Source organism: Planotetraspora silvatica (genome assembly GCF_016863315.1).
GTDB lineage: Bacteria > Actinomycetota > Actinomycetes > Streptosporangiales > Streptosporangiaceae > Planotetraspora > Planotetraspora silvatica.
Map to the genome: position 1 here is coordinate 227383 of NZ_BOOQ01000013.1, position 57671 is coordinate 285053.

Consider the following 57671-nt stretch of genomic DNA (forward strand, 5'->3'; position numbering starts at 1 on the left):
CGTGAACCGGGTCGCGCTGAAGTTGCCGCCGAGCTCGGCGTGGGCCACCCGCACCCAGACCCTGTCCGTTCAGGGCAGCACCGACGGGTCGAACTTCACGACGCTCGCCGCGTCGGCGGGACGCACCTTCGACCCCGCGAGCGGCAACACGGTGGACATCTCGTTCAACGCGGCCAACGCCCGCTACGTCCGGATCACCGTCACGGGCAACACGGGCTGGCCGGCCGGGCAACTCTCGGCGCTCGAGGTCTACGGGTCCGGATCGACCCCGCCGCCCGTCACCCCCACCCCGACCCCGACTCCCACCCCCACGCCCACTCCTCCTGCCGGAGGGAACCTGGCCGGGGGCAGGCCGATCAGCGCGAGCAGCCACTCGGACGTCTACGTGGCCGGCAACGCCGACGACCGCAACGCGAACACCTACTGGGAGTCGGCCAACAACGCCTTCCCCCAGACGCTGACCGTCGACCTCGGCTCCGCCACCAGCGTCAGCAAGGTCGTGCTCAAGCTGCCGCCCGCCGCCGCCTGGGCCACCCGCACCCAGACGTTGTCCCTCCAGGGCAGCACCGACGGCTCGGCCTACAGCACGATCACAGGATCCACCGGCTACACGTTCAACCCCGCCAGCGGCAACACCGCGACGATCACCTTCCCGGCGACCAGCAGGCGCTACCTGCGGCTGAACATCACCGGTAACACCGGCTGGCCCGCCGGCCAGATCTCCGAGTTCGAGGCGTACGCCTCGTAGTCGGAACGGAAGCCCGTTGGAGGAGTGGACGCCTCCTTCAACGGGAGGCCCGGAGAAGGAGTGGACGCCTCCTTCTCCGGGTTCCGTTCTCGCCGTGCCCATCCATTCTCATCCGGATTCGCCGGAACGCTCAGGGCGTGAGAGCTCCCATTCGCCCCGTCGACGACCGGACGACGAGCTCGGGCTCGAAGAGAAGCTCCCCTGTCGCCACGGGCGCGCCGTCGATCTGGCTGACCAGCAACTCCACGACGGCCCTGCCCATCGCCTCGATCGGCTGCCGGATGGTGGTCAGCGGTGGGTCGACACAGTTCATCAGTGCCGAGTCGTCGTAACCGATGACCGAGACGTCGCCGGGAACGCGCATCCCCTCGCGCCGGGCCGCCCTGATCGCGCCGAGCGCGAGCGGGTCACTGCCGCAGATGATGCCGGTGACCTGCTGTCGCAGCAGCTTCACCGCCGCGGCGTGGCCGCCCTCCAGCGAGTGCATGGTGTGCTCGACCCACTGGCCGCCCTGCCCACGGAACGCGTCGAGCTTGCGGATCGACGGCATGTGATCCGGCGGGCCCACGATCAGGCCGATGCGCTCATGGCCCAGCGCGCGCAGGTGCGCCATGGACTGCTCCACCGCGATCGTGTCGTCGCAGGAGACGCGCGGGAACTCCCAGTGGTCGGCCGCCGCGTTCACCATCACGGTCGGCAGGCGCCGGTCGATCAGCCGGAGATAGTGCTCGTGCACGACGCCCGACTGCGTGTAGAGCCCGCCGGCGAAGACCACGCCCGAGACCTGCTGCTGGAGCAGCAGGTCGACGTAGTCGGCCTCGGAGACCCCGCCGACGGTCCGCGTGCACAACACCGGCGTGAATCCCTGCTGGGCGAGCGCGCCACCGACGACCTCCGCGAACGCGGGGAAGATCGGGTTCTGCAGCTCGGGCAGGACGAGCCCGACCAGCCGGGCACGCTCGCCGCGCAGCTGGGTCGGCCGTTCGTATCCCAGCACGTCGAGGGCGGTCAGCACCGCTTCACGGGTGGCCTCGGAGACCCCCGCCTTGCCATTGAGGACGCGGCTCACCGTGGCCTCGCTGACCCCCACTTTTTTCGCAACTTCGGCAAGCCGTCGCGTCATGGGCGCAAGCATACGACGGCTAATGCCGTGCCTTTGCGATCACTTGCGTTGTCAAGTCCGGTAAAACGCATTGTGTGGCCCGCGCCGTACGGCCGGACCAGGCATTCGAACCCGGACAGAGCTTGCGGAGCCCTGCCGTCCCGATTCAGTAGTCCAGCCCCCAGTCGTGCGGTCCCAGCACATAGGCATCGCCTCTGCGGAGCAGCCGGCCCCCGCGAGTCAGCGCCTCGAGTCCGTTCCACACGGTCTCCTCGGGCAGCCGCACCATCCTGGCGATCTCCCTGACCGTGGCCGCCCGCCCGTCCACGTCCATCGAGGCGACGGCCTCGTAGACGCCGATCTCGATGGCGGACATCTCCTGGACGTCGCCCAATCGCTCGTTGTCACCCATCAGCGCGACCTCGCTCCACTACGCAGTCGTCCGGCGTCGATGTGGCGCTCGGGGAACCGTTTGAGGTACTCGCCCTCGAGTTCCTCCGTCCGGGAGGTGTGGTGCTGGAGGGCGTCGTCAGAGCCGTGGAGCAGCGTGTCGGTCCGGGTGTCGTGCAGGCTTCGCAACTCACGGAACAGATCGTCGTCGGCGAGTTGCCGCGGATCGACTCCCATGGTCATGACGTCCTCCTCATCTGGCGCCAGACTCGCATCCGGCGATCCCGGCCATCGCCGTATGCCGGTCTCCTGCCCTGTCAAATTGGACCCATTCATCCGATTTGACGACCTTTATTGGGAAAAGGACATCTAAAAATGGCGTACGGCTTGCGCCATATCGAGCGCAAGCCGTACGGGTCAGGTGTGTCAGAGGTCAGGACAGGTCGAACTCGCCGCCCTTCACGCCGTCAACGAACGCGTCCCACTCGCCCGCAGTGAACATCAGTTTGGGACCCTCGGGGTTCTTCGAGTCGCGCACGGCGACGCCTTGGCGCAGGAGGGCCACTTCGACACACTGGTTGCCCACGGTGTTGGAACGAGCCGCCTTCCGCCAGATCGCACCGGCCAGGTCCTCCGCTGGGTGGATGCCCTTCATCGTCCTGCCATCTCCTTCTCGACCGCATCGATCTTCTCTAGGGACTTCTCCGGGCCGAGCGCGGCGGCGCGAAGATGATCGAAGACCTGGACATACCTGCGGACCTCTTCCTGGCTCTCCAGGTAGAGCTCGCCGCCCATGTTCTCCAGGAACACCACGTCGGAATCCTCGGGGTCGGGGAAGGCGAGGATCGCCAGTGAGCTGCCCATGCCGAGGTAGGCGCCCGCCTCGAAGGGGAGCACCTGGAGGGTGACGTTCGGCTGGACGGCGATCTCCGACAGCCTGCGCAGTTGCTCGGCCATGACGGGCGGCCCCCCGACGGGCCGCCGGAGCGCGGCCTCGTCGAGGACGACCCACAGATCCAGACCATCGGGCATGGTGAGGCGCCGTTGCCGCTCCATGCGGACCGTGATCCGCCTCTCGATCTCCGCCGGGTCCTTCACCAGCGCGGCCCCCACGACCGCACGGGCGTAGGACTCGGTCTCCAGCAGCCCGGGGATGAGCAGGGGCTCGTAGTTGCGGACCGAGGCGGCCTCCGCCTCGAGCCCGACGTACGGTCCGGGGAGGACGTCCCCGAACGCGTGCCACCAGCCGCGCCGGCCGGCCTCCCGAGCGAGCTCGAGGAGGGCCTGCCGTTCCGTGCCTCTCACCTGGTAGAGATCGAGCAGGTCCCGAATGGTCCGGCCCTGGGGCCGGGTGTGTCCGGTCTCGATCCGGTACACCGTGGAACTCGCCACCCCGAGGCGGCTCGCCACATCCTCTCTGCTGAGCCTCGACTCACCTCGCAGGCGTGTCAGCTCACCGGCGAGCCGGCGAAGCCGGACCGTCGGGGTGCGTCCTACCCCCATGAGACGACATCTCCCTACGAAAGGAACTTTGCAATAGTGCATTCGCAGTATTGCGTGGCGGAATTCCAAAGTGCAGGATGAATGCAGTCTGGCACGGACCGCACTGCCGCATTGGCTGACGGGTACACAGGGAGTTATCACAGGATGACAATTCTCAACCTCCCGGGGAGAACCGCGATCTCGCGCCCCTTCTCTGGAGATCCGTCACAGGCGGGAGCGGCCCGGCGCTTCGTCGCGGGCCATCTGGGAGACGGTCATCCCTGCAGGGACGACGCGGTCCAGCTGATCGGAGAGCTCATCGCGGAGTGCCTGCGGCACGCGGCCGCCTGCAGGAGCAGGTCCGGCTACGCGGTGGCGGTCCGGGCCACCCCGGAGACCGCCCAGGTCACGCTCGCGACGCAGGCCTGCGGATGCTGGACCTCGCCAGCCCGCACGCCGGGCCGGGGCGTGCACCTCGTCGATCTGTTCACCGAGCGCTGGGGCGTCTCGGCCACCCGCACGGGGGTCTCGGTCTGGTTCGAGCTCGGGCCCGCGGACACGCGGGGCCTCCAGGAGCAGCCGGTCGACGCCCACGTCAGGTACTCGATCTAGGCCGGCCCGCCTGTCGATGATTCCTCGGCCCGCTGGCGGGTAGTCGGGCGCCATATCGTGCAATGAAGGGGACGATATGGCGCAGATCACCACCGACATTCCCGCGCGACTCGACCGCCTGCCCTGGGCCCGCTGGCACTGGCTCGTCCTCGCGGGCCTCGGCACCGTGTGGGTCCTCGACGGGCTCGAGGTCACCATCGTCGGCGTCATCGGTCCCCGGATCACCCAGACGGCCAGCGGGCTCGGGCTGACCGACAGCCAGGTGGGGCTGGCCGCCGGCGTGTACGTCGCCGGAGCCTGCCTGGGCGCCCTCATCTTCGGCCACCTGACCGACCGGTTCGGCCGCAAGAAGCTCTTCCTCGTCACGCTCGCCGTCTATCTCGTCGCCACCGTGGCGACGGCGTTCTCCACCGAGGCCTGGTACTTCTTCCTTTGCCGGTTCTTCACGGGAGCCGGCATCGGCGGCGAGTACGCCGCGATCAACTCGGCGATCGACGAGTTGATCCCCGCGCGGGTACGGGGGACGGTCGACCTGGTCGTCAACGGCTCCTTCTGGCTGGGCACCACAGTGGGCGCCGCGATCGCCATCCCCCTGCTCGATCCGGGCGTGCTCCCCATCGACGTGGGCTGGCGCGTGCTCTTCGGCCTCGGCGCGGTGCTCGGGATCGGCATCCTGCTGATCAGGCGGATGGTGCCGGAGAGTCCCCGGTGGCTGGCCATCCACGGCCGCGAACGGGAGGCCGAGGACATCGTCGGGGACATCGAGAGACAGGTCCGCGAGGAGAGCGGCAGGGATCTGGAGCCGCCCGCCGGTGAGATCAGGATCACCCAGCGCACCCACACCCCGCTGACCGAGGTGGCCGCCACGTTGCTGCGCCGCTACCCGAAGCGGACGGTCGTCGGGCTGGCGCTCTTCGTCGGGCAGGCCTTCCTGTACAACGCGGTCTTCTTCACCTATGCGCTCGTGCTCGCCACGTTCTTCAAGGTCCCCGCAGGCAGCACGCCCTGGTACCTGATCCCCGTGGCCATCGGCAACTTCCTCGGGCCGGTGCTGCTCGGCAGGTTTTTCGACTCGGTGGGCCGCCGGGCACTGATCGCGGGCTCCTACATCGTCTCCGGCCTGCTCCTGCTGGGCACGGCGGCGCTCTTCCACAGCGGGGTCCTCTCGGCGGGGACGCTGACCGCCTGCTGGCTGGTGGTGTTCTTCTTCGCGTCGGCGGGAGCGAGTTCGGCCTACCTGACGGTCTCGGAGATCTTCCCAATGGAGACCAGGGCCCTCGCGATCGCCCTGTTCTACGCGGTCGGGACGGGGCTCGGCGGCATCATCGGCCCCGTGCTCTTCGGCCGCCTGGTGGAGAGCGGATCGGTGGGCAACGTCGCGCTGGGCTACGTGGTCGGCGCGGTCCTGATGATGGGCGCCGGCGCGGTCGAATGGTTCATGGGGGTGGAGGCGGCCAGGCGATCGCTGGAGGACATCGCGCAACCCTTGAGCGTCCAGGAGGAGCGGGTGGCGGGATGACAGCCCGAGCGGTGGGTATCACCCTGTCTGATGCCATAAGGGGCAACATGTCATACATTCGGGGGAATTATGGCTGAGGCGCCGAAGAAGAAGCACGCCAAGTCCACGGCGAAGGCGAAAAAGACGGCCATCAAGGAAGCCCGCTCGATCAAACAGGCCAAGAGGGACAGGCGGACCACGGAAGCAGGCGAGTGACCGGCGCGATCCGTGTCCGCCCGGCGGATGTGCCCGCGTGCCCTGCTCGCGGGCATTCCGCGTCCGCCGCAAGGGGTCGCCTACGGGCATCGCCACACATATGACATTCATCCTGATAAATACAGGATCACCCCCACTGCTTGCTTTCAGGAGCTTCGGGCAGAGTTGAGGGCGTGGAAACCACGACCCTCCGCCCCCCTCAGCACCGGGTGAGCCGCACCGCCCGGTGGTACTGGGCCGCCCGCGCCGCCTTCGGCTGGCTGGTCCTCATCGCCGTCCAGGTCATCTGGCTGGTCGCGGACGGCGACGACGTCGGCCTTCGCCTGGCCGCGCTCGTCGCCACCGTGATCGTCGCGGTGACGCACGTCACCGTCATGCCGCTGTGGCGCTACAACGTCCACCGGTGGGAGACCACCCCCGAGGCCGTCTACACCCAGTCGGGCTGGTTCAAGCAGGAGTGGCGGATCGCGCCCGTTTCCCGCATCCAGACCGTCGACAGCGCCCGGGGCCCGTTCGAGCAGTTGTTCAGGCTGGCCAACGTCACCGTCACGACCGCCTCCGCCGCCGGGCCGGTCCGCATCAGCGGGCTCGACCGCGAGACGGCGCAACGGCTCGTCGACGAGCTCACCGCGAACGCGCAGGCCACCGCGGGTGATGCCACATGACGAGCACGACAGGCGCCGAGTGGCGGCGGCTGAGCCCCCGGATGCTGGTGGTCCACCCGATCCAGGAGGTCGTCCGGCTCGCCCCGGCGCTCATCGGCCTGCTCGTGGCCGGATCGAGCAGCGGCGGCCACGGCCCCCTCTGGAGCCTCGCGGGCCTGGTGGTCGCGGTCCTGTTCGGCACGCTGCGCTGGTTCACGACCACCTACCGCATCACGCCCGAGCACGTCCAGGTACGCAAGGGTCTGGTGCATCGCAAGGTGCTGACCGTGCCCCGCGACCGGGTCCGCACGGTCGACGTCACCGCCAACATCCTGCACCGCGTGCTCGGCCTGGCCAGGGTCGAGGTGGGCACCGGCCGGTCCGACAGGAAGGGCGGCGGCGAGCTCAAGCTCGACGCGCTCGGCGCCCGTGAGGCCGCGGGCCTGCGCGGGGAGCTTCTGCACCGCGAGAGCCGTACGGCCGGCGCACCCGGGGAAACTGCCATGGGGACCGCCATGGACACCGCCGGGTACACGCCCGAGAGCGCGGGCACGCCCGCGGCCGCCGTGCCTGCCCCGCGGCAGGCCGGCGTCGAGACGGAACTCGCCGCTCTGCGGCCCGAGTGGATCCGGTTCGGGCCCTTCACCCTCTCCGGGCTCATCACCGTGGGCATCATCGCCGGTTTCGTCTCCCGGCTCGCGTCCGAGGGCAACGTGAATCTGGGGCAGATCGCACCGGTCAAGAGCACGCTGGGCTGGTTCGGATCTCTCTCCCTGCCGTTGGAGATCGCGGCGGGCGTCCTCATCCTGGCCGTCTTCGTCATGATCGCCTCGACGCTCGGCTACATCCTCGCCTTCTGGGGATTCCGGCTGACCCGCCATTCCAGCGGGACGCTGCACGTCAACCGGGGTCTCATCACCACGAGAGCGACGACCATCGAGGAGCGGCGCCTGCGCGGCCTCGAGGTCAGCGAGCCCCTGCTGCTGCGTGCCGTACGAGGCGCACGGCTGATCGCCGTGACGACCGGGCTGCGGGTCGGCCAGGGCGCGCAGCGGGGCGGCTCGATGCTCCTGCCGCCCGCCCCCCTGCGGGAGGCACAGTCCGTGGCCACGCGGGTGCTCGGCGGCGACGCCGCCACGGTCTCCGGGCCGCTGGTCCAGCACGGGCCAGCGGCCGCACGGCGCAGGTTCACCAGGTCCCTCGGCGTGGTCGTCGCGTGGATCGTGGTCTGCCTCGTGTTGTGGGAGTGGTCGGACCTGCCTGCCTGGACCTGGGTGGCCGGGCTCGCCCTGCTGCCGGTCACCGCGCTGATCGCGGCGGACCGGTACCGGAACCTCGGGCACGCCCTCGTGGCCGGCCACCTGGTCACCCGATGGGGTTCCCTCGTCCGCAGGCGCGTGGTCCTGGAGTACGACGGGATCATCGGCTGGAACGTCGAGCGTTCGTTCTTCCAGCGTCGTGCCGGGCTCGTCACCCTGACCGCGACCACCGCCGCGGGCCGCCAGGGATACCGCGTGCAGGACGTCGGACTGGGCGAGGCCCTCCGGCTCGCGTCGGCAGGCTCGCCCGGCCTGCTCGATCCGTTCCTGTCAGGCGGAAGGCCCTCGTCACGGCACGAGACGCAGGTCCCAGGCGAACCGCGCGTCCCAGGCGAACCGCGCGTCCCGGGCGGGCCGTCGGACATCGCGCATCCCCTCATCTCCGGCTGAACGTCACATACCATGACGGCGCCGCCCTCTCGCCGGAGCTGGGATGACAGGCTCCGGAGCCCGGCGGACCGCACCAGTGCTGGAGGAGCCCGATGACCCGTTACGGCCCCATGTTCGGCCCCGACGTCACCTTTCTCGGGGTCGGACGATGCGACCTGGACGACGCGGAGACCTACGCCGGGGCGGACGTCGTCATCGTCGGCGCGCCCTTCGACGGCGGGACGTCGCACCGTCCGGGCGCGCGCTTCGGGCCGAGCGCCATCCGGCAGGCGTGCTACCTCCCGCACGACGGCTCCCGGCCGAGCCTCGCCCTCCGCGTGGACGCGCTCCAGGATCTCCGGGTGCTGGACGCCGGCGACGTGGAGACCTACGCCGGTGACATCGAGGGCAGCCTGCGCGCGATCGAGGACGCGGTCGCCCGAGTCGCGGCCTCGGGCGCGATCCCCATCGTGCTCGGCGGCGATCACACGGTGGCTCTGCCCGACGCCACCGGCGTGGCCCGTCACCACGGTTTCGGCCGGATCTCCATGCTGCACTTCGACGCCCACGCGGACACGGGGGACGTCGAGTTCGGGCATCTGCACGGCCACGGCCAGCCGATGCGCCGCCTGATCGAGTCCGGGGCCGTCCGCGGCGACCGGTTCCTCCAGATCGGCCTGCGGGGGTACTGGCCGGGGCCCGACGTCCTCGACTGGATGGCCGGGCAGAAGATGCGCTCCTACGAGATGACCGAGGTCGTCGCCCGGGGTCTGGACACGTGCCTCACCGAGGCCTACGGCATCGCGCTCGACGACTGCGACGGCGTCTACCTCTCGGTCGACGTCGACGTCTGCGATCCCGGGCACGCCCCGGGGACGGGCACCCCCGAGCCTGGCGGCCTGTCCGCCCGGCAACTGCTCGACGCCGTCCGGAGGACCTGTTACGAACTTCCGGTCGTGGGCGTCGAGATCGTCGAGGTCGCGCCGCCGTACGACCATGCGGAGATCACCGCCTACCTGGGGAACCGCGTCGTCCTCGAGGCGCTGTCCGCCATGGCCCGCCGCCGCAAGGACGCCGCGGAGGGCACCCGCTGGGACCCCGCCCGCCCTCTGCTCGACGGCCGCTGACTCGTCCGGAAACGGTTGCTTTGCGCGAACCCGTGCCGCACACTACTCGCATGATCGGCGACCGGCTGATCACGCTACGTCGATCTGACCGGCGTGCGTAGGGGTGTGCACCGGGGGCGTGTGGCGCTCCTGGCCGTCGTCGTCTCCTCCATGATGCTGACCGTGCTCGGCCGCCTCTGGTACCTGCAGGTCGTCTCGGGTCCGTACTACGCGAGGGCGGCGGCTGACTCACGCCTGCGCACGGTGCCCCTGCCCGCGCCGTGGGGCCGGATCCTCGCCGCCGACGGCCGCCCGCTGACCGCGGACGCCCTCGTCGGCCGCGGTGGGCTGGAGACGTGGTACCGCGCCGACCTGGCGGGCCGTGCCGGCGTCCGCGAACTGGCCGTGGACAGCAGGGGAACGGTCACCCGGGTCCTGGGCGAACGCGGGCCTCAACCGGGGAACACGCTGACGACCAGCGTCGATCCGCGGATCCAGCGCCTGGCCGAGCAGGCGCTCGCCGTCGTCGCCGCGAAGGCGGGACGGGAGTCCACGGGCGCGGTGGTCGTGCTGGAGACCTCGACCGGGCGCGTGATCGCCCTCGCCGGCCACGCGGGCCGGGAGACGCACGGCGGCGCCATGGGGCTGGACACCGAGAGCCTCTCCGGAGCCTCCGGAGCGCTGATCGCGCAGCGGGCGCCCGGGTCCGCGCATGCGATCACCGCTGCGGGAGCGGCGGCGGCGTTCGGCTTCGGGCGACGCACCGGGATCGACTTACCGAACGAGGCGACGGGCTACATTCCGGACTCCGTGCATCCGGAGCACGGCCCGGCCGCCGGCCAGGGAGAGGTCCTGGTCACCCCGCTCCAACTCGCCACGGCCTATGCCGCCGCCGTCAACGGCGGGACGCTCTTCAGCCCCCGCCTGGCCATGGCCGTGGTGCGGCCCGACGGCACGGTGGTGCGCACGATCGCCCCGCCCGCCGCCGGCCGGGTGGCGGCCTCCCCCGAGACCATGCGCGGCATCCGGCACACCCTCGCCGCGATCTCGTCCCGGGGCTCGGCCCTCGACGTGCACGGCGGGCCGGGCACATCCTGGTCCGCGTGCTACGTCCCCGCCGAGACCCCCCGGTATGTCGTGGTCGTGGTGTCGTCACGGGCCGGAGGCCACGCGGCCGACTCGGCGGCGCGGACCATGCGCGAGGGCATCCCCCGGCTCAGCACGACCCGCGGGACATGACGCCCCTCCCGGCGTGGTCGGCGCCGTTCGCCGCGCGCACGCCCATGGACCCGGGATTGCTGGTCCCGTCGGCCGCCCTCGCGGGCATCGGCCTGCTCCTCGTGGGCTCGGCCACCCGGGCCGATCCCGGCTCGGTCTTCGTCCAGCGGCAGGCGTTCAGCGTCTGCCTCGGGCTCGCCCTCATGTGGCTCGTGTCCCGGTCGGAGCCACGGGTCCTGCGGGCGTACGTCCCGGTGGTCTACCTGCTCGGGATCGCCGGCCTGGTCGCCGTGCTCACCCCGCTCGGCCGTACGGTCAACGGTTCGCAAGCGTGGATCGTGCTCGGCCCCGGGCTCGGGTTCCAGCCGTCCGAGTTCGCCAAGGTGGCGACGATCCTCGCGCTCGCCGGCGTGCTGGGCGGGCGGGGCGATTCCGGGCGGCCGGGCGGCCGGGCCGTGCTCCTCGCCCTCGCGCTGACGGCCGCGCCGGTGCTTCTGATCGCCATGGAACCCGACTTCGGCACGGCGCTCGTCTTCTGCGCCGTGACCATCGGCATGATCACACTGTCCGGGGCGCGGATGCGCTGGCTCGCCGGGCTGGCCGCGCTGAGCGGTCTCGGCCTCGTCCTGATGTGGCGACTCGCCCTCCTGCGGCCCTACCAGCTGCGACGGTTGTCGGTCCTCCTCGATCCCGAGGCCGATCCGCTGGGCTCGGGTTATCACGCCACCCAGGCGCGCATCGCTGTCGGCTCGGGCGAGGTGTTCGGGACGGGCCTGTTCCGGGGCGGGCAGACCGCGGGCCACTTCGTCCCCGAGCAGCACACCGACTTCATCTTCACGGTGGCCGGTGAGGAACTCGGCTTCCTCGGCGCCGCCTCCATCGTGCTGCTGGTGACCCTGCTGCTCTTGCGAGGCCTGTGGATCACGGCCTCCAGCGCCTCGTCGTACGGCACGGTGCTCGCCGGCGGGGTGATCTGCTGGCTGGCCTTCCAGGCGTTCGTGAACATGGGCATGACGATCGGCATCGTGCCGATCACGGGCCTGCCGCTCCCCTTCGTCTCCTACGGAGGCTCCGCCATCGTCGCGGCCTTCGCGGCCGTCGGCCTGCTGGACGCCGTCAACCGGACTCGTGAGGCCGTGCCGTAGGGCAGGCTTGGGGGAATGCGGAGCAAGCTGGGCAGCCGGGTGGCGGAGGCGGCGGAGATCGCGCTGGCCACCCGGAAGCATGTGACGGCCCTCGACGTGCTGACCGGTCTGCGCTGGCTGCGCGGCCGCGATGTGGACACCTGGCGGCAGGGACGGGCCGGCGACCTGGAACGGCTGGCGGCCGTGGACGCCTCCCGCATGGCGGAGGCGATCGCGCACCTGCGCGAGTGGGCGGTCGACGGCGGCCTCGTCGCCAACGAGGCGGCCTACACCTCCGCGGGCCGGGACCGGCGGCCACTGCGCTTCACGACCGCGGGCGGCGAGGAACTCGAGCGCTCGTTCCGCGTCCACTGGGTGTCGCCGGACATGACCGAGGCGGCCCGCCGCCGCCTCGAGGAACGGCAGAACCGGGCCCCTGACCTCGTGGCCGTCGCGCCGGTCGAGTCGTGGACCTGCGCGGGCTGCGCGGCCACGACGCGCGTGGACACCGCGGCGCGAACGACGGAGCCCGCAGGGGATCGTACGGCGGACCTGACCGGATTCATGATCACAGAAGCGGACCAGCCGTTCTGCCTGACGTGCGCGGACATGGATCACCTGCTCTTCCTCCCCGCGGGCGACGCCGCGCTCAGCCGCCGGGCCAAGAAGGGCAGCGGCCTGTCGGCCGTCGTCGTCCGGTACAACCGGCGGCGCAAGCGCTACGAGCGGCTCGGCATCCTCGTCGAGGAGGCGGCGCTCGCGCTGGCCGAGGAGCAGTGCTTCGCCGACGAGGAGGTACGGCTCCGCCGCCGCGAGCGCGACCGGGAGCGGCGGGCGGGCGAGGACGTGACGTTCCAGGCGGCCATGGCCGGGGAGATCCGCCGCCTGTTCCCCGGGTGCCCGCCGGATCGGGCGGAGGCCGTCGCCCTCCATGCCGGGCAGCGCGGCAGCGGCCGGGTCGGCAGGACGGCGGCCGCCCGCGTCTTCGACGAGAACGCGATCACTCTCGCGGTGGTCGCGAGCGTGCGCCATCTGGACACCGACTACGACCGCCTGCTGATGTCCGGCGTCCCCCGGATGGAGGCCCGTGACCGGATCCGTGCCCGCGTCGAGGAGGTCCTGGCCGGCTGGCGGAGCGCTTCACGACGTTAGGCGCCGTCTCAGCGGACGCGGCCGACCATCCTCGCGTACATCCGGCCGGGGCTCGGGACCGACGACTGGTCGAGGAAGCCCGGCAACATGGGCAGGTCGACCGCGAAGGGCTGCAACCGCTGATAGAGCGTGTAGGCGTCGGAAGGCCGGTCGTCCGGGTGCTTCTCCAGCAGTTCGGCGATCAGCCGGTCCAGCTCCGGCGGCACACCGGTGACGCGCGGCGGGCGCTCCTTGACCTGCTTGTCGAACACCGCGTACTCCGTGGGCCCGGTGAACAGCTGCCTTCCGGTGAGCATCTCGTGCAGGACGCAGCCGAGCGCGTAGAGGTCGCTCTTCTGGTCGGCCACGCCGCGCTCGATCTGCTCAGGCGACATGTACGCCGGAGTGCCCAGGATCTGGCCGACCCGGGTGAACTGGGCGGAGTCGCCCTCGCGGAGGATCGCGAGCCCGAAGTCGAGCACCTTGACGCTGCCGTCCGGGCAGAGCATGAGATTGGTCGGCTTGAGGTCACGGTGGCAGATGGACAGCGCGTGCGCCGCGGTGAGCACCGCGCACGCCTGGGCCGCGATCGCCGCCGCCCAGGGGACGGGGAGCGGGCCGTGCTCGCTGACGAGGTCGGCGACCGTCACCCCCTCGATGAACTGCATGACCTGGAAGAGCCGCTGCTCGTGGGTCCCGAAGTCGTACAGCACCGGCGCACCGGGATGGTCGAGCCGCGCGAGGATCCGGGCCTCGCGGATGAAGCGGCGCTCCAACTCGTCGTCGGGCCCGCCCGGCAGGCGGAGGAACTTGACCGCCACCCTCCGGTCGAGCCGCCGGTCGTGACCGCCGTAGACGGCTCCCATGCCGCCCTGGCCCAGGGGCAGGTCGTCAAGCTCGTAACGGTCGCCGATGACCATGCACCCTCCAGTCGGCCTGTCCGGGGGCAAAGCTACACCTTTCAACTACCAGGTCGGAGGTGACCCGCGGCGAGCCCTTCCACCCCCAGCCGCACGAGCGCCTCCCCCGCCGCGGCCGCCTCCCGCAGACCGTCCTCCAGGGAGAGAAGCCGCCGGAAGGCCTGGCCGTACCGGGTCTGTTCGGCGAGGGGCAGGCGCGGCACCCGCGCCCGTCGTGCGTCGACGCGGCTGGACCCGAGGTGCGGCCGCCCGGCGGTGGCGAACCTGAGGAACCCGGCGAGGAACTCCGGGTCGATTCGCGTGCGATCCACCCGGTAGAGCGCGAGCTGGGGGCCCAGCACGGCTCCTCCATCGCCGATCACCCGTGCCGTGACGGCGGAGCCCACCACGTCGCCGTCGGCGATCGTCACCAGGCCGTCCTCCGGGGCGGCCCAGCCCGTGGGCGGGCCGCCGCTCGCCAGATCGTCGGCCGTGAGCACGGGGAAGGCGCCCTCCCGGTCGCCGTCCGGGTCGGCCGCCTTCAACGTCGAGTGCCGTACGGTCACCAGACCGGCCCTGACCAACTCGGCGAGTGTCGTAGGCGGCGAGTCCCATCCGGCCGGGGCGTCGCCGGGCACGTCCAGATCGCCCAGGCCCTCGGTCACCGCGGCCACGAGCGCCTCCGCGACGTCTCTGAAACGGCCGCGGGCCGAGGGGAAGCCGCTCGCGTCGCCTCGCGAGGCGAGGTGCCGCGCGGGGCTGAGGTCGACCTCGTCGTCGAGGAGGTCGACGATCCCGACCGCACGACTCTCGCCCGGCGGCTCGGCCCCGGCCAGGTAGGCGTCCCAGGCGGGCTCCACGAGCGACAGGTCGTCGCCCGCCATCGTCAGCAGGATGGTCGCGGGTTGCCGCTCGCCGGGTTCGGGACGGCGCAGCAGCCACAGGTCGGGGCCGCCCGCGGCCAGGGAGAAGACGGCGCGCACGGCGCCGGCGCGCAACAAGTTGGCCCGGATGCGCCTGCCCGAGCGGCGGCTCGCGGCGGCCGCGGGCATCAGGACGGCCACCAGGCCGCCGGGCCGGACGTGGGCGAGGCAGTGCTGCACCCAGGCGAGCTCGGACTCACCGCGCGGCGGCATGCCGTACGTCCAGCGCGGATCGCCCACCAGGTCCTCGTGACCCCACGCCCGCTCGTTGAACGGCGGATCGCAGACGACGGCGTCGGCGCCCCCCTCGGGGAAGCCGTCGTCCCTGAGGGAGTCCCCCGCGACGATCCGCGCACGCTCCCCGCGCAGCAGCAGCCGCAGTGTGGCGAGCAGCGCCACCGTCTCCCCCGCGTCCTGGCCCAGAAGCTCTGTGACGCGCTGGGGCTCACGGGCCTCGTGAGTCTCCTGTACGGCTTCGCCCAGTGCCATGGCGCCGGGGCCGGGCACCGTGGGATCCTGGCTCCGCGGCCGGGGTTCCTGGCCGGGCAGAGTGCGGTCCCCAGGCGCGACAGGCTCGTCCACCGGCTCACCGCCGGACGGCGCGGCGTCGCTCCGTCCCCGCCTCGCCCCCTTGACCGCGAGGAGAAGAGTGCCCATGCCGCAGGCCGGGTCGAGAACCGATCCCCCCTCGGAGCAGGCCAGCCGGGCCATCAGCTCCGCCACGTCCGCCCGTGTGACCGAGAGCCGGCGGCTGTGGGCCTCCACGTAGCGCTCGCAGAGGAGCTCGAAGGCCGTGGCGGGCCCATGCGCGGCGGCCAGTTCCGTGAGCGGTCCGATCAGCCCGGCGTCCAGGCTGCTGCGCGCTTCGGGTCCGGCCGGCAGGTCGGGGGTCGCGGCGGCGACGGCGGCGGCCAGCCGTACGGGCAGGTCGGGACCCGCGGCGAGCCGACGGAGGCCGTCGGGGTCCCGGAGCGTGTAGAGCAGGAACGCCCCCATGCGGCCGAGCAGGTCCCCCAGGTGCAGGTCGTCGGCCGACATCCTGAGCCGCTGCCATACTCTGTCGGCGACGGACACCTCGAATGTCTTGCCGTTACGCCTGAGCCAGGCCTCGACCTCCGGCAGGGCGAACAGCGGGCTGGAGGTCGTCCCGCCGACGGGCTCGGGGAAGTCGTCGTAGCGGCGGCGCCAGTTGCTCACCGCAGCCCGCCCGACGTCGGCCATCCGCGCGATGTCACCCGCGTTAACCGTCTCATCGAGGCTCATACGGCCCAGAATATCTACGCTTGTGAAGTGATTCAACCAATGATTTACTCGAAACCATGACGCACAACCGCATTCGGTATGCCGCGGGATCGGACATCGGGCGGTCCCGGACGAAGAACGAGGACTCGGTGTACGCGAGCGAGCACCTGCTCGCCATCGCCGACGGCATGGGCGGGCACGGCCACGGGGACGTCGCCAGCGCGGCGGCCATCGAGGCGCTGTCCGCCGTCGACGGCGGCGCTCCGCCCGAGGACCTCATCACCACGCTGGAGAGCGGCGTGCGCGAAGCGGCCCGCAGGCTCAGCGAACTGGCCGAGCACGATCCCACGCTGGAGCGGATGGGAACCACGATCACCGCGATGTTGTGGGACGGCGAGAGCCGGTTCGCGGTGGCGCACGTCGGCGACTCCCGGGCGTACATGTTGCGGGACGGCGGTCTCTACCAGATCACCCGCGATCACACCCTCGTGCAGTCGCTGGTCGACGACGGGCACATGAGCCCCGACCAGGCGGCCAAGCATCCGAACCGGTCACTGCTGTTGCGTGCGCTGGAGACGAGCGGCCTGGCCGACCCCGACCTGTCCCTGCGCGACGCGCATCCGGGAGACCGTTATCTGCTCTGCTCGGACGGGCTGACCGCCGTGCTGGAGCCGGAGACGCTTCACCAGGTGCTGACCGCGATCGACGAGCCCGCCGAGGCCGTCCGCCGCCTGATCGAGCTCGCCAACGAGGGGGGCGGGCCCGACAACATCACGTGCATCGTCGCCGACGTCGCCTTCGACAACCAGAACGGCGACGGCCCGCAGCCCACCCCGTGATCAGCTCTGCGTGATCAGCGCTGTGTGAGCAGCTCTGCGTGCACCCGCGATGTACGGCCGGCCCCGGCGGCGGCCGTACGAGCGAGTGCACCTTCGCCTGGCCGTTTCACCCGTGCAGTTTTGCCCCTATTTTGTCATTGATCCGTTACTTTCAGTAATCAATGCGGAATATCACCGCATTAAGGGATCTCGCCAATTCGGGGGCACGATCACCGGGCGGAGGGAGTGCACATGCTCGGCACCTGGGCGTCGGAGAGGAAGACCGCGCGGTCCGGCTGGCTGGACTTCGCCTCCGTCCTGACCTTGCTGGTGGGCGTCTACAACGTGATCGAAGGCCTGACCGCGCTGATCCGGCCCGAGTACTTCCTGGTGACGACTGAGAAGATCCTGGTCTTCAACTTCGCCGCATGGGGATGGATCATGCTGCTCCTCGGCCTCGTGCAGATCGCCGTGGGCCTGGGCATCGCCGTCGGCCGGCCGTGGGCGAGGATGGCCGGCATCGCCCTCGCGTTCCTCATCGCCATCGTGCACCTGGCCTTCCTCTCGGCCTATCCCGTGTGGTCCATCGTCTCCATCGCTATGTGCGTGCTCGTCATCTATGGCCTGATCGTGGCGCCGAGGAACGCCACGGCCTGAGGCCGCGCGGACCCCGCAGGCCCGGCCTCCCCGCTCACGTGTTGCGGGCGCGGAAGGCGGCGGTCTTGACACGGTTCTGGCACGCGGTCGAGCAGAACCTGCGCGTCCCGTTGCGCGAGACGTCGACGTAGACCCGGTCGCAGTGCGGCGCCGTACAGACCCCGAGCCTGTCGAACAGGTCGCCGCCCAGCACGACGGCGAGCGCCGTCGCGCAACTCGCCGCCCAGTCGCCGGCGCGGGTGCCGCCGGTCCCGTGGAAGTGCAGGTGCCAGGGCTCACCGTCGTGCCGGTCGAGATGCGGGCGGGCGTCCGTCTCCTTCAGCAGCGTGTTGACCTGCCGCGCGGCCTCGTCCGCGTCGCCGCGCGCCACGGACTCGAAGACCACGCGCAGCGCCGCCGCGACGTCGGTCAGTTCGGCCGCCTCCTCGGCGGTCACCTCGGCGTAATGCCGCCCGCCGATCCGCAGGGCCTGCGTGGCGGCGGCCGCCTGCTCCTCGCCGCCCGGCGCGAGGTGGGGCCTGCCGCGGGCCTCGCCGGCGGTCAGCGCGTTGACCAGCCCGACGGCGACCGCCACGACGCCATCGGTGTGACTGTTGAAGTTCACTTGACCAGTTACCGACTCTCGCTCTATGTTGTGACTGCCAAAAGCATATAAGACAGTTACAAGGAGAACGGCATGCTGACCTTCGACGTGGCACGGGACTGGATCGACCGCTGGGACCGCCAGCAGGAGGGCTACCTCCCCGACCGCGAGGAGAGGTTCACCGCGCTGATCGACGCCGTCGAGGCGGGGATCGGCCGGCCCGACCCGCTGGTGATCGACCTCGGATGCGGCCCTGGCTCCCTGTCGGCCCGGTTGCTTCACCGCCTTCCCCAGGCCACCGTCGTCGCCGTCGACACCGACCCGCTGCTGCTGTCGCTCGGCCGGGCGCGTTACGGCGGCACCACCGGGCTGCGCTTCGCCGACCTCGACCTGCGGACACCGGGATGGACCGCGGGCCTGGGGCTCGATCGCCCCGCGGACGTCGCCGTGAGCACGACGGCGCTGCACTGGCTGCCCGAACATCACCTGCGCACCGTTTACCGGGAACTCGCCGGCGTCCTGCGGCCGGGCGGCCTGTTCCTCAACGGCGACCATCTCGGCGTCGACGACACGACTCCCGGCATCGGCCGGCTCGAGGTCGCGGTCCACCAAATGGAGGAGCGACGGCGCTTCGCCGAGGGACGCCCCGAGGACTGGCGGCAGTGGTGGGACGCGATCGCCGCCGATCCCGCGCTGGCGGACGCCAACGCCGCCCGCGGCAGCCGGACCTCCGCCGCGAACCATGACGGATCGGAGTCCGCACACCTTTCCACCCATGTGGGGGCGCTGCGGGAGGCGGGCTTCGGCGAGATCGGCACGCTGTGGCAGCGCGGCAACGACCGTCTGCTGTGCGCGATCCGGTCGTGACCGCCCGGAGCTGAGCCGGTTTGCCGGGTGCTCCCCCGGGGAGACGGCACCTATGACTCCGGTGGTCGTCCTCACGGTCAACGCCGGCTCCTTGAGCCTGCGACTCCATCTGATCCGAGACGGTCGGGTGCTCCGCGTCGCGCACAGCGAGCACAGTCCCGACCCCGCGAAGGCAGAGCGCACGATCGCGGACTTCCTCGGCGGTTCGGGCGAGCAGGACGGCGGCCGGATGACCGTGGGGCTCGTCGGGCACCGGCTCGTGCACGGCGGCGACGCCGTGCTCGCTCCGGCGGTCGTCGACGACGGCGTGCTGAAGGCGGTACGCAGGTTCGCCGACCTGGCGCCGTTGCACGTGCCGCCCGCGTTGGCGCTCGTGGAGGCGGCCCGGCGCGTGCTCCCCTCGGTGCCGCATGTGTTGTGCCCGGACACGGCCTTCCACGCGGGGCTACCGGCGGCGGCCGCGACCTATCCCCTCCCTTCCGAGTGGCGCCGGCGGTACGGCCTGCGCAGGTTCGGCTTCCATGGGCTGTCCTACGCCCGTGCCACCGGCCGGGCGGCCGAGTTGCTCGGCCGCCCTGTCGGCGAGTTGCAGATGGTCGCCGCCCATCTCGGCGGCGGGTCGTCGGTGTGCGCGGTGCGGGAAGGACGCAGCGTGGACACCTCCATGGGCTTCACGCCGCTGGAGGGCGTGCCGATGAGCACGCGGTCGGGCAGCGTCGATCCGGGCATGCTGCTCTGGCTTCTCGCGGACTCGCGCCTGTCCCTCGATGAGCTCAGGGACGGCCTCGAGCACGGTTCCGGGCTGCTCGGGCTGTCGGACGGACTTTCCGGCGACACCCGCGAACTGGTCGCCTCTCCGGAACCCGCCGCCGCGCTGGCCCTGGAGGTGTTCGCCCACCGGGTCGGCAGGGAGATCGCGGCGGCCGCGACCAGCCTCGACCGGCTCGACGCGCTGGTCTTCACCGGCGAGATCGGCTGGGACCAGCCCGAGGTGCGCGACGCCGTGTGCCGCAGGCTCGCATTGCTCGGCCTCGAGTCGCCGGTCCGCGGGAACCTCGACGCCGACGGGTTCGTCAGCGCACCGGGCGCACGGGTACCCGTCGTGGTGGTCGAGACCCGTGAAGAATTGCAGGTCGCCCGCGAGGCACTGGCCGCAGTCGGACAGGCGCCCTGACGTGAGGCGCGTCTGACACGCCAGCTCGTAGAATCCGCAAATATGCGCCTCTATACCGTTGATTCGTTCAGCGACCGGCCCTTCCGCGGCAATCCCGCCGGGGTATGTCTCCTCGACACCCCCGCGCCGGACGAGTGGATGCAGGCCGTCGCCGCCGAGATGCGCCACTCCGAGACGGCCTTCGTCCTCGACCAGGACGGCGGGCCGCGCTCTCTGCGCTGGTTCACGCCCACGGTCGAGGTCGCCCTCTGCGGGCACGCCACGCTCGCCACGGCCCACGTCCTGTACTCCCTCGGAGCCTCGGGACGGCTGGAGTTCTCCACCCTGAGCGGCGTCCTGACCACAGACCAGGCCGGCGACCAGGCAGGAGACGGTCTCATCACGATGGACTTCCCGGCCTCCCGGCCCACGGAGGCGCAGGCTCCCGAGGGCCTGGTGGAGTCCCTCGGGGTGAAACCCCTCTGGGTGGGGCGCAGTCAATTCGACTTCCTGGTGGAGGTCGAGAACGCCGATGTCGTACGGTCGCTGACGCCGGATCTCGACCTGCTGAGCACCGTCGAGACCCGGGGCGTCATGGTGACCGCTCCCGGGGACGACGGGGAGGCCGACTTCGTCTCCCGTTTCTTCGGCCCCCGGGCGGGCGTCCCCGAGGACCCGGTCACCGGATCCGCCCACTGCGTGCTCTCGCCGTACTGGTCGGAGAGGTTCGGCCGCGACACCCTCGTCGGCGCGCAACTCTCCGAGCGGGGCGGAATCGTGCGCACCACCCTGCGCGGGGACCGCGTCGAGCTCGCCGGCCGTGCCGTGACCATCTGGTCCGGCAATCTCACCGTCCCCCTGCCGTGATCATGCACAGGTTCGACGGCATCACCCCTGGCCTGCGCGAACATCGGGCGTGATCATGCACACATTCGGTGATCATGGCGCTGACCCGGCCATTCACACTTCGTGATCACGCATGGGCCGTCCGGTTCAGGCCCGCCTCGATGTGGTTCACGGCCGTGATGGCGCCGTACGCCAGCAGGCGCACGAGGTCGGCGTCGCCGTCCGGGGTGACGGTCCGCGTGGCGGATCGCCACGCGGCCACGTCCGCGTCGGCGATCCGGTACGGCGCGACCGCGGCGAGCAGGGCGAGCCGGGCGGCGGGACGATCGGCCCCCGGCAGAGAGGCCGTCTGATCGGACGGCCATCCGCCCGCCAGAGGCGGATGCGCGCCGTCCCACTCCCGGACCTGGGCCTCGACGACGCGGCGGGCCTCGGGACCGAGCAACTCCCCGCCACTCCCGGCAGCGGCGCGCAGGGCGGCGAACGCGGTGGCTATCGCGGAGCCGCTCGGCGAGCCCGCCGTCCATGCGGGCGCCCTGTCGAGCGAGGATCTCGATCCGTCCGGCGAGCCCGAGCCGGTCAAGGGGCCCGAGCCGTCCGGATGGCCCCCGAGCAGCGGCAGGCTCCGGCCCGGCGTCTGCCGCCGCCGCGTCGCGCCGGCCACCGCACGCCCGCCGGCCCGGCGCACGAGCCGCCACCGCTGGACGCCGCCGGGCAGCAGGTCGTCGGTCAGAAGCGCCGACACCATGCGGTTGATGAAGTGGAAGGCCAGCGCGGTCCCGATGTACTCGGCCGCGAGGCCGGCGGGGAAGGGCGGCTCAGCGGAATCGGCCGCGTCGGCCGCGTCGGCCTCGCGGGACGTGCGGGTGGCCATGGCCCAGGCGAGCAACCGCGCGTGCCGGGGGTCGGCGGGCGTGCCACCGCGCGCGACCGTCTCCGCGAGCTCGTGGGCGCCGGTCGCGTGGAGCAGCATCGTGTGCGCGTCGACGCAGAAGGGACATCGGTTGGCCAGCGACACGGCGACGGCCACGACCTCCTTGTCCATCCTGGAGGCGTCGCCGGCGACCAGGGACTCACGCAGCATGGCCCACGTGGCGGCAAGCAGATCCGGCGCGGGCGACAGGGTCATGAACAGCGGCATGCGGGCGAGGCCGAAGTCCTCGGCCAACTGGCGGTAGACGCCGGCGACCTGACCGGTCGCCGCTCCCGTCGTGATCGGGGTGATGTATCGGAACGGCATGGGCATGGCGGGTCTCCAGTGGCTGCGGGACGGTGCGATCGGTGCGAACGGCGCATACGTGCGGCGACGGTTCGCCGGCGGCGCCGTGGCCCTGGTCTCTCGCCCTCGGCTCGCCGGCGTCCTCATCGATGCTGCTCGCCGGACGGCCGCAAGTCGTCGGACGAGGGGAGGCCGTCGCCGTCACTCCCTCACCTTCCTCGGCGGGGGGACGTACTCCACGGGAAGTAGCGCCGGGTCGGTCCCGTGGGAGGAGGACCGGAGTCCCGGAGGGGGATTATGGTGCGTTCATGAACGGTGATCGCGGCTTACGTGCCCATGCACCGGACCTCGCGCTCGCCGTCGCGGTCGGGGCTCTGCTGGCGATCGGTGGCGCGATCATTCCCTCGCAGGTGGTCGGGACTTCGGACCTGCTCGGGTACGCCGCCACCGTCGTGGGGGCCCTGGGTCTCGCCGTCTGCCGCCGCGCCCCTGTCGCGGCACTGGCCGTCACCTCCGTCGGCATGCTGGCCTACCTCCTGCAGTGGGGCGCGACGACGTCCGCGGCCTTCCCCGTGCTGATCACCGTCTTCTTCGCCGTGCAGGCCGGCCACCGCGTGCCGGCCATCGTCACCAGTGCGATCTTCCTGGGCGGCAGTCTGGCGATCGCCCTGTCGTCCACCACGGCGCCGGGGACGGCGCCGCCGGTCCTCCGCGACATCGCCGACCGCACGGGCCTGCTCCTCGGCTGGTTCGTGGCCGCCAACGTGGCGGGAGTGGTCACCCGGCACCGCCAGGCGTATCTGCAGCAGGTGGAGCAGCGGGCGATTGAGGCCGAGCGGACGCGCGAGGAGACCGCCCTGCGCCGCGCCGGAGAGGAACGTCTACGGATCGCCCGCGAGCTGCACGACTCGCTGACGCACAGCATCTCCATCATCAAGGTCCAGTCGGGCGTGGCCGTTCACCTCGCGCGCAAACGCGGCGAGGAGGTGCCCGACGCTCTGGTGGCCATTCAGGAGGCCAGCGGCGAGGCGATGCGCGAGCTGCGGGCGACGCTCGAGGTGTTGCGCGTCCCCGGCGACGAGACGGCGGGGGGCGGGGTGAACCGGCTCGCCGAACTGGCCGAGCGCGCCCGGTCGACCGGCGTGCCCACCGACCTCGAGATCAGCGGGGCCCCTCGGCCGCTGCCCCCTGACGTCGACCGCGCGGTCTACCGCATCGTCCAGGAATCCCTCACCAACATCACCCGGCACGCGGGCCCCGCGACGGCCTGCATCCGGGTCCGCTACACCCCGGACGACCTGGTCGTACAGGTCGACGACGACGGGCAGGCGAAGCCGGGGACCGCCCCGGCGCCCGGCTTCGGGCTGACCGGCATGCGCGAACGGGTCGACGCGCTCGGCGGGAGGCTCCGGGCGGAGCCGCGCGCCGAAGGTGGTTTCAGCGTCCGCGCGGAGATTCCCCTGCCCCTTCCACAACAGACCGGCGCTCAGCCCGACTCAATACAGCAGAACGACATACAGCAGAACGGCACGCGACTGGACGGCCCTCGGCGGAATGGCACACGACTGAACGGCACGCGGCCTCAGGCGCCGGTCGGCGAGGGAACGGCGTGAACCGCGCGATCCGTGTGCTCCTCGTCGACGACCAGGCGCTCATCCGCGCCGGGTTCCGCGCGCTGCTCGACGCCGAGGACGACATCGAGGTGGTCGGCGAGGCCCGCGACGGCCACCAGGGCGTGGCGCTGGCGGAACAGCACCTGCCGGACGTCGCCCTGGTCGACGTCCAGATGCCCGGGATGGACGGCATCGAGACCACCCGCCGGATCGCCGCCGACCCCCGTCTGGAAGGCGTGCGCGTGGTGATCCTCACCAACTACGGCCTGGACGACTACGTCTTCCAGGCCCTGCGCGCCGGCGCGAGCGGGTTCCTGCTCAAGGACACCGAGCCGGCGGAATTGCTGAGGGCCGTCCGGGTCGCCTCCCTCGGCGAGGCGCTCCTGTCCCCCGCCGTCACCCGCAGGCTCATCAGCGAGTACGTCTCCCGCCCGCCGGACACCATCAGGCCGTCGGCCCTGGAGGTCCTCACCAACCGTGAGCGTGAGGTCGTCGCACTGGTCGCGCGCGGGCTCACCAACGACGACATCGCCGGGCGCATGGTGATCAGCCCGTACACCGCCAAGACCCACGTCAGCAGGGCCATGACCAAGCTCGGGGCACGCGACCGGGCGCAGCTCGTCGTGTTCGCCTACGAGTCGGGCCTCATCACCGCGCGAGACTCTCACTGACGGGGTCCGTCAGCAGGTCCTCCAGGACGCGGGCCAGGGCGGCGACCCCGGCCAGGCAGTCGGCCCGCTCGGCCTGCTCCTCCGGGGAGTGTGAGACGCCCGTTGGGTTGCGCACGAACAACATGGCCGTCGGAACGGCGGAGGCGAGGATGCCCGCGTCGTGACCCGCGCCCGTGGGCAGGACGGGAGCCCCGCCGAGCAATCCCGCCAGACGGTCCCTGAGCGGGCCGTCGAAGTCCACCACCGGCGTGTACGACTCGCGGGTCACCTCCGCCCCCGAGGCGCGGGTGATCTCCGCCACGAGCGCGTCGAGGACGCCGGGGTCGGCGGCCCGGGAGTCCAGCCACGCGGTGACCCGCGACGCGATGGCGTTGGTGCCGTTGGGCTCCACCGCGACCTTCCCGAAGGTGGCGAGCGCGCCGGCACGACGCGCCCGCTCCTGGGCGTCCAGGACGGCGGCGGCGAACACCGGCATCGGGTCGCGGCGGTCCTCCATGCGCGTCGTGCCCGCGTGGTTCGCCTGGCCGTGGAAGTCGAACCGCCAGCGGCCGTGCGGCCAGATCGCGGAGGCCACCCCGATCGGGGCCTCGCCCAGATTCCGGCCCTGCTCGACATGGAGCTCCACGAAGGCGGCGATCCTCGACAGCCGTTCCTCATCACGCCCGAGCGCAGAAGGGTCCCGGCCGGCCCTCTCCATGGCGGTCGCCAGGCTCACGCCGCCGTCGTCCGTGAGGGCCCGGGCCCGGCCGGGATCGAGCACCCCGGTCATGAGCCGCGACCCGACGCAGGCCACACCGAACCTGGCGCCCTCCTCGTCGCCGAAGTTGACGATCCCCAGCGGACGCGATCCGGTCGCGTCGTGCTCCCGCAGCAGATCGAGCGCCGCGAAGGCCGACACCACCCCGAGGGGCCCGTCGAACGCCCCGCCGTCCGGCACCGAGTCGAGGTGGGAGCCGGTGACGACGGCGCCGCCGGCGGCCGGGTCCCCCGACCAGGCCCACTGGTTGCCGTTGCCGTCGACCTCGTAGGCGAGCCCTCTGGCGCGCGCCTGCTCCTCGAACCAGGCGCGGCACTCGGCGTCGGCGGCCGTCCACGCGTGGCGGCGGTAGCCGCCGCTCCCGCCGTGCCGCCCCACCGGGAGCAGCTCCGCCCACATGCGGCGGAAGCCGTCCTCGGCCTGCGCCGAGGCCTCCTCCGGATCGATCACTCGCCCTCGCTCATCGGGATCCGCACGCCGCGCTCCTGCGCGACCTCGGCCGCACGGTCGTAACCGGCGTCGACGTGCCGGATGACGCCCATCCCCGGGTCGTTGGTCAGGACCCGCCGGATCTTCTCTCCGGCCAGAGCCGTGCCGTCGGCGACCGTGACCTGGCCCGCGTGGATCGATCGGCCGATCCCGACGCCTCCGCCGTGGTGGATGGACACCCATGACGCGCCGGACGCGACGTTGACCATCGCGTTGAGCAGCGGCCAGTCGGCGATCGCGTCGGAGCCGTCGAGCATGGCCTCGGTCTCCCGGTACGGCGAGGCCACGCTGCCGGCGTCGAGATGATCGCGGCCGATCACGATCGGGGCCTGGAGCTCGCCCGAGGCGACCATGTCGTTGAACCGCTCACCGGCTCTGTCCCGCTCGCCGTACCCCAGCCAGCAGATCCGGGCGGGCAGCCCCTGGAACTTGACCCGCTCGCCCGCCATCCTGATCCAGCGGGCCAGCGGCTCGTTGTCGGGGAAGAGCTCCAGGATCGCCTTGTCGGTCTTCGCGATGTCCTCGGCCTCGCCCGACAGGGCCGCCCAGCGGAACGGGCCCTTGCCCTCGCAGAACAGCGGCCGGATGTAGGCGGGCACGAAACCGGGGAAGTCGAAGGCCCGGCCGTAGCCGGCGAGCTCCGCCTCGCCGCGGATGGAGTTGCCGTAGTCGAAGACCTCCGCACCCGCGTCCTGGAAGCCCACCATGGCCGCCACGTGCCTGGCCATCGACGCGCGGGCCCTTTCCGTGAAGCCCTCGGGGTCCTTGGCCGCCTCGTCCGCCATGTCCTCGAACGCCATGCCGACCGGCAGGTAGCTCAGCGGGTCGTGCGCGGACGTCTGGTCGGTCACGACGTCGATCTCCGCGCTGCGGGCAAGCAGCTCCGGTACGGCCACCGCGGCGTTGGCCTCGACCCCGATCGACAACGGGCGGCGCAGGTCGCGTGCCTCATAGGCGAGGCGCAGTGCCTCGTCGAGGTTCGCGGCCCGGACGTCGAGGTAGCCGTGCTCGATGCGCCGGTCGATCGAGCGCGGATCACAGTCGACGCAGATCGCCACGCCGCCGTTCATCGTGACCGCGAGCGGCTGGGCGCCGCCCATGCCCCCGAGCCCGGCGGTGAGCGTGATCGTGCCGGCCAGCGATCCGCCGAACCTCTTGGCGGCGACGGCCGCGAACGTCTCGTAGGTGCCCTGCAGGATGCCCTGCGTGCCGATGTAGATCCACGATCCCGCGGTCATCTGGCCGTACATGGTCAGGCCGAGCTGCTCCAGCCGCCTGAACTCGGGCCAGGTCGCCCAGTCGCCGACCAGGTTGGAGTTCGCGAGGAGCACGCGGGGCGCCCACTCATGGGTGGTCATCACCCCCACCGGACGGCCGGACTGCACAAGCAGCGTCTCGTCGGCCCGCAGCGTGGCGAGGGTGCGGACGATCGCGTCGAACGACCGCCAGTCACGGGCCGCCCTGCCGGTCCCTCCGTAGACCACGAGCTTGTCGGGATGCTCGGCGACCTCCGGGTCGAGGTTGTTCATCAACATCCGCAGGGCGGCCTCCTGCTGCCATCCCTGAGTGTTCAGCGACGTGCCCCGCGGCGCCCTTACCGGGCGTGGACCGCTCTGCTCCATGTTCACGACCTCCTCGACGGCCATCACGTACGGCCGGCATGTTCATTCATATCCAAGACAGCGGCCGGACCGCGAGAGCGGGTCAGGCCCCTTCGGCCAGCCACTCCTGCACCTGCTTGCGCGCATGGTGCAACCGGGACTTCAGGGTGCCCAGCGGGATCTCGAGCCGCTCGACGATCTCGGAGTACTCCATCTCGCCGATGTCGCGGTAGACCAGCGGGGCCACCAGATGGGGGCTCTCGCGCTCGAGCCTCTCCAGGGCCTCAAGCAGGTCGAGGCGCGAGCCGGCGATCACGCTGGTGGTGCGCGGGTCGGGACGGAGATTCTCCTCGGAGGTGATGTGCTCCTCCCCGGCCCGCCTCTTGAGCTCCCGGTACTTCTGGCGTGAGCAGTTCGCGATCACGGTGTACAGCCAGGTGTTGAACTTGCTACGCCCCTCGAAGGTGTGGATCTTCCTCGCCACCAGCAGCAGCACGTCCTGCGCGGCCTCCTCCGCGTCCTCCCGGTACGGCAGGAAGCGGCCGCAGCGCCGTACGACATCGGGCTGGATGCGCCGGAGCAGAAGATCAAGCGAGGCGGCGTCGCCCGCTGCCGCCTGCGCGGCGAGGGCGTCCGTCTCCGATGCGGGCGGCACGGGGGCGACTCCTTCTGTGACTTCCTGTTACTTCGGCTTGCTTTGTCTTGCTTCGTCTGCTTCGTCCCAGGCTTCAGCCGACTCGTCCGGCGCTCCTGCCGCCGGTTCGCCGGGGGGTGGCTATGGGGTGGTTCGATGGGCGGCGCGTCGGGCGAGCGGAGAACCCGGGCATGATATACGGCATGCCCCCTCCCCCGCAGATAGGCCGCTACCGGCTGGAACGACGTCTGGGCTCCGGCGCGTTCGCCACCGTGTGGCTGGCCCACGACGATCTGCTGGACGCGCCCGTCGCGGTCAAGGTCATGGCGGAGAACTGGGCCTACCGCATGGACATCCGGGAGCGGTTCCTCTCCGAGGCCCGGCTGCTGCGCCGGGCCGCGTCCAGCGGCGTTGTGCAGGTCTTCGACATCGGCCAGCTTCCGGACGAGCGGCCGTATTTCGTGATGGAACACGCTGACCGCGGCACGCTGGAAGACCGGCTGGCCGACGGCCCGATGCCCCTGGTGGAGGCGCTGCGGCTGGCGGCGGAGACCGCTCACGGAGTGGCCGCCCTCCATGAGGCGGGGATCGTGCACCGGGACATCAAGCCGTCCAACGTGCTGATCAGGAGCGTGGCGGGTGGCCGCGAGCGGGTGCTGGTGGCCGATCTCGGGCTGGCCAAGAGCCTCGCGCAGGCCTCCGGTCTCACCATGGCCGCGGGATCGGCCGGCTACATGGCCCCCGAACAGGCTGAACCGAGCGCGGGTATCGACGCGCGGGCCGACGTGTACGGCCTGGGAGCGCTCGTCTACCACCTGGTCACGGGAAGCGTCCCCGGATCCCCCGGGAAGGTCGTCCCCGCCGGTGACCTACGCCCTGACCTGCCGGAAGGCGTCCAGCAGACCATCCAGCGCGCCATGGAACCCGACAGGGAGCGGCGGTGGCCGACCGCGGCGAGCCTGGCGGCCGAGCTTGAGGCCCAGCTCAGCGGGCTGGTCGGCGCGCCGGCTGGGCAGCCACTCGGCGCACCCGTCGGCGAGCCGGCCGATGTGCCCGCCCACGACCCTGCCGACGCGCCCGCCCATGGACAGGGTGATGAGCAGGGCCGCACGCGATTCCTCGATCTCCACGGTGAAGCAGGCGTCACGCGACTGGGCGGTGATCAGCACGCGGAGCAGGTCGTCACGGAGATCGGTCAGGAGGCGGCCCGGCGATACAACGGGCAGAGTGACGAGCCGGCCGACGGGTCAGGCACGGGACAGACCCACGAGCCGAGCGCGCGACCGGCCGACGAGCCGAGCGCGCTGCAGACCGGCGAACCGCGTGCGCTGCGGGCCGGACGACCGGCCGCGCCGCCACGACGCCGGGGCCGGCGGGCTCCGCTGGCCGCCGCGCTCGCCGCCGCCGTGCTGGTGCTCGCCGGGGCGGGCGTCATCACCTACCTCACGTCCTCCAGCCCCCCCGCGGGTCTGGTGGAAGTGAGCGACGCCACCGGGCGCATCAAGCTGAAGGTGCCCGCGGCATGGGGACGTCAGGTGGTCACCGCGGGCTGGAACCCGAAGAGCCTGGGACTGACCGGGGCCCAGGAGCCCGGCCTCACCGTGGCTGACGATCTGAAAAACTGGCAGGACCTGAAGGCCCAGGTCAGCGGCGTTCTCGTGGGGCTCACCGAGCAGGCCGCCCTGGCCGGCCGGATGACGACGATCACCCACGACGGCTGCCGGTACGACGGCGACCGGCCGTACGCGGATGGCGGGTGGAGAGGCCAGGTGCGGCGCTGGACCGACTGCGCGTCCGGCAGCCTCGAAGAGATCTACCTGACCAGAGCGGGCAAGGGCGCTCCCTGGGTGTACGTGCAGATCCGCCAGCACGACGGCGCGGACGCGACCGACCAGATCATCCGCGGCCTCGAGGTCAAAGGATGACGCGGCGATCCGCGAGAACTTTTGGCGCCCGGGTCCCCATCTCACCGGGTGAAGACCGTTCGCACATGACCCAGGAAACGAGGAAGACGTGGCTGACCATCGGGAACCCGGCACCGAGCGGCGCGTGAGGTCGATGCTCCCGAGCGTGGCTGTGCCGCGAGCCGTGTTGTACACGCTGACCGCGGCCGCCTCCATCGCCGTGCTGGCCGGATGCACGAGCGTCACCCACGCCTCCGGCGCGCAGAGCCCGCAGACGCTCCCGGGGTCGGCTCAGCCCGCGGACGCGGGTTCCACAGACGACGCGCCCGCCGCGCCTGAGACGCCCGCCACACCCGAGGCACCCTCCCCGCCATCCGTCGACCCGGCCCAGAAGCCGAGCCCCCCGGCGAAGCCGCCGGCGGTTCCCGCCTGCGCCACGAGCCAGCTGAAGATCACCCAGAAGGCGCCGGACGTGGGGGCAGGTCAGCTGAACATGGTGCTGATCTTCACCAACGCGTCCAAGACCACCTGCAGCCTCAGCGGCTATCCCGGCGTCTCGTACGTCGCGGAGGACGGCGTCCAGTCGGGCAACGCCGCCGAGCGCAGCGGAGGCTCCGCGACCACCGTGATGCTCAAGCCCGGCGCCGCGGCGATCTCCAAGCTGCACGACAGCAACGGCGTCGGCGGATACGACCCGAAGCAGTGCGCGCTCTCCCCCGCCCAGGGCCTGCGGATCTATCCGCCGAACCAGAAGGCCGCGGTGTTCCTCCCCTGGAAGACCTCGCACTGCGCCGGCAAGACCATCCACTCACTGACCGTCAGCCCCGTCGCGGGCTGACAATCAGCTGGCCTCCCGAGACGGGAACTGGCACTGTGACGACGGTGTCAGAGAGCGTGAGACTCCCCCGTTCCGTCGATGAGGCGATCGCCGCCGAGCAGGCCGGCGAGAGATTGCGTTACATGTTCTTCTGGGGTCACCAGCCCGCTCCGGACGGAAGCGCCGGAGCCGGGTGCCTCAGCCAGTGGTGGCCCGTGGACTTCACCGAGGACGGCCACGTCTTCCGGTCGGCCGAGCACTACATGATGGCGCACAAGGCGTGGCTGTTCGGCGACGAGGAGACGGCGACCGCGATCCTCGCGGCGGACCATCCCGCCGAGGCTCAGAAGCTGGGCCGTAAGGTGCGCGGGTTCGACGACGCGACGTGGGTCGCGCACCGGTTCGCGATCGTGACGCGGGGCAACGTCGCCAAGTTCGGGCAGCATCCCGAGCTTGGCGCGTTCCTGCTCCGCACACGCGCCAGAGTCCTGGTCGAGGCCAGCCCGCGCGACCGGATCTGGGGCATCGGGCTCGGCGCGGCCAACGAACTGGCGGCCTCTCCCGCCACCTGGCGGGGCCTGAACCTGCTCGGTTTCGCCCTCATGGAGGCCAGAGACGCGCTCGAAGCCTCGACCTGACGATCAGCCGAGTCACTCGATTCGGACGATGTACACCAGGGGCTGCTCGTCCAAGATGAGATGCACGCCCAATCCGAATCCGCCGAACGTGCGGGTGAGAATGTTGGACTTCGGATTATCCGGATTGAGTGGCCGGCCGCTCCAAGGATCCACCTCCAGAACGGCGCGCAGCTCGAGGAACACGTTGATCGCCGTCGCCGGAAGGGCCTCGGCCTGCTGCTGGGCAACAGGATCGAGGTCGACGGTGTACACCTACTCTCCCGCCTCGATCCTGCGGCGCAGACGAGCCTCGAACACGTCGTCCCAGGTGACGCCACCGATGGGCTCACCGGCTTCCGCCCGGCGCTGGATCTCCTGTGCCTGCTCCGTCATGACCGCGTAGGCGAGAGGATCCGCCTTGAGCACCGCCTGCCGCCACCAGGACTCCACGCACTCGTGGAGCGGAGTCAAATCCAGTTCGTCTGCCGCGCTCCGGAGGGCTTCGCGATACTCACGGTCGAAGGCGTCCAGAGCTTCCACGGGGAGGGCTGCACGGATGGCACGAGGACTGCGATCTTCTCGAAGCGACGCACGGATCTCGGCGGGCGTGCGCCTGTGGTGTGGCTCGTGAGGTTGTGCCGTCATGACCAGCTCCCCTCCCTCGACCAGAGGATACCGAGGCGGACGCTCCTGGTTCGTGGACGAACCCGGACCGGTGGATAACTCTCCACCTCACACAACGCCCGGTCAGGTGGGGAGGCGGATGAACGCCGGCGGGACATGGTCCACCAGCCACACCCCGTTGTCGCTGCGGTAGAAGACATGCCCAGCGGCGTGCATCGAGCCCGAGTCGACCGACAGGACGACGGGCCTGCCCCGGCGGGCGCCCACGCGGGTGGCGGTCTCCCGGTCGGGCGACAGGTGCACGTGGTGCCGGTTCATCGGGCGCAACCCGTCGGCCGTGATCGACGGCAGGACGGCGGCCACCGTGCCGTGGAAGAGATACGCGGGCGGCTCGATCGGCGGCAGGTCCAGGTCGACGGCCACCGAGTGCCCCTGGTTCGCGCGGATCCGGCCGTCAACGATCGAGAACCGCTGCTTGTCGTTGTCCGCGACCACCTCGGCGAGCTCGGTCTCCGAGACCGGGAACCCGTGCGCGGCGACCGCCCGCAGCAGGTCGTCGACGTCCACCCAGCCGTGGGGATCGAGCGTGATGCCGATCCGGTCCGGCTGGTGCCGTAGGTGTTTGGAGAGATATTTCGAGACCTTCTTCAGTCTTTGTTCGTCCATCAGCTCGCAGTGTGCCGCACGCCTCGCGTGCCGCGCACCTGGTTTCGACGTGCCTCGGAAACGGCGGTGCCGCCGGGAGGTGGACTCCCGGCGGCACCTGTCTCCGTATGGCCTCCAGAGGTCTACGGGTTCTGGACGATGGTGAAGGTGGAGGTCGTGTTCTTGATGTTCTGAGCGTTGTTGCTCATCGTCAGGTGGTTGAACGTCGCGGAGCCGACCGCCGGTCCCTGGCCCGCCTCCGGCATCTCGTTGACCCAGATGCCGAATCCGGACTTGGCGTCGAAGGCGTCTCCGCTCTTCTGCGCACCCGTGATCGAGACGTTCGTGAGGATCGTGTCGGTGACGGGGTTCTGCGGCTGGTTCCCGACGTAGTTCGTCTGGAACATGATGCCGCTGTAGGTCGGGTCCACGATGTCCACGTTGCTCACGCGGATGCCCTGGAACACCTTGGAGGCCGAGAAGATCCAGATTCCGGGGAAGGTCTGCGCGCCCCAGAAGTGGCCACCCGCGCGGACGATCGAGATGTTGTCGAACGTCGTGGGCGGGCTGGCGCCGAACCCGTTCATCGGGTACCCGAAGTCGAGCGAGCTGATCGTGATGCCCGAGTAGGTCAGGGTGTCGGCGATGTAGATGTTCTTGAACGTGTTGGCGTATCCGCCGTAGACCGCGACACCGGCCGCACGCCAGGGCAGGATCGCCGTCAGGTTCTCGTAGACGTTGTTTATCTCGTCGGCGCCTCCCGCGTCGATGGCCGAGAACAGCGCGAAGCTGTCATCGCCGGTCGTGCGAGCCTCGTTGTTGCTCACGAGGTTGCCGGTGCTCCCGTTGGTCATGTTGACGCCGTCCGCGAACGTGTCACGGATGCGGGAGTTCTTGATCGTGACGTTGTCGGTGTTCGCGCCCCAGTACATGCAGACCGTGTGCTCGACCCAGACGTTGTCGATCGTCATGTTCGCGACGTTGGACCAGTTGAACACCTTGCCGGGGCCGTCGATGCGGGTGACGTAGTTGCCGAAGTAGGCGAAGCCGGAGAACGACGAGCCGTTCGCCGACGACTGCGCGTCGAAGCCGACGTCGGTGTTGTCCTGCGTCGTGGGCGCGTAGAACCGCGTGTACCAGGGGCCCGCTCCGACGATCTTGAGGGCCTTGCCGTACACGTTGAACTTGCCCGTCGTCTGGTAGTCGCCGGTAGGCAGGTACACGCCGACGAGGTTGGCGTCCTGGCGCGCCCTGTCGAGCGCGTTCTGCACGTCCTGGTGGGAGAAACCGGTCGGCACCGCGTAGTGGGCGGCGTCGGGGTTGGCGATCGGCGAGACCTGCTCGAGGTCGATGAAGTCGATCGCGTAGTTGGTGGTGTTGGCGGCGTCCTTCTGCAGCCTGATCGTGCTGCCGGCCGGGACGGTGGTCCCGAGCAGGACGTTGGCCTCGTCGTAGATGTGACGCGGCCCCGCTGCCGGCGAGTTCTGCGGCCCGGTCTCGTTGCCGTACAGCCAGGCGTACTTGGACGTCAGGTTGATGGGCTTGAGGAAGGTGCCGTTGACGTAGATGTTCAGCGTCGAGTTGATGCCGCCGCCGCCCGCGGAGTCCGGGATGGAGAAGCGGGTGACGAGGGTGTTGGTGCTCGCCTTGGTGGTGAACTCGACGTAGCTGCCGGTGCTGTTCAGCGTGACGGCCCTGCGGCCGGACGCCTCACCCGCGAGGGTGCCGATGTCCCTGCTCGGGCCGACGACCTGCGCGCCGCCGCCGACGACGCCGCTCTCCGCCTCGTAGGTGTCGTACGGCATGTTCGCGCCGCGGCCGACGAAGAACGGCTGGGAGAGGGTGTTGTTGCCCTGCTTGACCGGCAGTTCGTTGGTGTCGTTGGCCAGCACGGTCTTGACGGTGTACTTGCCGTTGGCGGCCGTCCACGTCCCGAGGTTGACGGGGCTCGTGGTCGCGCCGGCGGCGATCGCACCGCTGTAGGAGCCGGTCAGCGTCCTGACGACGGTGCCGGAGTCGTTGGTGACGGTGAGGGTGATCGCGTGGGCGCCACCCGCCGAGGCCACGGTGCCCTGGTTCTTGAGGGCGACGGAGAAGGTGACGACGTTGCCACTCGCCGGGTTGCTGGGGGTCCAGCTCGCCGTCGGGACCAGGTCGGAGCTGTCGACCGGCCTGACGACCACCGAGGTCGAACTGGCGAAGGAGTTGTTGGTCTCGTTCTGCTCGATGACGCTGTTGGCCTCGTCGACCTTGGCGCTCAGGGCGTAGGTGCCGGCGTCACGGGGACCGATGTTCGCGGTGACCGTGGTGGACGCTCCTGCGGCGAGTGCGCCGACGGAAGCGGTGCCGACCTTCGTGGTGCCGAAGTAGAAGTTGACGTTCGTCGCGCCGGAGTTCGCGGATCCCTGGTTCTTGACGGTCGCCGACAGGGTGACGGCGTCGGTCTCGACCGGGTTGGCGGGCGACGACGACAGGCCCGTGACCGTGAGGTCCGGGTTCGGGGCCGGAGTGCCGAAGACCTGGAACTCGGCGGCCTGACCGGCGGGGGCGCCGGCGTTGGAGGTGATCTTGAGCTGGACGTCGGCGACCCTGGCGCTGACCGGGATCGTCACCGAGTTGCCGGAGCCGGGGTTGAAGACGTACGGCGTCGCGCCGGACAGGCTGGTGAAGCCGGTCGCGCTCTGCTCGCGGCCCAGGATCTCGATCGTCTGCGTGCGCTGGCCCCACGCGTTGTCGGGGTTGAGCTTGATCACGACCCGGTTGATGTCGGCGTTGGCGCCGAGCGGCACGGTCAGCGTGCTGGGGTAGGCGCCGCTCGCGCCTTCCCAGTAGGTGGCCACGTTGTCGTCGACGGCGTTGCCCGGCACGAACGTGAAGACCGAGCCCGACGCGGTGACCGACTTGCCGACGGCCAGGTTGGTGCCGCCGCCGGTGCCACCGGAGCCGTTGCGCGTGACGGTGTTGCTGTTCCCCGACTGCTTGCCGGAGGCGTCCTTGGCCTTGACGTAGTAGGACACCGTGGCCGTGGTCGGCTGGGTGTCGGTGTAGGTCAGGACGTTGCCCGCGACGCTCCCGCGGAGCGCGTTGTTGGCGTAGACGTCGTAGCCGGTCACGCCCACGTCGTCGGTGGACGCGCCCCAGGTCAGCTTGATCTGGCCGGAGGCGGGCTCGGTGTAGGACAGGTTCGACGGCGCGCTCGGCGGCGTGACGTCACCACCCGTGACCGGGCCGTAGACCTCGAACTCGGAGATCTGGCCGGCGGGCCAGCCGGTGTTGCCGGTGATGTTCAGCCGGATGTACCGCGCGGTCGTCGCGGTGAAGTTGATCGTCACGGTGTTGCCGGTGGCGGGGTTGAAGGTGTAGCCCGCGGAGCCGACGGTCGTGGTGGCCGGGGGGGACGAGGTCCCGGTCAGGACCGACAGGGTCTCGGTACGGGTGGCCCACGCGCTCGGCGCGGGAACCTTCAGGACGACCTGGTTGACGCTGACGGCGGACCCGAGGTCCACCTGGATCCACTGCGGGAAGGCGTTGTTGGCGCTCTCCCAGTAGGTGTTCTGGTTGCCGTCGTTGGCGTTGCCCGCGCCGTAGACGTCGGCGAAGCTGCTCGCCGTCACAGTCTTTCCCGCCGCCAGGTTGGGGCCCGCGGCCGAGGCCGGAAGTACCGGTCCGGCGAGGACGAGCAGGCTGGTCGCCAGCATCGCCCCTATCAGCCGTAACCCTAATTTCTTGCTTTTCATTGCGTTTCTCTATCTCTCGTCTGGAACGACAGGGAGTGGCGTGGAGACCGCGATCTCCACGCGCGACGCACATGGCCGAGCCGGTCAGCGTGACTCCAGGGGGCGCCGAACGCCCTCCGGCCGCTGTGAGCTGGCGGCGAGCGTGCGGGCACTGCCAATGCCGACATCACCGAAGGCCTCTCCGTGGATGGGCCGGGGCGGATGCACGGACGCAGTGCTTTCCTGCCGCAAGTTGCGAAAAATTGCAGAGAAACTAACAGGGCTTTGATGGGATCTTGCACCGGACTGGCCAAATGTTACATACGTGCTACGGAGTCGTCAACGGTTAGGCAGGACCGATGTCAACACAGCTCACAAGGGGGGAGACGACCTCGGCCGAAACGACTTCGCGACCCGCCAGGCCACACGCGGAACGAAGCCCCTGCGCGATGGCCGCGCGCGACACGTGCGCTCACTCGGCCCGAAATTTCGCCTGATTCACTATTTCGGCGGAATTATGCGCACGCCTTGAAGGGACTAATTCGTCCGGCCGAATTCCGGCGGCGGACCATCCTGGCTGGACGCCGCCCAGACCATCACGTTCTCGATGTGCCAGAGCATCGCCGCGGCGACGTCCCCCCAGCCGGTGTCCTCGTGCCACGCGAGGGTGAGCAACGCTCCGGAGACCCGGTGCTGGACCGTGAGGATGTACCGCGAGCCGCCGGGACGGGGCGGGGAGAAACGCACGACCCCCTGATGGGCCGGATCCCCGAAAGGGAAGCTGTCCCTCCCCCACGACCTGCTGTTGGCCGCGCTGCCGACCAGCGCGTTGTCGATGTAGTTGAACCGCGCGGAACTCGCGCCGGTGCCCCGCAGACTCCCGAGCACGTCGTCCTCGAGGGGCCCGGCCACACCGGGATCGAAATTGGCGAAGCGGTGGCCCTGAAGTTGCCGGGCGGCGCATACGGCGAGCCTCTCGCGGTAGGCGCCCGCACGAGGGCCTGGCACGACGACCGGGACGGGCATGACGGCCTTGCGCACCGACCCCTGGAGGCCCGCGGAGAGCCGGTTGGCGGACAGGGCGAAGACCCCGGCCGCGGGAGCCTCCTCCGCCTCGCACACCGCGGCCCCGAACGCGAGGAGGTAGCCGGTCGAGACCGACGTCCCGGCCGTCGCGGCGATGGTCTCCGCGGCCTCGGCAGCACGGCGCGAGGCCAGCCTGCACGTGTGCAGCACCGGGAAGTCGTCGCGCTTCACGGCCTTCGGCGACCAGTCCCCGAGCGAGTCCCTGAGCGTGACCAGTTGCCGCCGCCAGTGAGTGCGGGCCCGCTCCTGGTAGCGCGTCCCGCCGGGCCCCTCCTCCCACAGGGCCGTGTCGAGGGGTTGCTCGACGCTCTCCAGCGGACCGCCGAACGGCTCCCGCCCCTTCGCCCTGGCCTTGATCGCCCGTTCCAGGTCGCGGCAGAGCACGCGCATGCCCCACCCGTCGACGGCGGAGTGGTCGACCACCACGCCGATGCGCCGGACGCGACCGCCGGTGGTGAGCAGGACGAACAGGACCGGCCACTGTTCGTGCAGCCGGAACGACGTGCGCGTGGCCGCCTGGAATGCCTCGCCGGCGGGGTCGTCGGGGACCACGCGGATCACCTCGGCCAGGCCCTCGCCGACCGGGCAGACGTCCTGCCGGCTCGCTCGCACGATGAGCGAGCGCAGGCCTTCGTGCCGGACGAGCAGGTCGGCGATGCCGGCCGTGACGTCTGCCTGAGTGAGGTCGTGACCGGGCAGGACGGCGCTGAAGTTGGCCTCGAACGACCATTCGCTGTCGGAGTCGGCGCCGAGGTCTTCGAACCATTCACGCTGGGCCCAGTTGAGGCGCCCACCTCGTTCAACGGTCATTGACATGTCGCCCTCCCCGTTCGCAAGCGATGGGAGATTATTATCGGGATATTGCAAGGATGTATATAACCATGTCAGTCTTTCACCGGGATTATTGCGGCTTGCGCACCTGATATTGCGACACGCCGTCAAACGATCTCGCCGACCTGCCATTTCGCGGCTGCTCAGAACCCCTGCCGCGCGCCGTATCCAGGACGGGGATCCTGGCCGATCGGGGGAGCCTGCCATTCACGACACGAGAGAGCCTCAAACTCAGGCGGACGGGGTGGCGGATGTCGCAGAACGGGGAGAAGATCTCGTCGAGCAGGTGCGCCGGATCTGGGAGGAGGTCCTGGGGATCTCCCCCATCGCCACCGACGACGACCTCTTCGATCTAGGAGGGCACTCGCTGACCATCACCCAGATCATCGCGAGGATGCGCAAGCGACTCGGTGTCGAGGTGCCTCTGGACGTGTTCTTCGACGAGCCCACCATCGCGGGGGTGGTCGATGCGGTCCGGAACGGATGACCCGCGGCCCGGGCGGTCCGCCCGGGCATGACCCGCCACCCGACCCGCACGCTCAGGTCCACGCGCATGCTCAGGTCCATTCACATGCTCAGCTCCACACGCACCCTCAGGTCCACGCGCACTCTCAGGCCCGCAGGCATGCCGGACTCCGACCGTATGTTCACGTCCACTGGCACGCACAGGTTCACCGGCACGCTCAGGGAGGCGTCGCGATGACCGGGTTGACCCTCGCCCAGGAACGGCTGTGGATCCTCCACCGCCTCAACCCCGACGACGCCTCCTACAACCTGCCGATGATGTTGCGGGTTCGGGGCGCGCTGAACACCGAGGCACTCGAACGCGCACTCGCGGTCGTCCTCGATCGGCACGAGATGTTGCGCTGCCGGTTCGCCGAGCACGGCGGCACGCCGGTGCGGGTCCCCACGGACCCCGCCCGGGTCGAGCTCGCCCACTGCGCGGGCCTCGAGGAGGCCCGCGTGTTCGCGGGGGAGGTGGCCGGCCGGCCCTTCGACCTCGAACGCGGGCCGATGATCCGCATGGCCCTGCTCACGATTGCCCCCGAGGACCACATCCTGGTCATCGTCGTCCATCACATCGTGGCGGACGGCTGGTCGCTCCAGGTGCTGCGGCGGGACATCTCGGACGTGTACGCGGCGTTCGACGCCGGCAAGCCGTCGCCGCTGGCACCCCTGCCGATGACCTACGACGACCACGTGCGCCGCCGGCACGAGAACACCGGTGACGAGGCGTCGACGGCCTACTGGACTTCGACGCTGTCCGGCTCCCAGCCGCTGGAACTGCCCACCGACCGCCCCCGGCCCCCGGTGCGTTCGGGCCGCGGCGACCACATCGACTTCGACGTGCCCGCCGACCTGCTCGCCCGGCTCGAGCGAGTCGCCCGCGCGGAACGCTGCACGCTCTTCATGGTGCTGCTGACGGCCTTTCAGGTGCTGCTCGCCCGGCACAGCGGCCGGCAGGACATCTGCGTCGGAACCCCCACGAGCGGCAGGGACCTCGTCGAGGAAGAGGTGATGGTCGGCTACTTCGCCCAGACGCTGGTCCTGCGCGGCGATCTCAGCGGCGACCCGTCCTTCCGCGAACTCCTGCGGGTGACCCGGGGCCGCGTCCTGGGAGCGCTCGCGCACGCCGACGTCCCGCTGGAGCGGATCGTCACCGAGTTGCGGGTCGAGCGCGACCCGAGCAGGACACCGCTCTTCCAGGCGATGTTCAACTTCCTGCGTGAGGAGCACGAGGGGCCGGGGCTCGGAGACACGCGAATCGAGCCCTTCGACCATCCCTTCGCGCAGTCCAGGACCGACATCTCCCTGGACATCGTCCAGAAACCCTCGGGCACCGCGGCCATGCTCACCTTCGACGACGCGCTGTTCACGCGGGCGAGCGCCGAGCGGATGCACCGGCACCTGCTGACGCTGCTCGCCGACATCGCCGCCCGTCCCGGCGCGCGGATCGGCGATCTGGAGCTGATCGACGAGGACGAACGGGCCGACCTGCTCGGCCGGTGGAACGACACCGCGGTCCCGTCCACACCCGCCTCGGTGCTCAAGCGGTTCGACGCGCAGGTCGCCCGCACGCCCCACGCGGTCGCGGTCGCCTGCGAGGGCCGCGAGCTCACCTACGCGGAGCTCGACGCGCGCTCCCACCGGATCGCCGCCCTGCTCTCCGGGCTCGATCAGGACGAACCAGGTCGGCACGGGCCCGATCAGCACGGGCCCGATCAGCACGGGCCCGATCAGAATGGACCGGGTGCTCGTGGCGGTCTGGTGGCCGTCTGCCTGCGCCGCTCCCCCGACATGATCGCGGCGCTTTTCGCCGTATGGCGGGCGGGCGCGGCCTACCTGCCGATCGACCCCGAGCATCCGCGGAACCGGATCGCCCTCGTCCTGGACGACTCGCGGGCCACCGCCGTGCTCACGGATCGCACCCTCGCCGGCCTGTTCCCCGAAGACCGCGTGCTGCTCATCGAGGATGTCGCCGGCGGCGAGGATGCGGGTGAGGACACCGCCGCGGGCGCACGCGAGGAGGCGCGGGAACCGGCCGACCTGGAACGGGCCGCCTACGTGCTCTACACGTCGGGCTCGACCGGGCGGCCCAAGGGAGTGGCGGTGCCCCATCGGGCTCTGGCGCGCTTCCTCGACGCGATGGCCGAGATCCTCGGCGAGCAGGAGGGGCGCACCTGGCTCGCGCTCACCTCGCTCTCCTTCGACATCTCCGCCCTGGAGATCTTCCTGCCGCTGACGCGCGGCGGCCGGGTCGAGATCGCCCCTGACCACCTGCTGCGCGACGGCCCCGCGCTGACCCGGCTGATCGACACGGCGGGCGTCACGAACGTCCAGGCCACGCCGTCCGGCTGGCGCATGCTCGCCGAGGCCGGGCTCCGCGACACGCGACTGGACGCGCTCGTCGGCGGCGAGGCGCTCCCCCTCCCCCTCGCCGGCGATCTGCGCGGACGGGTGCGCAGGCTCGTCAACATGTACGGCCCGACCGAGACCACGATCTGGTCGTCGTTCTGGAAGGTGCCGGAACACCCGGAGGAGGTCACGATCGGCGGCCCGATCGCGGGCACCCGGCTGCACGTGCTGGACGAGCGTCGCATGCTGGCGCCGGTCGGGGTGCCGGGCGAGTTGTGCATCGCGGGTGACGGCGTGGCCATCGGTTACCTCGGCCGCCCGTCGCTCACCGCCGAGCGGTTCGTGCCGGACCCGTACGGGCCGCCCGGCTCACGCCTCTACCGCACAGGCGACAGGGTCAGGCGGCTCCCCGACGGACGCGTCGTCTTCCTGGGCCGCGACGACGGCCAGGTGAAGCTCCGCGGCCACCGCGTCGAACTCGGGGAGATCGAGGCCGTCCTCGAGGCGCATCCGGGCGTCCGCGCCGCGGCCGTCGTCGTCAGGAACGACGCGCTGGTGGCCTTCGTTGTGGGCGACGCCCCCGATCTGGCGGCCCACGCGGCGGCGGCGCTGCCGCCGTACATGGTCCCGGCGGTGGTCGTGGACATGGACGCCCTGCCGCTCACGCCGAACGGCAAGGTGGACCGGCTCGCCCTGCCCTCGGCGGTCGCGGTGCGCCCGGCGGCAGCGCCCTCGCGGACCCCTCCGCGCACGTGGGCGGAGCGGCGGGTCGCCGCGGTCTTCGCCGAGGTGCTGGGAGTCGAGGAGGTCGGCGTCGAGGACGACTTCTTCGCGCTCGGCGGCCACTCGCTGCTGGCCGCCAAGGTCGTCGCCCGGATGGACGCCGTGCCGATCCGCGAGCTGTTCGACCACCCCACCGTCGCCGGCTTCGCCGCGCGCCTGGCCGACGGCGCGGGCCCCGCGCCGCTCCATCGCAGGCCGAAGGGCGTGGTGGTCCCGCTGTCGCGCGCGCAGGAACGCCTGTGGTTCCTGCAGCGGCTGGATCCGGGTGACGCGTCCTACAACATGTACAACGTCTGGCGGCTGCGCGGCGCCCTCGACGCCGAGGCCCTCCAGGATGCGCTGCGCGATCTGGCGGCGAGGCACGAGACGTTGCGGACCAGCTATCCGGAGGCGGACGGCAGGCCGGTCACCGCCGTGTCGCCCGAGGCGGGCCCCGACGTCGAGCACCTCACCGCCGCCTCCGCCGCCGAGGCCGGACGACTCGTCGCCGAACGCACCAACGCCCCGTTCGACCTGGCCGCCGCGCCGCCGTTCCGGGTGAGCCTGCTCAGGCTCGCCGACGACGACCACGTGTTCTGCCTCGTCCTGCACCACATCGCGGGAGACGGCTGGTCGCTGAACATTCTCAGGGAGGAGCTGGAACTCCTCTACACCGCCCGGCGCGGCGGCGTCGCCGCGGGCCTCGCCGAACCGCCGATCCAGTTCGGCGACGTCGTGCACGGCCTCTCCGGCCAGGACGACGGCCCGGAGATCGCCTACTGGCGCGAGCGGCTGGCCGACCCGCCGACCCTCGAGTTGCCGACCGACCGTCCCCGGCCTGCCGTTCCCGAGCACCGGGGCGCCTTCCACGGCCTGCGCCTCGCCGCCGGACCGACGGCCGCCCTGGAGCGGGTGGCGGGCGAGCACCGCGCGACGTTGTTCATGGTCCTGCTCGCGGCCTATCAGGTCCTGCTCGCCGGGCACACCGGCAAGCGCGATCTGCTGGTCGGCTCGACCTTCGCCGGACGGGACCGGGTGGAGTTGGAGCGGCTCGTCGGCTACTTCGCCAACACGCTGGTGCTCCGCGGCGACCTGTCGGGAGACCCCTCCTTCGACGACCTGCTCGCCCGCACCCGTGACACCGTGCTGGAGGCGATGGCACATCAGCGGCTGCCGTTCGAGGAGATCGCGGCCGAGACCGGCAGGGAGCGCGGGCCACACCTGGACGCGATCTTCCGGACCATGCTCATCCTGCACAGCCAGGACGAGACCGAGACCGCGGGGACCTTCGCGGACCTGGACCTGGAGTTCTTCGACTCCGGTTACCGGCAGGCCAAGTTCGACCTCATGCTGGAGGCGTGGCGGGACGGCGAGGGACTGACCCTCTCCTTCGGGTACGACAGCGACCTGTTCGACCCCGGCACGGTCGCCCGGCTGGCCGAACGCTTCACCGTCCTGTGTGAGGCCGTCGCCGCCGACCACCGCCGCCCCCTCTCCCGCCTTCCGCTGCTGACCCCGGCCGACGAGGCGCTGGTGGCCGAGTTCGAGGCCCAGGAGGCCGGTGTCACCGGCGGCCCGCTCGTCCCCGGGCTGATCGGGGCTGTGACGGAGGTGACGCCCGACGCGGTGGCGTTGAGCTGCGGCGACGAGGCGGTCACCTACGCACAGCTCGACCGCCGGGTGGGCGCGCTCGCGTCCCGCCTGCGCACCAAGGGCGTGGGAACTGAGAGCGTCGTCGGCGTCTGCCTCGATCGCTCCGCCGACGCCGTCGTGAGCCTGCTCGCCGTCTGGCGGGCGGGCGGCGCGTACCTGCCGATCGACCCCGATCTCCCCGCGGGACGGATCGACTGGCTGCTGTCCGACAGCGGCGCCACGCTCGTGATCACCCGGCATGAGGGGCTCTCCGGTGAGATCCCGGTGCTCCATCCCGGTGAGGCCGGAGACGGCCCATCGGACGACGGCGTCCGGCCGGCGCCCGATGAGGCGGCCTACGTGATCTACACCTCGGGTTCGACGGGACTGCCCAAGGGCGTGGTGGTCGAGCACGGCGCCCTCGCGGCACGGGTGGCGTGGATGCGCGCGGACTACGGGCTCGGGCCCGGCGACCGCGTCGTCCAGTTCGCCTCACTCGGATTCGACACCCACGCCGAGGAGGTCTACCCGGCGCTCGCGACCGGCGCGACGGTGGAACTGCTCCCCGACGGAGCCCTCAGCCTGCCCGAACTGCTCGCCGGGCCTCGCGGGCGGGACGTCACGGTGCTCGACCTGCCGACGGCGTACTGGCACCGGCTGGTGGACCAGATCGACGACATGACCTGGCCGGACCGCCTGCGGCTGGTGATCCTCGGCGGGGAGCAGGTCCACGCCGCGGCGGTGGCGCGATGGCGGGAGCGCTTCGGCGACCGGGTCCGGCTCGTCAACACCTACGGGCCGACCGAGGCCACGATCATCGCGACCGCGGCCGACCTCGGCGCCGCGGAGGCCGTGCCGTCGAACGGGCGCCCGCCGATCGGGGTGCCCATCGGCGGGGCGCGCGCCGCCGTCGTGGACGAACACGGGCGGCGGGTGCCGCCCGGTGCCGCCGGCGAGTTGCTGCTCGGCGGAGCGGGGCTCGCCCGCGGTTATCTCGGCCGCCCCGACCTGACCGCCGAGAGGTTCGTGACCGGCCCCGACGGCGGGCGCGCCTACCGCACCGGCGATCTGGTCCGCTGGCGCGCCGACGGACGGCTGGAGTTCCTCGGCCGGGCCGACGACCAGCTGAAGGTGCGCGGCTTCCGCATCGAACCCGGTGAGATCGAGGGCCGCCTGGCCGCCCTCCCCGACGTGCGTGAGGCGGCGGTGGCCGCCCACGACGGCGCCCTCGTCGCCTACGTCACCGGGACGGCCGACCCCGACGCGCTGCGGCGGCACCTGGCGGAGACGCTCCCGCCCTACATGGTGCCGGACGTCTGGGTGCGGCTCGACGAGCTGCCCATGACCCCGAACGGCAAGGTCGACCGGCGGGCGCTCGCCCCGCCGGACCAGCCCGCGGAGCGGCCGTTCGTCGCGCCGGAGACCGACGCCGAGTTCCTGGTGGCCGAGGTCTGGGAGGAGGTCCTGCGCGTCGACCGGGTCGGCGTGCACGACGACTTCTTCGCCCTCGGCGGCCACTCCCTGCTCGCCGTCCAGGTCGCGGCCCGGCTTCGCGCCAGCGCGGAGGTCGACGTGCCCATCCGCGAGCTCTTCGCCCACCGCACGGTGGCCGCTCTGGCCGTACTGGTCGAAGAACTTGTCATGCGAGAGCTGTCCGAGCTCAGCGACGACGAGGTCGCCCGGCTCCTGGAGACGGAGGCCTGATGACTGTCGAGGATTCCCGCAGGGCCCTCGCGGCCCGACGACTGCGCCGCAGGGCGGCCACGCCGACCGTGCCGGCGCGCCCGCCCGGGGAGGAACCGCCGCTGTCGTTCGCCCAGGAACGACTGTGGTTCATGGAGCAGTACACCCCCGGCAGCCGTGCCTACGTCATCCCGGTCGCCCGGCGGTTCCGGCGTGAGCTCGACGCCGAACGCCTGCGGGAGGCGCTGCGTCAGGTGGTCGAGCGGCACGAGACGCTGCGGACGCGCTTCCCCGCGACCGCCGACGGCGCTCCCGCCCTCGAGGTCGTCCCTTCCGGAAGCGCCGAACTCGTCGTCGAGCTCACCCTGGCCGAGGCCGACGACGAGGAGGCCGCCCGCGCGCTGGTCGACGAGTTACAGGCACGCCCGTTCGACCTGGCCGGCGGCCCGCCGATCCGCGCCCTCCTCGTACGGCTCGCGCCCGACGACCATGTCCTGGGGCTCGCCGTCCACCACATCGCGGCGGACGGCTGGTCGGTGAACATCCTCCTCGGCGAGCTCATGGCGCTGTACGAGGGCCGGGTCGTGCCCGACCTCACGGTCCAGTACGGCGACTACGCCCTGTGGCAGCGCGGTCTGCCGACGACGGGCCTCGACCACTGGCGCGAGCGGCTGGCCGGCGTCGAGGCACTCGCGCTGCCCACCGACCGGCCGCGTCCCCCGGAGGTGACGTACGGCGGGGCGAGTCACCCGGTGCGGATCGACGCCGACCTGGCCCAAGGGCTGCGCAGGCTCGGCGAGGACCACGGCGCCTCCCTCTACATGGTGCTGCTGGCCGGGTTCTCCGCGCTGCTCGGGAGATACGCCGGTCAGGACGACGTGACCGTCGGATCCCCCGTCGCGGGCAGACCGGCCGCCGAGCTGGAGAAGCTCGTCGGCTGCTTCGTGAACATGCTGGCCATGCGGTCGGACCTGTCGGGCGACCCGTCGTTCGCCGAGCTCCTGCTGCGCGTGCGGGAGACCGCGCTCGACGCCTTCACCCACCAGGACGTGCCCTTCGAGCAGCTCGTCTCGGCGCTCAACGTGACCAGGGACGTGTCGCGGTCTCCGCTCTTCCAGGTCATCCTCGCCATGCAGAACTACGACTCGGCGGGCGCGGACGCCGAGGGCTTCGACCTCAAGTCATGGGCGACGCGCTTCGACCTGGAGCTCTATTTCGCCGACGACGGCGACGAGCTGTCCGGCTCCGTCATCTACAACACCGACCTGTTCGGCCCGGCGACCGTCGAGCGGCTCTGCCGGCACCTGGTGGCATTGCTGCGCGCGGCGGTGGACGACCCGGCCAGGCCGCTGTCGGCACTGGACCTCCTCGACGCGGGCGAGCGGGCGGCGCTGGATTCGTGGAACGACACGAAGGCGGACCACGGCCCGCCCGCCACGCTGCTCGAACTGGTCGAGGCACAGGTCGCCCGAACTCCGGAGGCGCCCGCGGTGACGTTCGAGGGCGTCACGTTCACCTACGCCGAGATCGACGAGCGGGCGTCACGCGTCGCGGCGGCCCTTCGGGCGCACGGCGTCACTGCGGGCTCCCGGGTCGGCGTGTGCGCCGAACGCTCGCCCGAGCTCGTCGCGGGCCTGCTCGGCGTGCTGAAGGCCGGCGGCGCCTACGTGCCTCTCGACCCCGAATATCCGGCCGAGCGGCTCGCCTTCATGGCGGCCGACGGCGCCCTGTCCGCCGTCCTCACCTTCGGCGCGTCCGACGGTCTCACCGCCCTCGCCTCCACACTCGGGGCAGCCCTTACCGGCTGCTCGTTGCTGCCCCTCGACGACGTGGGCGAACCCTCCTCGGAGGGTCCCGCGGCGGAGCCCCCGTGGCGGGCCGGTCCCCTCGACGCCGCGTACGTGATCTACACCTCCGGGTCGACCGGCAGGCCCAAGGGTGTGCCGAACACGCATCGGGGCATCGTCAACCGGTTGCGATGGATGCAGGACCGGTTCGGGTTGACGTCCGGCGACGTGGTGTTGCAGAAGACGCCGGCCGGCTTCGACGTCTCCGTGTGGGAGTTCTTCTGGCCCCTGATGGTGGGCGCTCGGCTCGTCCTCGCCCGCCCCGGCGGGCACAAGGACGCGGCCTACCTGCGCGACCTGATCGTCGCCGAGGGCGTCACCACGCTGCACTTCGTGCCGTCCATGCTGGCGATGTTCCTGGCCGAGGAGGGCGTCGCCGCCTGCGGCACGCTCGAACGGGTCATCTGCTCCGGCGAGGAGCTGCCCGCCGACCTCGCCCGCCGCTGCGTCGAGACGCTGCCCGCCGAGCTGCACAACCTGTACGGCCCCACCGAGGCCGCCGTCGACGTCTCCGCCTGGCACTGCACGGCGGAGGCGCTGCGTGATCTGGCCAGGGTGCCGATCGGCGCGCCGGTCGCCAACACCACGCTCCACGTCCTCGGGCCGGGCATGCGGCGGGTTCCCGTCGGCATGCCGGGCGAGCTCCACATCGGCGGCGCGCAGGTGTCGCTCGGCTACCTCGGCAGACCCGGCCTGACCGCGGAGCGGTTCGTCCCCGACCCCTTCGGGGAGCCGGGAGCCCGCCTGTACCGCACGGGCGACCAGGCCCGCTGGCGCCCGGACGGCACGCTGGAGTTCCTCGGCCGGCTTGACACCCAGGTGAAGCTGCGCGGCCTGCGCATCGAGCTCGGCGAGATCGAGACGGTGCTGCGCGAACAGCCGGGTGTCGCCGACGCGGCGGTCATCGTGCGTGAGGACCGGCCGGGAGACCAGCGGCTGGTCGCCTACGTCGTCGGCACGACACCCGAAAAGACGGTCCTGAAGCGGGTGCTGCCCGACTACATGGTCCCCGCCGCGTTCGTCGAACTCGACCTGCTGCCGCTGTCCCCCAACGGCAAGCTCGACAGGAGCGCGCTGCCCGCGCCCGCGCGGCAGGGGCCCACGGCCTCCGAACCCCCGTCCACCCCGACCGAGCTGGCGGTGGCGGCGATCTGGACGGAGATCCTCGACCTCGACCGGGTCGGGGCCGACGACGACTTCTTCGATCTGGGCGGCCACTCCCTGCTGGCCACGCAGCTCGTCACACGGCTGCGCCGCATGGCGGCCGAGACGGGCGGGGGCGGGGTGAGCGTCATGGACGTCTTCAAGAACCCCACGGTCCGCGAGCTCGCCGCCCTCGTCGACACCCCCGCCGACCAGCGGGCGCCCCGCGGGCTGCTGCACGAGCTCACGCCCCGCCGTACGGCCGAGCTGAGCTTCGTCTGCGTGCCGTACGGCGGGGGAAGCGCGGTGGTCTACCAGCCGCTCGCCGACGCCCTCCCGGAGCGGTACTCCCTCTGGGCGGTGGCGATCCCCGGGCACGACGTCGGGCTCGACGAGGAACATCTGCCGTTCGAGGAGCTGGCCGCCCGCTGCGTGGCCGAGATCCAGGAGAAGGTGCGCGGCCCGATCGCGTTGTACGGCCACTGCGGCGTGGGCTCGGCGCTGATCATCGACATCGCCCGGAGGCTGGAGCAGGCCGGGCGGACGGTCGAGATCGTCTACATCGGCGCGATGTTCCCGTTCGCCCGCCCCAAGGGACGCGTCGCCACCACCCTGTCCAAGATCGCCAGGATGGAGGCGCTGCGCGGAGACCGGGGCTACGCGAACTGGCTCACCGGTCTGGGCGTCGACCTCAGCGACCTGGATCCCGCGCAGGCCCGCTCGATCATCCAGAACATGCGCGAGGACTCCACGGCGGCCGAGGACTACTACACGCGCCTGTTCGACGAGGGCACCGATCGCCTGCGCGCCCCGATCGTCACCATCGCCGGCGGCAAGGACCCGACAACGGACTACTACCAGGAGCGCTACCGCGAGTGGCACTTCCTGACCGACACCTCCGCCGTGGTGGTGCTGGAGGAGGCCGGCCACTTCTTCCTGAAGTACCGCGCGGCCGAGCTCGCCGAGATCGTGACGCTGCCGCTGCTCACCGAGCAGCCGCCGCCGCGGGAGACCTGGCGGCTGCACGAGGTGTCCCGCGGGAACGCCATCGAGGGCACCGTCTCCCACGGCCACTCCACCGGGCCGGAGCCCAGCATGCGCAGGTTCGCCGCCGTGGCCGGCGGGCAGCTCGTGTCGATCACCGGCTCGGCTCTCACCGAGTTCGCCATCCCGATCTGGATCTACCTGACCACCGGGTCCGTCGCACGCTTCGCGCTGTTCACCGTGCTGGGGCTGGTCCCCGGCCTGGTGGTCTCGCCGCTCGCCGGAGCGATCGTCGACCGGTACGACCGCCGGAAGGTGATGCTCGGAGGCGACATCGCGGCCGGCGGCGTGCAACTCATGCTCGGGCTCCTGGCCTGGACCGGCAACCTGCAGGTCTGGCATCTGTACCCGTCGATCGTGTTCCTGTCGCTCGCTCTGACGTTCCAGCGGCTGGCGTACGGCTCGGCCATCCCGCAGCTGGTGCCCAAGCGCTATCTGGGGCACGCGACGGGCATCGGCCAGCTCGGCGGCGGGCTCGCCCAGCTCCTCACCCCGCTTCTCGCGGTCGGCCTGCTGTCGGCCATCGGCCTCGGCGGCATCCTCGCCCTCGACGTCGCCAGCTACGCGGTCGCCATCACGCTCATCGTGTTCGTGCGGTTCCCCACCTCGATGGCCTGGCGCCGCAAGGAGTCGCTCACCGCCGAAATCGCGAACGGCTTCCGCTACGTCTGGGGCAACCGCGACTTCCGCAAGATGTTGTCGTTCTTCGCGATCCTCAACCTCCCGCTCTCTCCCCTGTTCCTGATGATCTCGCCGCTCGTCCTGTCGTTCGCCACGCTCAGCGAGGTCGGCACGGTCTCCTTCCTGTCCGGCCTGGGAGTCACGATCGGCGGGCTGGCGATGTCGATGTGGGGCGGGCCGCGCCATCTCCGGATGCGCGGCGTGCTGCTGTCGACGCTCGTCCTGTCCGCCTTCTGCTTCGTCACGGGCCTGCGGGCGGAGCTGTGGGTGGTCGCCGCCGGCGCCTTCGGCATGGCGCTGTGGCTCACGTTGCTCAACGGCATCTACACCACGATCGTCCAGGTCAAGGTGCCACAGCGGTTGCACGGCCGGGTCTTCGCCCTGAACACGATGATCGCCTGGTCCACCCTGCCCGTCGGCTTCGGTCTCATCGCGCCGTACGGCACGGACCTGTTCGAGCCGCTGCTGGCGCCTGGAGGCGCGCTCGCGCCCACGGTCGGCGCGGTCATCGGGACGGGCGAGGGGCGCGGCATCGGGTTCATGTATCTGCTGTTCGCCGTGCTCATGGCGGTGATCGCGCTGGTGGCGCTGCGCTGGCTGGCCGGATTCGACGACCGGGTCCCCGACGCCGTCGCCGACGACCTCATCGGCCTGGAAAGCGTCAGCTCCGCGAGCACGGCCAAGGAGACCGGCTCCGGCGCTCGCGGCGGAACCGACGGCGTCCCCCGCCCCTCCGACGCCTCACTTGTGAGCGTCCGATCTCGAGGAGAGAGATGAACCATCGCGTCGTCGTCAACCGCGACGGCCAGTACTCGATCTGGCCGTCGGAGACGGATCTGCCCGCCGGGTGGGCGGCCGAGGGGCCCGCAGGCTCGCGGCAGGAGTGCCTGGAGTGGATCGACACGATCTGGACCGACATGCGTCCCTACCGGAGCCGCCTGCGGGAATCGCTGGCGGCCGCTCTGGAGAAGGCGTCGGACGGGCAGCTGACGGCAGCCGAGGTGCTGAGAGCGGACACGTCGTTCGTCGCGATGGGCGTGACGTCGCTCACCATGGTGCGACTGATCGACGTGATCGAGACGGAGCTCGACGTCATCGTGGACATGGACCACGACCCGCGCGTGCTGGAGGACCTCGGCTCCCTGGTCGACCACATCGCGGGGCAACGGCTGTCATCCGGCACGAGCGACGGCGATCCGGCGTCCGGTTCCTGATCGGCGGCCTCGCGGAGTGGTCTCTCAGCGGGCCGGTCCCTGCTCGGCGCCTCGCCGGGCGGTCTCCCGGGCATGCTTCCGGCAGGCTTCAGGACTGGAACGTTCCGCCTGAAACGTGGTCGAATGGATCAGCACCACCGGGCCGTTCACACCTTCGCGATAATCTGCCGCAATGACATACTTTTTCCTCTTATGTCTGATACTTGCACCCTTTGTTTTTCTGTTGCTGGCCATTCGGCTGTCCTGGCGCGCCGTCCGTGCGCTCAAACGGCGGAGACTGCCGGGGCCGACACATGACTCGTCGCTGAGGGCGGCCGTCGAGGTGGCCGCGATGTCGGTGATAGGCGCGGGCCTGTGCTGGACGGCGGGTGTGGGATCCGGTTTCTACCTTCTCGACCCCGATGAGATCTGCGACAGATCGCGGCTCTCCGTCCCCGCTGCGGGTTCGGACGTCGTCACCATCGAGGAGCACCTGTCGCTGCCCGTGCGGCAGACCTGCGTGTGGGCCGACGGCGTCCGCTACGACCTCGTCCCCTCGTGGGTGAATCCGATGATCGCCGTATTCCTCGTGGTGCTGGCCCTGAGCCTGGTGGTGTGCGTCGCCGGTCTCGTGACGCACCGGCGGCGTCTGCGGGCCGTACCGGAATGACACGGAATGACCTGGAAAGACGGGAGCCGGGAACCGCTCAGTGCGCGACTCGGATGCCGAGGGTCTGAGCGAGCATCGGCGCCAGGTCGAGCAGTTGCACGCCGCTGATCGTCGCGCCGGCCAGCGCGTCGTACCCGTCCTTGATCCCCAAGCCGGTCGCCTGGGTGAAGTCGACCTTGCTCATCCGCGCCTTGTCGAACCTCGCGTCCTCGATCAGCGAGCCGGGGAAGGTCACATCGGTGAGCGTCGCGCCGGCGAAATCGACCTCGGCCATCCTGCAGTTCACGAACGACACCTCCCGCAGCGTCGCGCCGCGGAAGTTGAGCGAGTCGAGCTTGCAGTCGTGGAACACGACGCGGGTCAACTCCGCGCCGAACAACTGGATCCCCGCGAGCGCGCTCGCGATCACCTCGGCGTCCAGCCAGGTCGTCTCGCCGAAGTCGGAGCCCACCCATCTCACGCTGTGCATCCACACGTCAGCGAAACGCACCCGGCGGTATCGGCCACTCGTGAAGGTCACCCCGGAGAACGCGCACTCGATGAACCGGGCGTCACCGGCGTCCGTCTCATCGAAGGCGTTCCCGTCGAACAGAGCGGTGTCGTAGTCCCCGGAGGGGACCAGGCGCCCCGCGTGCGGTTCGAGGTGCGATGCGAACGGCAGGTCGGCACGTTCACGCGGTCGCGGCATGACCTACCTCCGTGCGGTCGGCGAAGACGTGGGTCGATCGTAGTGACCGGCCGCGCCGGAGGTGATCGCGGGGGCTGCCTGTACGGCAGGCCGCCGAGGGGTCACTGTGCGGATTCGAGGCTCTCCACGATGGTCTTGGTCAGCTTCACCCCTGCCGCACCCTTGTCCTTGCCGCTGGAGTTGTACAGCGTGGTCACCACGGCGTTGCCCACCCGGGCGGCGACGAGCGTGGTGCCGCCCTGCCAGGCCGGGGAGGTCTGGACCGCCTTGATCGCCTCGTCGCCCATGCCGGGGACGGCGGACCTCACGATCTTGACCTTGGCCGTCATCCCATCCGATTTGTCGGTGAAGGAGGCACACGTGCCGAATGCCTTCCGGAGCGCCGACATCACCTTCTTGGCGTTGTCGCCGTGGAAGGTGTCGATCTCCTGCGCGAACTGCCCGCCCTGGCCGGGGCCTGTGTAGTCGTTCTGCGCGAAGCCGGCGCCCTCGATCCCGGAGGCCCGGATCCATGCGGTCTGCAAGAGGATCCCGCACACCTTGCTCCGCGCCACGGCGCCGGTCGAGTCCTCCGTGAGGATGTCGCCGGAGTTGCGCGCGCCGTCGGAGTTGAGCTTGAAGCCCTTCGGCATCGCGTCGGCGGCGAGCAGCATCGCGTTCAACTCGGCGCCTGTGAGGACTTTCTGGGCCGGCGCCTTAGCCGGGGGCGCGGCCGGGTTCTCGCTGCCGGCGGTGCCCCCGCAACCGCCTGCAGCGAGAACGACCAGGCCGGCGGCCGCGAGGATCGCGCCCATCCGGAGGGGGGTGTCGGCGAAGGTCTTCATTTCGGGTTCTCCAGACGTACGACCGCCGTTGACGAGATCAACTGAGCGCTTTATTCGTTGCTGTGATTGCCTAGCCAAGCAGATGTGCATTCAATTTACAACTCTCCCGCTTGTTCCTTCAATGTGTGCTTACGGGTAGGCTTCCCGGCATCCGACGCGAATTGAGGACCGGATACAGCGGGACGAGCGCCGGAGCGGGAGAGGGGCCGAGCGTGCAGGATGAAGCGACGGTGAGCGCCACGGACATCGCCCGGCTCGCAGGAGTCGGCCGGGCGGCGGTGAGCAACTGGCGTCGCAGGCATCCCGACTTCCCGCAGCCCGTCGGCGGCACGCCGATCAGTCCCGTCTTCGCCCTGCCCGAGGTGGAGACGTGGCTTCGCGACCAGGGCAAGCTCCGGGAGCTTCCGGTCGAGGAGTGGGCCTGGCAACAACTGCGCGCGGAAGCCGGCGACGATCTGCAACTGGGCGGGGTGCTCGCCGCCGCGGGAGACGCGCTGGTCAAGGAACATGCCGGCGAGACGATTCCCGGCCCGTCCGCGGCGCCGTCCGCCGCGCTGTCCCCGGGGAGCGGCGCGGCCGAGGCGGTGGCCGACCTGGCGGCCGAGTGGGGGGCGTCCCCGGCGTTCGAGTTCCTCCTGGGCCGCTACTGGGAGGCGCAGGGCCGTCGCGCCTCCGCCACTCCCCCGGATGTCGCCGCGGTGATGGCGGCGCTCGCCGGTGACGCCGCGACCGTCCTCGATCCGGCCTGCGGGACCGGCGAACTACTCGTGGCCGCCGCCGAGAACGGCGCCGCGCGACGACTGCTCGGGCAGGACGCCGACTCCGGCACCACTGCCCTGGCCACCGTACGGCTGGCCCTGCGGCACGACGACGCGGCCATCCGCACAGGGGACTCCCTGCGCGCCGACGGCTTCCCGGACGTGCTGGCCGACGCGGTGTTGTGCGACCCGCCCTTCCACGTTCGGACCTGGGGACACGAGGAACTGACCGCGGACCCGCGTTGGGAGTACGGCCTGCCTCCCCGCCTGGAGCCCGAACTGGCCTGGGTTCAGCACGCACTGGCCCACGTGGCTCCCGGCGGACGGGCCGTGGTCCTGATGCCCGCGGTGGTGGCGGGCCGCAGATCTGGCCGCAGGATCCGGGCCCAACTGCTGCGCACGGGGGCGCTGCGCGCCGTCATAGCGCTCTCCGCGGCCCAGCACGTGTGGGTGCTGCAGCGCCCGGAGGGAGGCACACCGGCCACCCTCCTCATGATCGACGACGCCGACCAGGAGACGATCGTCTCTACCTGGGAGACCTACCGGAACGACCCGGAGCACGACGAGCCGGGAGTCAGCCGGGCCGTGCCGATCATCGACCTCCTCGACGAGGACGTGGACCTCACCCCGGCCCCTCACCTGTCCGCAACCGGATCGGAGCGGACGGCGGAGCGGTTCCTGGAGACCCACGACCGGCTGGCCACGCTGCTCGAGAGGCTCGGCGGGCTGCTGCCTGCCGTACGTCCGTCGGCGGATCAGGAGGGGTCGCCGTCCGTCCTGGTCGCCGAGCTCGCCCGAATCGGATATCTCGCGATTCACCAGGCGCCGCTGCGCAGGGACCAGGAAGAGGTCACCGGCGACGGGCAACCACTGCTCACCGCCGAGGACGTCATCGAGGGGCGGCCCGCCTCGGCCCGGGCGACGCCCGCGGACGGCCGCTGGATCGCCACCCGTGCCGGTGACATCGTGATCGCGGCGGCCGCCCACCGCTTCGCGGCCCGGGTCGTGGAGGGCGACGGCGCCCTGCTCGGTCCGCAACTGACCTTGCTGCGGGTCGACCCGGAACGGCTCGACCCGTACTTCCTCGCCGGAGTGCTGGGCAGTTCCGCCAACGCGCGCACGTCGACCGTACAGACGACGGGGACCACCGGCCGGGTGGACATCCGGCGCGCGCGGATGCCCCGGCTGCCGATCGAAGAGCAGCGCCGCTACGGCGTCGCGTTCCGGCGGATGGCGGAGTTCGAGTCCGCGCTGCGGTCCACCGTCGCCCTCGGGGAGGAGATGGCCCGGCTCCTGGCCGACGGAACGGCCGACGGAACGCTCGTCCCGGCTCCGGGCGAGGTCCCCGTCCACTGGCCGTCGATCTGACGGTCGCGCGGCGTGTAGCGCGCCGTGTGAAGCGCGCCGTGTGAAGCGCGCCGTGTGAAGCGTGCCGTGTGAAGCGTGTCGCGTGTCGCGTGAGGGGTTCGCGCCCGTTCGCCGGACGGGTCTCGACGGCTGGGTGAACGGTGAGTGACGTCACCGCGGAGCGCGATACCTTCTGTGCAGGCTTCGGGCGATTCGCCCGGCCGCGCGCCTCGGCGGCCGCGACGAAGCCGTGCTGGACGACGCCTCTGCGGTGAGGAGACGGAACGTGGGGCACCACACGGTTCTGGCCGGACGCTACGTACTGCTGACGCCGATCGGCCGCGGCGGCATGGGCCAGGTCTGGGAAGGGCAGGACCAGCGGCTCGGACGCCGGGTCGCGGTCAAGATCCTCACTCGTGAAGTCCTGGCGGACCGCGCCGAGCCGAACGACCTGGTGCGCAGGTTCGCCCGCGAGGCGGCCGTCATGGCGGGTCTGCAGCACCCCGGTGTCCCCGCCGTGTACGACGCGGGAACCTACGACGGCGGGCTCTTCCTCGTCCTGGAACTGATCGACGGCTGCACACTCGGCGACCTCATCGCGGAGCAGGGGCCGCTCCCCGTCGCCTGGGCGGCCGGCATCGCGGCCCAGATGGCGGCGGTGCTCACCTCGGCCCACGAACGCGGGTTCGTCCACAGGGACGTGAAGCCGCAGAACGTCATGCTCACCCGGGACGGAACCGTCAAGGTCCTCGACTTCGGCGTCGCCGCCGTGCTCGACCAGGCCGGGATGTTACGGATCACGAGCACGGGAGAGACCATCGGCACTCTCGCGTACATGGCGCCCGAGCAGTTGCACAGCCGGGACGCGACCCCGCGCACCGACCTCTACGCCCTGGGCTGCGTCCTGTACGAGATGCTCGCCGGCGCGCCACTGTTCGAGGCGACCTCGCCTGGCGCCCTCATCCACAAGCATCTCTCGCAGGATCCCGCGCCCCTGCTCCGCGAGGACGTGCACCCCGAGCTGGAGACGCTGGTCATGCAGTTGCTGGAGAAGGAACCGGCGGAGCGTCCCGCGGACGCCGAGGAGACCTACGACCGGCTCCTGCCGTACGTGGCGAAACCGGGGCCGCTCGGCGACGTCGACCCGGTCGCGAACGGGCAGAGCGGCATGCACCTCTACTCGCGCGTGCTCGTCCGGCTCTCCGGGGCGGCGGGCGCTCCGCACGCCGGGAGTGTGTACGACGCGGGTTCACCGGGCTCTGGGTACACCGGCCCCCCGTGGCCCGAGCCGGACGGAGTCCGTCCGGCTCCCGGGGGGTGGAGATCCTCCAGGACGACGCGCGATCCGTACGGCATGGGCTCCCGCTGGTACGGGACCGAACCGTCCGTCCCCCGCGGCGCCGGCTGGACGTTCACGCACAGCCTGTGGATCGTCCCGACCCTGCTGTTCGGCGTGGGCGCCTGGATGTCCTTCGCGTACATCGCGGCCCGCCACCGGCGGTTGTCCTGGCTGATCGTCGCGGCCGTCTATCTCGTGCTGCCGATCACCGCGTTCGCGCTGATCGACACCGGGCCGGAGCCGAAGACCCCGTTGGAGGACGACCCTCTCCAGACCACGATCGGCGTGGTCCTGATCCTCCTGCTGTGGCCCGCCGGATTCATCCACGCCCTCTGGGTCAACGTGACCGTCCGGTTGCCGCTGCGCGGGCGCATGGAGGATGAACTGCGACGGCGCTGAACGGCCGGACGGCAGCCCTCATCCGGCTGAGCGGCGCCGTGGCCCTGATGCCGAGTTCGCATCAGCGGCCGTCGAGCCGGCGTCGATTCCATGGCCGAACCGGTTGGCGACCCACGCGAGGATGTCCGGCATCGCGCCGTCGTCGATGCCGACGGTCTGGCCGGGGTAGGTGTCGTGCTCCAGGCCGGGATAAGTGCGGTAGTCGACCGCCGATCCGCTACGGCGGAGCGTTTCGGCCACCTCGTCGGTCATCCAGGCGGGGATGACGGTGTCGGCCTGGCCCTGCAGCAGCAGAACGGGGCCGGCCACGCGCTGGGCGCCGGTGCTGTTGGTCTCCAGGAAGCGGGCGAAACGCGGGTCTGTCAGGTATCCGGGGCGTACCAGGTCCGGCCCGGTCAGGTCGCCGAAGACGGCGCTCACCACGCCCAGGCAGCCGGTACGGGTGGTCTCCAGGCGGCTGACCGCCTCGGCGGTGAGCAGCCGCCTGGGGTCGATTCCCGGATCGCTGACGTGTGCGCCGGCGGCGATCAGGGCGATGAAGGCGCCCAGCCCCGGCCCGGTGGCTGCGTGTTCGGCGATCTTGTCCAAGCTCGCGGCCGGGGAGGTCACCACGGCGCCGCGATAGCCGTCCACA

General features: G+C 71.1%; 48 protein-coding genes (2 of these 48 only partly in view). 27 read left to right on the plus strand and 21 right to left on the minus strand.

Going from position 1 to position 57671, the window contains the following annotated elements:
• Positions 1–748, plus strand: partial view of a galactose-binding domain-containing protein gene (locus tag Psi02_RS11925; protein WP_203973510.1) — the final stretch only. 2114 nt of this gene lie to the left of the window's left edge; 748 of the gene's 2862 nt are visible here — the last part of the coding sequence; the start codon falls outside the window, past its left edge; it ends in the stop codon at positions 746–748.
• A 130-nt stretch (positions 749–878) separates the two neighbouring features.
• Here the strand turns inward: Psi02_RS11925 and Psi02_RS11930 are convergent, their stop codons facing one another.
• From Psi02_RS11930 to Psi02_RS11950, 5 genes are all read right to left on the minus strand, one after another.
• Entirely contained in the window at positions 879–1871 is a 993-nt protein-coding gene (locus tag Psi02_RS11930) for a LacI family DNA-binding transcriptional regulator (RefSeq protein ID WP_203973511.1), read from the minus strand.
• 145 nt (positions 1872–2016) lie between these two features.
• Complete coding sequence (locus Psi02_RS11935) at positions 2017–2262, minus strand: hypothetical protein (RefSeq protein WP_203973512.1); 246 nt, start codon at positions 2260–2262, stop codon at positions 2017–2019.
• On the minus strand, positions 2262–2483 hold the full coding sequence (locus Psi02_RS11940; protein WP_203973513.1) for a DUF6158 family protein: 222 nt from the start codon (positions 2481–2483) through the stop codon (positions 2262–2264). Before Psi02_RS11940 ends, Psi02_RS11935 begins: the two co-directional genes overlap by 1 nt.
• A gap of 190 nt (positions 2484–2673) precedes the next feature.
• Positions 2674–2895, minus strand: coding sequence for a DUF397 domain-containing protein (locus Psi02_RS11945; protein ID WP_203973514.1), 222 nt, complete (start codon positions 2893–2895; stop codon positions 2674–2676).
• Positions 2892–3743: a helix-turn-helix domain-containing protein gene (locus Psi02_RS11950; RefSeq protein WP_203973515.1), complete on the minus strand. Its 852-nt coding sequence runs from the start codon at positions 3741–3743 to the stop codon at positions 2892–2894. Before Psi02_RS11950 ends, Psi02_RS11945 begins: the two co-directional genes overlap by 4 nt.
• A gap of 144 nt (positions 3744–3887) precedes the next feature.
• Here Psi02_RS11950 and Psi02_RS11955 point away from each other — a divergent pair, with 144 nt between their 5' ends.
• The 9 genes from Psi02_RS11955 (at position 3888) to Psi02_RS11990 (ending at position 12980) form a co-directional block, all read left to right on the plus strand.
• Positions 3888–4334 (plus strand): ATP-binding protein, encoded by a 447-nt coding sequence (locus Psi02_RS11955; protein ID WP_203973516.1) that lies wholly within the window; start codon positions 3888–3890, stop codon positions 4332–4334.
• 76 nt (positions 4335–4410) lie between these two features.
• On the plus strand, positions 4411–5853 hold the full coding sequence (locus Psi02_RS11960; protein WP_203973517.1) for an MFS transporter: 1443 nt from the start codon (positions 4411–4413) through the stop codon (positions 5851–5853).
• A 69-nt stretch (positions 5854–5922) separates the two neighbouring features.
• Positions 5923–6048 (plus strand): hypothetical protein, encoded by a 126-nt coding sequence (locus Psi02_RS40695; protein ID WP_275415186.1) that lies wholly within the window; start codon positions 5923–5925, stop codon positions 6046–6048.
• 173 nt (positions 6049–6221) lie between these two features.
• The gene (locus Psi02_RS40050) at positions 6222–6713 is read left to right on the plus strand and encodes a PH domain-containing protein (protein WP_239094813.1); all 492 of its coding nucleotides are present in this window, start codon (positions 6222–6224) and stop codon (positions 6711–6713) included.
• Positions 6710–8401: a PH domain-containing protein gene (locus Psi02_RS11970; protein ID WP_203973518.1), complete on the plus strand. Its 1692-nt coding sequence runs from the start codon at positions 6710–6712 to the stop codon at positions 8399–8401. The genes Psi02_RS40050 and Psi02_RS11970 overlap by 4 nt, the downstream gene beginning before the upstream one ends.
• 92 nt (positions 8402–8493) lie before the next feature.
• Positions 8494–9507 carry an agmatinase gene (speB, locus tag Psi02_RS11975; protein ID WP_239094814.1) on the plus strand — a complete coding sequence of 338 codons (1014 nt, stop codon included), beginning with the start codon at positions 8494–8496 and terminating at the stop codon, positions 9505–9507.
• Positions 9508–9600: 93 nt separating this feature from the next.
• The gene (locus Psi02_RS11980; RefSeq protein WP_203973519.1) at positions 9601–10725 is read left to right on the plus strand and encodes a penicillin-binding transpeptidase domain-containing protein; all 1125 of its coding nucleotides are present in this window, start codon (positions 9601–9603) and stop codon (positions 10723–10725) included.
• Complete coding sequence (rodA, locus tag Psi02_RS11985) at positions 10722–11849, plus strand: rod shape-determining protein RodA (RefSeq protein ID WP_203973520.1); 1128 nt, start codon at positions 10722–10724, stop codon at positions 11847–11849. Before Psi02_RS11980 ends, rodA begins: the two co-directional genes overlap by 4 nt.
• A gap of 15 nt (positions 11850–11864) precedes the next feature.
• Positions 11865–12980, plus strand: coding sequence for a DUF2293 domain-containing protein (locus Psi02_RS11990; RefSeq protein ID WP_203973521.1), 1116 nt, complete (start codon positions 11865–11867; stop codon positions 12978–12980).
• Positions 12981–12988: 8 nt separating this feature from the next.
• Here the strand turns inward: Psi02_RS11990 and Psi02_RS11995 are convergent, their stop codons facing one another.
• A complete protein-coding gene (locus Psi02_RS11995; protein WP_203973522.1) occupies positions 12989–13879 on the minus strand; it encodes a serine/threonine-protein kinase in 891 nt (296 codons plus the stop codon).
• Between the two features lie 41 nt (positions 13880–13920).
• A complete protein-coding gene (locus Psi02_RS12000) occupies positions 13921–16044 on the minus strand; it encodes an N-6 DNA methylase (RefSeq protein WP_239094815.1) in 2124 nt (707 codons plus the stop codon).
• A gap of 56 nt (positions 16045–16100) precedes the next feature.
• On the opposite strand from Psi02_RS12000, the gene Psi02_RS12005 reads away from it, so the two are divergent.
• A complete protein-coding gene (locus Psi02_RS12005; protein WP_203973523.1) occupies positions 16101–16862 on the plus strand; it encodes a PP2C family protein-serine/threonine phosphatase in 762 nt (253 codons plus the stop codon).
• Positions 16863–17093: 231 nt separating this feature from the next.
• A complete protein-coding gene (locus tag Psi02_RS12010; protein WP_203973524.1) occupies positions 17094–17498 on the plus strand; it encodes a DUF7144 family membrane protein in 405 nt (134 codons plus the stop codon).
• A 34-nt stretch (positions 17499–17532) separates the two neighbouring features.
• On the opposite strand, the gene Psi02_RS12015 is transcribed toward Psi02_RS12010, so the two are convergent.
• Positions 17533–18102, minus strand: coding sequence for a CGNR zinc finger domain-containing protein (locus Psi02_RS12015; protein ID WP_203973525.1), 570 nt, complete (start codon positions 18100–18102; stop codon positions 17533–17535).
• 72 nt (positions 18103–18174) lie between these two features.
• On the opposite strand from Psi02_RS12015, the gene Psi02_RS12020 reads away from it, so the two are divergent.
• Genes Psi02_RS12020 through Psi02_RS12030 form a run of 3 tightly spaced genes read left to right on the plus strand, consistent with a single transcriptional unit; the run spans position 18175 to position 20968 of the window.
• Positions 18175–18948, plus strand: coding sequence for a class I SAM-dependent methyltransferase (locus Psi02_RS12020; protein WP_203973526.1), 774 nt, complete (start codon positions 18175–18177; stop codon positions 18946–18948).
• 52 nt (positions 18949–19000) lie between these two features.
• On the plus strand, positions 19001–20122 hold the full coding sequence (locus Psi02_RS12025; protein WP_203973527.1) for an acetate/propionate family kinase: 1122 nt from the start codon (positions 19001–19003) through the stop codon (positions 20120–20122).
• A gap of 42 nt (positions 20123–20164) precedes the next feature.
• The gene (locus Psi02_RS12030) at positions 20165–20968 is read left to right on the plus strand and encodes a PhzF family phenazine biosynthesis protein (RefSeq protein WP_203973528.1); all 804 of its coding nucleotides are present in this window, start codon (positions 20165–20167) and stop codon (positions 20966–20968) included.
• A 106-nt stretch (positions 20969–21074) separates the two neighbouring features.
• Here Psi02_RS12030 and Psi02_RS12035 read toward each other — a convergent pair whose 3' ends face one another.
• Complete coding sequence (locus Psi02_RS12035) at positions 21075–22193, minus strand: carboxymuconolactone decarboxylase family protein (RefSeq protein WP_203973529.1); 1119 nt, start codon at positions 22191–22193, stop codon at positions 21075–21077.
• Between the two features lie 281 nt (positions 22194–22474).
• On the opposite strand from Psi02_RS12035, the gene Psi02_RS12040 reads away from it, so the two are divergent.
• A complete protein-coding gene (locus Psi02_RS12040; RefSeq protein WP_203973530.1) occupies positions 22475–23779 on the plus strand; it encodes a sensor histidine kinase in 1305 nt (434 codons plus the stop codon).
• Positions 23776–24450, plus strand: coding sequence for a response regulator (locus tag Psi02_RS12045; protein ID WP_239094816.1), 675 nt, complete (start codon positions 23776–23778; stop codon positions 24448–24450). The genes Psi02_RS12040 and Psi02_RS12045 overlap by 4 nt, the downstream gene beginning before the upstream one ends.
• On the opposite strand, the gene Psi02_RS12050 is transcribed toward Psi02_RS12045, so the two are convergent.
• The 3 genes from Psi02_RS12050 to Psi02_RS12060 form a co-directional block, all read right to left on the minus strand.
• Positions 24428–25606, minus strand: a complete 1179-nt coding sequence (locus tag Psi02_RS12050; protein ID WP_203973582.1) for an allantoate amidohydrolase — start codon at positions 25604–25606, stop codon at positions 24428–24430. The two genes, Psi02_RS12045 and Psi02_RS12050, sit on opposite strands and share 23 nt — an antisense overlap.
• A gap of 47 nt (positions 25607–25653) precedes the next feature.
• Positions 25654–27318: a urocanate hydratase gene (hutU, locus tag Psi02_RS12055; RefSeq protein ID WP_203973531.1), complete on the minus strand. Its 1665-nt coding sequence runs from the start codon at positions 27316–27318 to the stop codon at positions 25654–25656.
• An 82-nt stretch (positions 27319–27400) separates the two neighbouring features.
• Positions 27401–27952, minus strand: a complete 552-nt coding sequence (locus Psi02_RS12060; protein ID WP_203973532.1) for an RNA polymerase sigma factor — start codon at positions 27950–27952, stop codon at positions 27401–27403.
• Positions 27953–28134: 182 nt separating this feature from the next.
• Here Psi02_RS12060 and Psi02_RS12065 point away from each other — a divergent pair, with 182 nt between their 5' ends.
• The 3 genes from Psi02_RS12065 (at position 28135) to ybiA (ending at position 31290) form a co-directional block, all read left to right on the plus strand.
• Positions 28135–29856 (plus strand): serine/threonine-protein kinase, encoded by a 1722-nt coding sequence (locus tag Psi02_RS12065; protein ID WP_203973533.1) that lies wholly within the window; start codon positions 28135–28137, stop codon positions 29854–29856.
• A gap of 145 nt (positions 29857–30001) precedes the next feature.
• Positions 30002–30673: a DUF4232 domain-containing protein gene (locus Psi02_RS12070; protein ID WP_203973534.1), complete on the plus strand. Its 672-nt coding sequence runs from the start codon at positions 30002–30004 to the stop codon at positions 30671–30673.
• Between the two features lie 122 nt (positions 30674–30795).
• Positions 30796–31290: a riboflavin biosynthesis intermediates N-glycosidase gene (gene ybiA / locus Psi02_RS12075; protein WP_203973583.1), complete on the plus strand. Its 495-nt coding sequence runs from the start codon at positions 30796–30798 to the stop codon at positions 31288–31290.
• Positions 31291–31302: 12 nt separating this feature from the next.
• Here the strand turns inward: ybiA and Psi02_RS12080 are convergent, their stop codons facing one another.
• The 5 genes from Psi02_RS12080 to Psi02_RS12100 form a co-directional block, all read right to left on the minus strand.
• A complete protein-coding gene (locus Psi02_RS12080) occupies positions 31303–31542 on the minus strand; it encodes a hypothetical protein (protein WP_203973535.1) in 240 nt (79 codons plus the stop codon).
• Positions 31543–31914 (minus strand): DUF6247 family protein, encoded by a 372-nt coding sequence (locus tag Psi02_RS12085; RefSeq protein ID WP_275415187.1) that lies wholly within the window; start codon positions 31912–31914, stop codon positions 31543–31545.
• A gap of 102 nt (positions 31915–32016) precedes the next feature.
• Positions 32017–32559: an RNA 2'-phosphotransferase gene (locus Psi02_RS12090; protein ID WP_203973537.1), complete on the minus strand. Its 543-nt coding sequence runs from the start codon at positions 32557–32559 to the stop codon at positions 32017–32019.
• A 122-nt stretch (positions 32560–32681) separates the two neighbouring features.
• Positions 32682–36236, minus strand: coding sequence for a CARDB domain-containing protein (locus Psi02_RS12095; protein ID WP_239094817.1), 3555 nt, complete (start codon positions 36234–36236; stop codon positions 32682–32684).
• Between the two features lie 555 nt (positions 36237–36791).
• Positions 36792–38156 carry a condensation domain-containing protein gene (locus Psi02_RS12100; protein ID WP_203973539.1) on the minus strand — a complete coding sequence of 455 codons (1365 nt, stop codon included), beginning with the start codon at positions 38154–38156 and terminating at the stop codon, positions 36792–36794.
• Between the two features lie 259 nt (positions 38157–38415).
• Here Psi02_RS12100 and Psi02_RS40055 point away from each other — a divergent pair, with 259 nt between their 5' ends.
• The 4 genes from Psi02_RS40055 (at position 38416) to Psi02_RS40960 (ending at position 51033) form a co-directional block, all read left to right on the plus strand.
• On the plus strand, positions 38416–38658 hold the full coding sequence (locus Psi02_RS40055) for a phosphopantetheine-binding protein (protein ID WP_239094818.1): 243 nt from the start codon (positions 38416–38418) through the stop codon (positions 38656–38658).
• A 212-nt stretch (positions 38659–38870) separates the two neighbouring features.
• Positions 38871–45125, plus strand: a complete 6255-nt coding sequence (locus tag Psi02_RS12110; protein ID WP_203973541.1) for a non-ribosomal peptide synthetase — start codon at positions 38871–38873, stop codon at positions 45123–45125.
• Positions 45125–50596 carry a non-ribosomal peptide synthetase/MFS transporter gene (locus tag Psi02_RS12115; protein WP_203973542.1) on the plus strand — a complete coding sequence of 1824 codons (5472 nt, stop codon included), beginning with the start codon at positions 45125–45127 and terminating at the stop codon, positions 50594–50596. Before Psi02_RS12110 ends, Psi02_RS12115 begins: the two co-directional genes overlap by 1 nt.
• The gene (locus Psi02_RS40960) at positions 50593–51033 is read left to right on the plus strand and encodes an MbtH family NRPS accessory protein (RefSeq protein ID WP_203973543.1); all 441 of its coding nucleotides are present in this window, start codon (positions 50593–50595) and stop codon (positions 51031–51033) included. Before Psi02_RS12115 ends, Psi02_RS40960 begins: the two co-directional genes overlap by 4 nt.
• 24 nt (positions 51034–51057) lie before the next feature.
• On the opposite strand, the gene Psi02_RS12125 is transcribed toward Psi02_RS40960, so the two are convergent.
• Positions 51058–51267, minus strand: coding sequence for a hypothetical protein (locus Psi02_RS12125; RefSeq protein WP_203973544.1), 210 nt, complete (start codon positions 51265–51267; stop codon positions 51058–51060).
• A gap of 97 nt (positions 51268–51364) precedes the next feature.
• Between Psi02_RS12125 and Psi02_RS12130 the strand changes: the two genes are divergently transcribed.
• On the plus strand, positions 51365–51682 hold the full coding sequence (locus tag Psi02_RS12130; RefSeq protein ID WP_203973545.1) for a hypothetical protein: 318 nt from the start codon (positions 51365–51367) through the stop codon (positions 51680–51682).
• A gap of 37 nt (positions 51683–51719) precedes the next feature.
• On the opposite strand, the gene Psi02_RS12135 is transcribed toward Psi02_RS12130, so the two are convergent.
• Both Psi02_RS12135 and Psi02_RS12140 read right to left on the minus strand, forming a co-directional pair.
• Positions 51720–52370, minus strand: a complete 651-nt coding sequence (locus Psi02_RS12135) for a pentapeptide repeat-containing protein (RefSeq protein WP_203973546.1) — start codon at positions 52368–52370, stop codon at positions 51720–51722.
• Between the two features lie 101 nt (positions 52371–52471).
• On the minus strand, positions 52472–53194 hold the full coding sequence (locus tag Psi02_RS12140; RefSeq protein WP_203973547.1) for a hypothetical protein: 723 nt from the start codon (positions 53192–53194) through the stop codon (positions 52472–52474).
• 230 nt (positions 53195–53424) lie between these two features.
• Between Psi02_RS12140 and Psi02_RS12145 the strand changes: the two genes are divergently transcribed.
• Entirely contained in the window at positions 53425–55320 is a 1896-nt protein-coding gene (locus tag Psi02_RS12145) for an HsdM family class I SAM-dependent methyltransferase (RefSeq protein WP_239094819.1), read from the plus strand.
• A 265-nt stretch (positions 55321–55585) separates the two neighbouring features.
• The gene (locus Psi02_RS12150) at positions 55586–57037 is read left to right on the plus strand and encodes a serine/threonine-protein kinase (RefSeq protein WP_203973549.1); all 1452 of its coding nucleotides are present in this window, start codon (positions 55586–55588) and stop codon (positions 57035–57037) included.
• 18 nt (positions 57038–57055) lie between these two features.
• Here the strand turns inward: Psi02_RS12150 and Psi02_RS12155 are convergent, their stop codons facing one another.
• On the minus strand, positions 57056–57671 hold the final stretch of the coding sequence (locus tag Psi02_RS12155) for an alpha/beta hydrolase family protein (protein WP_203973550.1). The gene runs 671 nt beyond the window's last position; only the last 616 of its 1287 coding nucleotides appear in the window; its start codon lies beyond the right edge, outside the window — the gene reads right to left on this strand; the stop codon is at positions 57056–57058.

Excerpts from the sequence above, each read along its gene's own strand:
- Psi02_RS11930 (WP_203973511.1), bottom strand. The coding sequence starts at position 1,871 with ATGACGCGACGGCTTGCCGAAGTTGCGAAAAAAGTGGGGGTCAGCGAG.
- Psi02_RS11935 (WP_203973512.1), bottom strand. The coding sequence starts at position 2,262 with ATGGGTGACAACGAGCGATTGGGCGACGTCCAGGAGATGTCCGCCATC.
- Psi02_RS11940 (WP_203973513.1), bottom strand. The coding sequence starts at position 2,483 with ATGACCATGGGAGTCGATCCGCGGCAACTCGCCGACGACGATCTGTTC.
- Psi02_RS11945 (WP_203973514.1), bottom strand. The coding sequence starts at position 2,895 with ATGAAGGGCATCCACCCAGCGGAGGACCTGGCCGGTGCGATCTGGCGG.
- Psi02_RS11950 (WP_203973515.1), bottom strand. The coding sequence starts at position 3,743 with ATGGGGGTAGGACGCACCCCGACGGTCCGGCTTCGCCGGCTCGCCGGT.
- Psi02_RS11955 (WP_203973516.1), top strand. The coding sequence starts at position 3,888 with ATGACAATTCTCAACCTCCCGGGGAGAACCGCGATCTCGCGCCCCTTC.
- Psi02_RS11960 (WP_203973517.1), top strand. The coding sequence starts at position 4,411 with ATGGCGCAGATCACCACCGACATTCCCGCGCGACTCGACCGCCTGCCC.
- Psi02_RS40695 (WP_275415186.1), top strand. The coding sequence starts at position 5,923 with ATGGCTGAGGCGCCGAAGAAGAAGCACGCCAAGTCCACGGCGAAGGCG.
- Psi02_RS11970 (WP_203973518.1), top strand. The coding sequence starts at position 6,710 with ATGACGAGCACGACAGGCGCCGAGTGGCGGCGGCTGAGCCCCCGGATG.
- speB (WP_239094814.1), top strand. The coding sequence starts at position 8,494 with ATGACCCGTTACGGCCCCATGTTCGGCCCCGACGTCACCTTTCTCGGG.
- rodA (WP_203973520.1), top strand. The coding sequence starts at position 10,722 with ATGACGCCCCTCCCGGCGTGGTCGGCGCCGTTCGCCGCGCGCACGCCC.
- Psi02_RS11990 (WP_203973521.1), top strand. The coding sequence starts at position 11,865 with ATGCGGAGCAAGCTGGGCAGCCGGGTGGCGGAGGCGGCGGAGATCGCG.
- Psi02_RS11995 (WP_203973522.1), bottom strand. The coding sequence starts at position 13,879 with ATGGTCATCGGCGACCGTTACGAGCTTGACGACCTGCCCCTGGGCCAG.
- Psi02_RS12000 (WP_239094815.1), bottom strand. The coding sequence starts at position 16,044 with ATGAGCCTCGATGAGACGGTTAACGCGGGTGACATCGCGCGGATGGCC.
- Psi02_RS12005 (WP_203973523.1), top strand. The coding sequence starts at position 16,101 with ATGACGCACAACCGCATTCGGTATGCCGCGGGATCGGACATCGGGCGG.
- Psi02_RS12010 (WP_203973524.1), top strand. The coding sequence starts at position 17,094 with ATGCTCGGCACCTGGGCGTCGGAGAGGAAGACCGCGCGGTCCGGCTGG.
- Psi02_RS12020 (WP_203973526.1), top strand. The coding sequence starts at position 18,175 with ATGCTGACCTTCGACGTGGCACGGGACTGGATCGACCGCTGGGACCGC.
- Psi02_RS12025 (WP_203973527.1), top strand. The coding sequence starts at position 19,001 with ATGACTCCGGTGGTCGTCCTCACGGTCAACGCCGGCTCCTTGAGCCTG.
- Psi02_RS12030 (WP_203973528.1), top strand. The coding sequence starts at position 20,165 with ATGCGCCTCTATACCGTTGATTCGTTCAGCGACCGGCCCTTCCGCGGC.
- Psi02_RS12035 (WP_203973529.1), bottom strand. The coding sequence starts at position 22,193 with ATGCCCATGCCGTTCCGATACATCACCCCGATCACGACGGGAGCGGCG.
- Psi02_RS12040 (WP_203973530.1), top strand. The coding sequence starts at position 22,475 with ATGAACGGTGATCGCGGCTTACGTGCCCATGCACCGGACCTCGCGCTC.
- Psi02_RS12050 (WP_203973582.1), bottom strand. The coding sequence starts at position 25,606 with ATGTGGGCGGAGCTGCTCCCGGTGGGGCGGCACGGCGGGAGCGGCGGC.
- hutU (WP_203973531.1), bottom strand. The coding sequence starts at position 27,318 with ATGGAGCAGAGCGGTCCACGCCCGGTAAGGGCGCCGCGGGGCACGTCG.
- Psi02_RS12065 (WP_203973533.1), top strand. The coding sequence starts at position 28,135 with ATGCCCCCTCCCCCGCAGATAGGCCGCTACCGGCTGGAACGACGTCTG.
- ybiA (WP_203973583.1), top strand. The coding sequence starts at position 30,796 with ATGTTCTTCTGGGGTCACCAGCCCGCTCCGGACGGAAGCGCCGGAGCC.
- Psi02_RS12085 (WP_275415187.1), bottom strand. The coding sequence starts at position 31,914 with ATGACGGCACAACCTCACGAGCCACACCACAGGCGCACGCCCGCCGAG.
- Psi02_RS12090 (WP_203973537.1), bottom strand. The coding sequence starts at position 32,559 with ATGGACGAACAAAGACTGAAGAAGGTCTCGAAATATCTCTCCAAACAC.
- Psi02_RS12095 (WP_239094817.1), bottom strand. The coding sequence starts at position 36,236 with ATGCTGGCGACCAGCCTGCTCGTCCTCGCCGGACCGGTACTTCCGGCC.
- Psi02_RS12100 (WP_203973539.1), bottom strand. The coding sequence starts at position 38,156 with ATGTCAATGACCGTTGAACGAGGTGGGCGCCTCAACTGGGCCCAGCGT.
- Psi02_RS12110 (WP_203973541.1), top strand. The coding sequence starts at position 38,871 with ATGACCGGGTTGACCCTCGCCCAGGAACGGCTGTGGATCCTCCACCGC.
- Psi02_RS12115 (WP_203973542.1), top strand. The coding sequence starts at position 45,125 with ATGACTGTCGAGGATTCCCGCAGGGCCCTCGCGGCCCGACGACTGCGC.
- Psi02_RS40960 (WP_203973543.1), top strand. The coding sequence starts at position 50,593 with ATGAACCATCGCGTCGTCGTCAACCGCGACGGCCAGTACTCGATCTGG.
- Psi02_RS12125 (WP_203973544.1), bottom strand. The coding sequence starts at position 51,267 with ATGGCCAGCAACAGAAAAACAAAGGGTGCAAGTATCAGACATAAGAGG.
- Psi02_RS12130 (WP_203973545.1), top strand. The coding sequence starts at position 51,365 with ATGTCGGTGATAGGCGCGGGCCTGTGCTGGACGGCGGGTGTGGGATCC.
- Psi02_RS12135 (WP_203973546.1), bottom strand. The coding sequence starts at position 52,370 with ATGCCGCGACCGCGTGAACGTGCCGACCTGCCGTTCGCATCGCACCTC.
- Psi02_RS12140 (WP_203973547.1), bottom strand. The coding sequence starts at position 53,194 with ATGAAGACCTTCGCCGACACCCCCCTCCGGATGGGCGCGATCCTCGCG.